We start from the raw sequence: 45393 nt of genomic DNA on the forward strand, positions 1-45393 counted from the left end.
TCGGCGCGCAGCCGGCCGGCCAGCTCCGTCAGCGCCTCCGGCTTGGACTCCAGGTCGGACAGGTAGAGCTCGGCGTTCACGCGGTGTTCTCCTCGGGGTACCAGGTGCGCAGGACGCCCATCGGGGCGTAGCGCCAGCGGGGAAGGTGCCGGGCGGCGTAGATCAGCTCGCGGCACTCCTGCTCCACCTCGAACGGGCGGATCAGGCTCTCGTCGAGCAAGTCTGCCCTGCCCTCCTCGGCCAGCCGGCGCCGGTAGGCGGTGAGCAGGGTGGCGCGGGCCCGCTCCGCCCAGGCGGCGGCGCGGGCGGGCGGCGTGGACCTTCTCTTGATCGCCACCTGCGCCACGTGGTCGAGGCTCGTGGTCAGCTGGGCCACGTCCCTGGCGGCCGGCTGGTACGTCGCGGCGTCGGCGACGGTCGGGTTGCCGTCGAAGTCGATCACCGCGTACCCGTCGCGCCAGCGCAGGATCTGGCCCACGTGCAGGTCGCCGTGGATCCTGATCGGCGGGGAGCCGGCGGGGACCGGCTCCAGCGCGGCCAGCTCCCGTCTCATGGCGCCGGCCCTGGCGGCCAGCCACGCGCCGTCAGCGCCATCGGTCAGGTCGAGCGCCTCGGTCAGCGCGCTCTCAGCCCTGACAGCCAGATCCTCCCCCTTAACCGGTCCGGGGAGGGTGGACGCGGGGAGAGTGGACAGGGCGAGATGCAGGCCGGCCGCGAGCCGGCCGAGCTCGGTGGCGAAGCCGGTCCGGCCGTGCTCCGCCTCGTCCACGCACCACTCCCAGCCGTCCCTGGCCTCGGGCAGATAGCCGGTCACCAACGCCAGCAGGTGCTCGCGTCCGTCTACTACACCTGTCAGAGCCGCGTAAGGGGGAGCTGTGTCGTTGAATCCCGCCTCAACGAGGTGCGCGAGGATCTCCGGCGTCGGGTGGGGCAGCGGCGCGGGAGGGGTCAGCCACTTCACCACGACCCGCTCGTCCACCACCACCGAGTAGTTCGTCTGGTCCACGTGGTCACCGAAATCACGCTCACCTGGGGCCCCAGTGTGGAGATCTTCAGGACCGTACGAGAGGCTGGGGAGCGGGAGGAAGCGCCGCACGGCGAACGGCGGCGGCACCTCTCCCTCCAGCCGCAGAAGGAGCGCGGCGGTGAGCCCGCGATCTCGGGTGGTGAGTGGCCTCTCACCGAGAGAGATCAAGCGATGGCGTATTGAATCCCAATTCAACTGGTAGACCAAACTTCCAGGTAGCAATGTCATCAAAAGTCTTGCCCATGTTGATTTCTGCTGCAACACTCCTGGTCTGGTCGGCTGTGTCCGGTAAGGTCGCGCGACCCCTCTTCCCATACAAATTGCAGAAGGAGTAGCGGCCGTGTCCCGTACCCGGTTCACCCGTCGTCTCCCGGCCGCCGTCGCGGTGGCCGGTCTCGCGCTTGCCGTCGCGGCGTGCGGCGGTGAGTCGTCGTCAAGCTCAGATGGCACGACGGTAGCGGCGGCCGACCAGCTCAAGCCCGACGCGGACCTGTCGAAGCAGTCCCTGCAGATCACCGTATGGGACGGTTACACGCCCAAGGAGCTGCCCCAGCGGGTGAAGGAGAAGCTCAAGGTCCAGGACATGAAGGTCGCGCTGCACGCCACCAACGAAGAGGCGATGAACAAGCTCACCGCCCAGGGCGACAGCGGCATCGACGTGGCCTTCGTGTCCGGCCAGTACGCCCAGGCGCTCAACGCCCAGGGCCTGCTGGAGCCGATCCACCCCGAGCTGATCCCCAACCTGGCCAACCTCTACCCCGAGGCCACCCAGCTCTCCTACGACAAGGGCAACAAGTACTCCGTCCCCTACACCTGGGGCACCACCGGCATCTGCTACCGCACCGACCTGGTGAAGAGCAAGCCGACCAGTTGGAACGATCTCCTCAAGCCCCCGGCCTGGGCCGAGAAGAAGGTCACGATGATGACCACCGAGCGCTGGCTGGCGCTGCCCGCGCTCAAGTCGCTCGGCTACTCGGTCAACACCGACAAGGACGAGGAGATCGCCAAGGCCCGCGAGCTGCTCATGGCCCAGAAGCCCCACCTGCTCACCTACGACGACACCACGTTCGGTGACAAGCTGGTCAGCGGCGAGGCCGTGATGGTCGAGGCGTGGGACGGCTGGTGCCCGACCACCGACCCCAAGGGCAACATCGCGTTCGCGGTGCCGAAGGAGGGCAGCGACCTCTGGGTGGACACCATGGTGATCATGAAGTCCTCCAAGAACAAGGAGGCCGCGCACGCCCTGATCAACTACATCCTCGACCCCGCGATCCACAGCTGGGCGGCCGAGAACATCAACTACAAGGTCCCCAACAAGGCGGCCATGGACAAGGTGAAGATCGCCAAGGGCTCGCTGCTCGACATCCCGCCGTCCCAGCTGCTGGACGGTGAGTCGATCATCGACCTGGGCGCCGCCTCGACCAAGTACACGCGCCTGTCGGCCGACGTTCAGGCGAAGTAGTTGTCGTTGTAGTGAAGTCAGAGGTCAAGGCCCGGCCGGTGTCCCGTTCGAGAGGACGCCGGCTGGGCGCGTTCGTGTTCCTGACGCCGGGGCTGACGTACCTGGTCGTGCTGCTGCTGGTGCCGCTGGCGCTGGTGCTGAGCTACACGGTCTTCCAGCGCGGGCGCTTCGGCGGGGTGGTCTACGAGTTCACGGCCGAGAACTTCGAACGGCTGGTCGACCCGCTCTACCTGGACGTGGTCATCGGCTCGCTGAAGATCGCGGCGGTGACGACCGTGATCGCGCTGCTGTTCGGCTATCCGACGGCGTACCTGATCGCCCAGCTTCCGCGGAAGTGGAAGACGATCGCGCTGGTCGCGATCGTGCTGCCGTTCTGGACGAACTTCATCATCCGCGTCTACGCCTGGATCATCCTGCTGAGCGGGCCCGGGCTGGTCAACAGCGGGCTGAAGGTGTTCGGGATCGAGCCGCTCGAACTGCTCTACAACGAGGGCGCGATCGTGGCGGGGCTGGTGTACTCGTACCTGCCGCTGATGGTGCTGCCGCTGTTCGCCGCGATCGAAAAGCTCGACCCGCAGCTCAGAGAGGCCTCGGCCAACCTGGGGGCCTCCGGCCTGACCACCTTCAGAAAGGTCACGCTGCCGCTCACGGTGCCGGGCGTGCTGACCGGGAGCCTGTTCGTGTTCGTGCCCAGCTTCGGCAACTTCGTCATCCCCGAGCTGCTCGGAGGCAGCAAGTCGCTGATGGTGGGCAACCTGATCAGGCAGCAGTTCCTGTCGGCGCGCGACTGGCCGTTCGGCTCGGCGCTGGCGCTGGCGCTCATCGCGGTGCTGCTCGTGCTGCTGGTCGCGCAGGCATGGGTGGCGCGCCGTGCGTAGGTCCAGGCTCCTGTACGTCCCCTTCTGGGCCACGTACGTCTTCCTCTACGCGCCGATCGTCGTGCTCGTCGTCATGTCGTTCAACGCCGGCGAGTCCGCGTACACCTACGAGGGCTTCAGCCTCAAGTGGTACGGCGAGCTGGCCGGCGACGACCGGATCATGAACGGCGTGGTCAACACGCTGATCGTGGCCGTCGGATCGACCGTGATCGCCACGGTGCTCGGCACGCTGCTGGCCGTCGGCCTGGCCAGGTACACCAGGTCCAAGCTGCTCGACGCGGTCTCGCTGATGCCCGCCGTGCTGCCCGACCTGGTGCTGGCCATCGGGCTGCTGGTCTTCTACGGGATGATCCAGCTCACGCTCGGCCTGTACTCGGTGATCCTGGCCCACGGCGTGTTCGCGATGGCGTTCGTGGCGGCGGTGGTGCGGACCAGGCTGTCCGGCGCGGACACCTCGCTGGAGGAGGCCTCGCGCGACCTGGGCGCAGGGCCGGTGGTGACGTTCATCAAGATCACGCTGCCGCAGCTCGCGCCGGGGATCGTGGCCGGGGCGCTGCTGGCGTTCACGCTGTCGCTGGACGAGTTCGTGATCGCCTTCTTCACGATCGGCAACGCCGAGCCGACGCTGCCGATCGTCATCTACTCAATGATCCGTTTCGGGGTCACCCCGAAGATCAACGCCCTGGCCGCGATCCTGCTGCTCGTGAGCTTCACGGCGGTGATCGCCGGGCAGCGACTGACCAAGATCGGGGAGTCTCGTGCTCAAGATTGACGGTGTCTCCCGCAGGTTCGGGGACGTCACCGCGCTGGACGGTGTGTCACTGGAGATCGGCCAGGGGGAGTTCTTCGCCCTGCTCGGCCCCTCCGGCTGCGGCAAGACCACGCTGCTGCGCATCATCGCCGGCTTCGAGACGCCGGACGCGGGCGCGGTGACACTCGACGGCGACGACCTGCTGTCCCTGCAGCCGAACCGGCGGCCGATCAGCCTCATGTTCCAGTCGTACGCGCTGTTCCCGCACATGACCGTGGCCAAGAACGTGGCCTACGGCTTGGAGCGCGAGCGGCTGCCCCGGCAGGAGGTCAGGCAGCGCGTCGGCGAGGTGCTGGAGACGGTCGGCCTGTCCGCGCACGCCTCCCGCAAGCCCGCCCAGCTCTCCGGCGGTCAGCGGCAGCGCGTCGCGCTGGCGCGTTCCATCGTCAAGCGGCCCCGGCTGCTGCTGCTCGACGAGCCGCTGTCGGCCCTGGACAAGAAGGTCCGCGCGGACATGCAGCTGGAGCTCAAGCGCCTGCAGCACGAGGTGGGCATCACGTTCGTGGTCGTCACGCACGACCAGGAGGAGGCCATGTCGCTGGCCGACCGCATCGCCGTCTTCGACAACGGCAGGGTCTGCCAGGTGGACGAGCCGATCGCCCTGTACGAGCGCCCCCGCTCACCCTTCGTGGCCGACTTCGTCGGGGCCAACAACCTCTTCGCCGGCGTGGCAGGGTCCGGCGGGATCGAGAGCGAGACGTTCGGCACCCTGGCCGGCACGCCGCTGACGGAGATGGAGCCGGGCGCGGCGGCGCTGCTGGCCGTCCGGCCGGAGAGCATCGAGCTGGCCGATGAGAACGCGGCCAGGGGCCTTCCTGGCAGCGTCCTCGACGTGAGCTTCTACGGCGGCGTCTCACACGTCTCCGTGGACGTCCCAGGCCGGGCCAAGCCGGTCCTCGCCGCCGTGCAGGGCGCCGCCACGGTGAGCGCGGGCGCCAAGGTCAAGGTGCGCTGGGACGCCGAGGACGCGGTCATCATGGCGGCCGGTCAGTGAGCCAGGTCGTTGCCCGTGGCCGCGCGGGCGTAGGACAGGATCAGCTCGTTCGCCTCGTCGGGGCCGATCACCGGATGCCTGGCCGTGATGCGGTAGCCGTAGGCGTCCTCCAGGGCCACGAGGTTGCGCGCGATCGTCAGCGAGTCGGCGCTCAGCCGGAACACGCCGAGCGCCGCCCCCGTGTCCAGGATCGCCTGGTACATCGACACCTGACGGTCGTAGAGGGAGGTGAGCAGCACGCCGTAGACCCGGTTGCGGCCCGCGGCGCCGCCGAGCTCGTTGAGCAGGCGCACGTCGGGGTCGAGCGAGCCGGTCGGCAGCCCCGTCCTGATCGTGACCACCAGCTTCTCGACGGGGTCGGTGAGCGTGGCGAGCTGACGCATGCGCTGCTCGTAGAAGCGCTCCATGCCCGCGTGCTGCGCCTCGACCAGGAGCTCGCTGAGGTCGGGGTAGTGGTAGAGCACGGCGCCCGAGGTCAGGCCCGCCTCCTCGGCGACGTGCGAGAGCTGTACACCGTCTATGCCGTGGCGGATGATGGCCCTGCGCGCGGCCTCGATCAAGTCGATGCGCCGATCGCTGCGGCTCTTACGCTGCGCCACCCTCACCACCCTCACTCTTCGCATGATGTTCAGTTAGCCGTGACCATAGTGCACGTAACTCGACCCTCACGCCAGATCCATTTTTGAATTCACCTTCAAAATGACGAGTTCTCCCGGAGTCTCGATGTCTCTCACGTTCCTGTTCATGCCGGAAAGCGCGTACGGACCGACCAACAACTGCATCGGCATCGGCGACATCCTTCGCCGGCGCGGTCACCGGGTCGTCTTCGCCGCCGAGGCGTCCTGGAAGGGCAAGCTCGAAGCGCTCGGCTTCGAGGAGGACCTGGTCGACCTGGCCCCGCCGGCCGAGGAGGAGCAGGACGCCGGCCAGTTCTGGAAGGACTTCATCCGCGAGACCGCGCCCGAGTACCGCAAGAGCACGCGCGAGCAGCTCGAGACGGTCACCAAGCCGATCTGGGCCGAGCTCGTCGAGGGCGCGAAATACTGCGAGCCGCAGCTCAAGGCGATCATCGAGCGGGTGAACCCCGACGTGATCGTCGAGGACAACGTGATCACGTTCCCGGCGCTGCTCACGGCGGGCCGCAAGTTCGTCCGCATCGTCTCCTGCAACCCGCTGGAGGTGCGCGGCGAGAACGTCGCGCCGGTCTTCTCCGGCCTGCCCGCCGCCGACCGCTCCGAGTGGGACGGCTTCCGCGCCGAGTACGACCGCACCCACCGCGAGCTCTGGACCGCCTTCAACGAGTGGTGCGTCGAGCAGGGCACCGCGCCCCTGCCCGACCTCGACTTCATCCACGAGGGCGACCTGAACCTCTACGTCTACCCGGAGATCGCCGACTACGTCGGTGACCGCCCGCTCGGCCCGTCGTGGCACCGTCTCGACTCCTCCGTCCGCGAGACCGAGGAGGACTTCACGCTGCCGTTCCAGCGCGGCGAGGGCTCCCTGGTCTACTTCTCGCTCGGCTCGCTGGGATCCTCCGACGTGGAGCTGATGCAGCGCGTGATCGACGTGCTGGCCACCACCTCGCACCAGTACATCGTCTCCAAGGGTCCGCTGCACGAGGAGATCAAGCTCGCCGACAACATGTGGGGTGCGGAGTTCGTTCCGCAGACTAAGATCATCCCACTGTGCGACCTGGTCATCACCCACGGCGGCAACAACACGACCACCGAGGCGCTGCACTTCGGCAAGCCGATGATCCTGCTGCCGCTCTTCTGGGACCAGTACGACAACGCCCAGCGGATCGACGAGCTCGGCTATGGTGTCAGGCTCTCGACCTACACCTTCACCGACGAGGAGCTGACGGGGGCGGTCGAGCGCCTGCTCGGCGACAGTGACCTGCGGGCGAGGATCGCCGCCGCGGGCGAGGAGATCCGGCGTCGCGACGGCCTGCGCAAGGCCGCCGACCTGATCGAGCAGCTCGGCAAGTAGCCCGACCCGGAGAGATGAAGTCTTCCTGATGCGCGAATTGATCAACCCCGCCACCGGCCTTCCTTGTGCCGAGATTCCGGATACGCCGGTCGAGGAGGTGGCGGCGGCCGTCCGCGGGGCCCGCGCCGCGTTCGAGGAGTGGTCGCAGGCCACCCCGGGCGAGCGGGCGCGGGTCCTGCTGCGGCTGGCCGACCTGGTGGAGGCCGACGCCGAAGAGCTGACCAGGCTGGAGGTGGAGGAGACGGGCAAGCCGGCCGCGGTGTTCCGCGACGGCGAGCTGCCCTTCGCCGCCGACAACCTGCGCTTCTTCGCCGGGGCCGCCCGCTCGCTTGAGGGCACGGGGGCCGGGGTGTTCAGCTCCGGCTACACCTCGGTCATGCTGCGCCGCCCGGTCGGGGTGGTGGGGTCGATCGCGCCGTGGAACTTCCCGTTCGTGATGGCGGTCTGGAAGCTCGGGCCCGCGGTCGCGGCGGGCAACGCCGTGGTCATCAAGCCGGCGCCCCAGACGCCCCGTACGACGCTGCGGCTGGCCGGGCTGTTCGCCGAGGCGGGCGCCCCGGCCGGGCTCGTACGGGCCGTCACGGGCGACGCGGAGGTGGGCCAGGCGCTGGTCACCGACCCGGGCGTGGACATGGTGAGCGTCACCGGCTCCACCGAGACCGGCAGGGCCGTCATGAGCGGCGCCGCGGCCACGCTCAAGCGGGTCCACCTCGAACTCGGGGGCAAGGCGCCGGCGCTGGTGTTCGAGGACGCCGACCTGGCGGAGATGGCCCACGGCGTGGCCATGGGGGCGACGTACAACACGGGGCAGGACTGCACCGCGGCCACCCGCGTCTACGTCGACAGGAGCGTCTACGGCGACGCCGTGGAGGCGATCAGGGAGCGGCTGGCGGGCATCACCGTGGGCGACCCCTGGGACCCCAAGACGGACATCGGCCCGCTGATCTCCGCGGCGCACCGGGACAGGGTGCACGGCTTCGTCTCGCGGGCCGGCGGGCGCGTGGTGCACGGCGGCTCCCCGATCGGGGGCCCCGGCTTTTTCTATCCGCCCACTTTGGTGGCCGACGTCGCGCAGACCAGCGAGATCGTCCAGGGTGAGCTCTTTGGACCGGTCCTGGTGGTTCTGCCGTTCGACGGTGAGGACGAAGCGGTGAGACTGGCCAACGACACTAGATACGGTTTGGCCTCTTCGGTCTGGTCGCGTGACGTGGCCAGGGCGATGCGGGTCTCGCACCGGCTCGACGTGGGCGTGACCTGGGTCAACGACCATCTGCCCATCGCCAGCGAGGCTCCGCACGGCGGGGTGAAGGGCAGCGGGTTCGGCAAGGACATGAGCCAGGAGGCGGTGCAGGAGTATTCGGTGACGCGGCACCTGATGGTGAAGCACGCGGCGCCCGCCGAACGGGATTCGTTCCGGCCAGCCTGAAAACGTGTAGGCGCTATGGTGCCCAAAGTGCCTCTTTGGGCATGTGTGGTGGGATATGTTCGGTTGGCCGATCTGGTACGGGTTGTGTTCCAATTACCCAGCCGGACAGAATCCCATGCGCCCCACGCGTGTCTGATTTTCTTCGAGCACGTACCGGCGAGAGGTTGCGAGACTCAGTGAGGACGAAAGACCCCAGGCACACCAGGTCAGGGGAGTACACAGGCGGACGGTTCCGGCTGGCGAACTGGCGTGTGCGGTCAAGGCTGGTCGCGCTCATCCTCATCCCCACGGTCGTGGGCGTGCTGCTCGCCGGCGTCCAGCTGGCGAACTCCATCGGCACCAGTGCCGAATACCGCCGGCTCAGCCAGGTGGCGGAGCTGGTCCAGCGCATCGGCGCGCTCAACCACGAGCTCGCCAAGGAGCGCACGCTCACCGCGTGGTACGTCGCCGACCGCCGCAAGGGGCAGCGCTTCGTCAAGCTGAAGACGCAGCGGCAGGCCACCGACGAGGCCAAGACGGAAGTGCTGTCCGCCTCCACCGCCATCGACGCCGCGCACTCGGTCCGCGTGCGCGAGGGCGTCCAGAACATGCGCCGCTGGCTCGACGGTCTCAACAGCCTTCGCGCCTCCATGGTCGGCAACGTGCCCGCGCGCGCCTCCATCGGCACGTACAGCACGATGATCGACGTGTTCTCCTCCATCCAGGGAGACCTGGGCGACGGCGTCAGCGACGACGCCCTCCAGGGTGACGTCGCCGCGCTCAACTCGCTGCAGAAGGTCAAGGAGGAGGTCTCGCGGCAGCAGATCATCCTCATCGTCACCCTCGTGCAGCGCAGGATCGACCGCGCCGACTGGTCGGACTTCCTCGGCTCGTGGAACAACCAGCAGGCCGAGCTGGCCGCGTTCGAGCAGGAGGCCGGCCCCGAGGAGCTCAAGGCCTACCAGCAGGGGGTCAGGGGCCAGGACGTCGACCTCGCCGACGCCATGCGCCAGCGCGCGCTGGCCCAGGTGAGCGACAGCAACCGGATCAGGGAACTCGACGTCACCACCCCCACCCTCGTCCGCGACCTCGACAACTGGTACAAGAGCACCGACTTCACCACCGACGCGATGCGCAAGGTCGAGAACGGCCTGGCCACCAAGATCGTGGCCAGCACCCGCGAGCTGAGCGACACCGAGCAGCGCAACGCCATCATCTCCGGCGCGCTGATCCTCGTCCTGCTGCTCCTCGTCCTGGTGATCACCACCCGCGTGGCCGGTTCGCTGGTCCGGCCGCTGCGCCGGCTGCGCGCCGAGGCGCTCCAGGTCGCCACGACCCGGCTGCCCGACACCGTCCGCGTGCTGCGCGAGTCCGGCGAGGGCGCCAACATTCCCGAGGTGCCGTCGGTCGGCGTCAACACCCGCGACGAGATCGGGGAAGTGGCCCGGGCGTTCGACGAGGTCCACCGCGAGGCGATCCGGCTGGCCGGCGACGAGGCCAAGCTGCGCGCCAACGTCAACGCGATGTTCGTCAACCTCTCCCGCCGCAGCCAGACGCTGGTCGAACGGCAGCTGCAGCTCATCGAAGGCCTGGAGCAGGGCGAGGAGGACGAGAACCGGCTCGCGAACCTGTTCCGCCTCGACCACCTGGCCACCCGCATGCGCCGCAACAGCGAGAACCTCCTGGTCCTCGCCGGCCAGGAGGCCGCGCGCAAGTGGAGCGAGCCGGTGCCGCTGGTCGACATCGCCCGCGCCTCGCTGTCGGAGGTCGAGAACTACGAACGGGTGCAGATCCAGATCCCGTCCGGCACCCTCATCGTCGGCCCCGCCGTCACCGACGCCGTCCACCTGCTCGCCGAGCTGATCGAGAACGCCATCTCCTTCTCCCCGCGCGAGAGCAAGGTCACCGTCACCAGCACGCCCGTCGAGGGCGGCGTGATGGTCTCCATCAACGACCTCGGCATCGGCATGAGCCAGGAGGAGCTGGCCGAGGCCAACTGGCGCCTGGCCAACCCGCCCGTGGTCGACGTCTCCGTCTCGCGGCGCATGGGCCTGTTCGTGGTCGGCCGCCTGGCCCTGCGCCACGGCGTCCGCGTCCAGCTGAGCATGCGCGAGACCGGCGGCCTGAGCGCGCTCGTGATGATGCCCGACATGCTCATCAGCAACGGGGCGGGCATGCCGCAGCAGGGCGGCCAGTACGAGGCGTTCACCACGTTCGACCCGAGCCAGTTCGGGCCGCAGTCGCCGAACGGCATGCAGGGCCACCCCTCCTTCGACGACGCTCCCGGCCAGGTCGTCGACACCCAGTGGCCGGGCTCGCTGCCGGTGCCAGGCGGTGATAACTGGCCCTCGTTCGGCGAGCAGCAGCCCGCCGCCTTCGGCGAGCAGCCGCCCTCCTACGAGCAGCCGTCGTACGAGCAGCCGCAGCCGGCCGCCGACGAGCCCCGCTGGCCGCCGTTCGGTTCAGAGGAGCCCCCGGCCGTGCCGCAGCAGCCGCAGCCGTTCGGCGAGCAGCGCTGGCCCTCGTTCGCGGAGGAGGCCCCGCCGGCCGCCGACCCGCAGCCGTTCGCCGAGAACCGGTGGCCGTCGTTCGCCGAGCAGCCGCCGCCCATGCAGGACGACGAGCCGCGCTGGCCGTCCTTCGCGACCGAGCCGCCGCAGCAGCAGCCCCAGGAGGAGCCGCGCTGGACGTCGTTCGCCGACCCGGCGCCGCGCAGGTCGCTGTTCGAGGCGGAGGAACGGCCGAAGCCGGTGTTCGGCGACAACTACCACTCGCCGTTCGTCGACGAGCCCAAGCCCGCCGACCAGTTCGAGCAGAACGGCAACGGGCAGTACAGCCGCTTCGGCCCCGGCGACTACTCCTCGCAGGACATGACGGGCCCGCTGCCCGCGGTCCGCAACTCTCCCATGGAGGAGCAGGGCGAGGAGTTCCTGCCGATCTTCTCGTCGGTCGGCTCGGACTGGTTCCGCCGCCCGGACCCCGAGGTGCTGCGCCAGCCCGAGCCGGACATGCTGCGCTACCCGGAGCCGGAGAGCGAGCCGGAGATCACGGCTGTGCACCCGGCCATCCCGGCCGACCCGCCGCCGCCCGCGGCGCCGCCGGCGCCCCAGCAGCAGAACCAGCCGCAGCACACGCTGAGCAGGTCCGGGCTGCCGCAGCGCACGCCCGGCGCCTCCGGCGCCGGCTCGACCTGGTCGTCGCCCGCGGACTCCGGCTTCCAGGCCGCGCAGGCGGCGGCCCAGCCCCAGCAGGCCGGTACGACGCAGTCGGGCCTGCCCCGTCGTGTTCCCAAGGCCAACCTGGTGCCGGGCACGGCCAGTCTCGCCGAGCCCCAGGCCACGTCACCGGCACCCCAGATCTCCCCGGAGCGGTTGCGCAGCCGGCTCTCCAGCTTCCAGCAGGGTGTCCGGCAAGGCCGGGCGTTCACCCGCGGAGACGAGAATGAGGAGGACAAATGAGAGAAATGAGCCAGGGAGCGCGCGGTATAAGCTGGCTGATCACGGACTTCGTGAACAACGTGCCAGGCGTCGCTCACACGGTCGTGGTGTCGTCCGACGGGTTGCCGCTGGCCTTCTCCGAGGGTTTTCCCAAGGACCGGGCCGACCAGCTCGCCGCGGTCGCCTCCGGTGTGATCAGTCTCACCCAGGGCGCCGCGCGGGTTTTCGAGGGCGGTATGGTGACCCAGACCGTTATCGAGATGCAGCGCGGGCTCTTGATGATCATGTCGATCAGCGATGGCTCCTGCTTGGCGGTCCTGGCTGCTCCCGACTGTGACATGGGGCTGGTCGCGTACCAGATGACCTTGCTGGTCGAGCGGGCCGGCCAGGTGCTGACCCCGGCCGTACGCGCTGAGCTGCAAGCGGCCCGCCCCCGCTAGTTTGGGCGGTGACAGGAGATATGGTGTCAGGTCAGCAGGGTTGGGCTGGTGATAGCACTCCGCCGCATCCGGCGGCTCCCCGTCCGCAGAAGCCGAGTTCTCTGGTGCGGCCCTATGCCGTGACCGGAGGGCGCACCGCGCCGCGGATGAAGTTCGCCATGGAGGCACTCGTGTCCTCCATGACGTCTGAATACCAAGACATTTCCCTACTAAGTCCGGAGTATCAGGCGATCATTCAGCTGACCCGGAACGTCCGGTCGGTTGCCGAGATCTCCGCCCTTTTACGCCAGCCTCTTGGTGTGGTCCGGGTGCTGATCGCCGACATGGCGTCGGAAGGCCTGATCCGCGTGCACCAGCCTGCGCTGGACGCGGGAAAGCCGGACCTCAACTTGCTCGAAAGGGTGCTCAGTGGACTTCGCAGGCTCTAGCCCCGGCCTAACCTCGACGAAGATCGTCGTGGCCGGGGGCTTCGGCGTGGGGAAGACGACGTTCGTGGGGGCGGTCTCGGAGATTCTGCCGCTCACCACGGAAGCGGTCATGACAGATGCTTCCGCTCACGTGGACGACGTCTCCCTCACTCCGAACAAGACCACCACGACCGTCGCCATGGACTTCGGCCGGGTCTCGCTCGACCGTGACCTGATCCTGTACCTGTTCGGCACGCCCGGACAGCACCGGTTCTGGTTCATGTGGGACGACCTCGTACGCGGGGCCATCGGCGCGGTCGTCCTCGTGGACACCCGCCGCCTGGCCGACAGCTTCCCGGCCATCGACTACTTCGAAGAGGCGAAACTGCCCTTCGTCATCGGCATCAACGGCTGGGACGGTCAGTTCGCGCACCAGGAGGACGAGCTCAGGGAGGCGCTGTCGATCGGCGGCCACATCCCGATCGTGCGGCTCGACGCCCGGCAGCGCGAATCGGTGAAATCCACCCTGATCACGCTGGTGGAGCACGCCCTGACCCGCCACATGCACACGCCGGTGTAAACGGCTCGGCGCGGGCGGGCTCATCAGGGCCCGCCCGCCCGAACTCACCCGAACCCACTCACCTGCCCGCCCGCGCTCGTCCGGCGGGGTCAGAGGCGTGACAGCAGCTCGGTCTTCTTGGCCTGGAACTCCTCCTCCGACAGCACCCCGCTGTCGCGCAGCTCGCCCAGTCTGGCGATCAGCTCGGTCACCTCGCTCCAGTGGGGCGCCGCCGTGAGCGCCTCTGGCGGCCTGGGCGCCTCGTCCGCCTCAGGAGTCCCGGACTCATTTGAGGAGGAGAGAGCGGCCAGCACAGCGGCGGCGAAGGGCAACGACTGGTGTGTGGCGCCGTAGCCGAGCGAGAAGACGACGGAGGCCGGATCCTTGTTGGGATCGAGCGGCGTCCGCCGGCCGCGCGCCTTGAGCCGCAGCGACCCGCTGGCCCCCTCGGGGGCGTGCCACTCGACGCCCTCCAGCTCGGTCAGGTGGTAGCGCTGGTCGCCTGTGGCGTACTTGGCCGACGAGGCTCCCGACCAGAACCAGGTGAAGGTGACGATCTCGCCGTCGAAGGCCGCGGCGCCGTCCCACGCCTTGAAGGCCCGGGGCGTCGGAGGCGGGGCGACGAGGAAACGATCGGCAGGACCCCGGTCGGTGACGGCCGAGCGCAGCTCCTGCGCGTAGTAGTCGGCGAGCGTCTCCTTGTCCTCGGGCAGCACCAGCAGGTACGGGTCCTCGCGCTCCTTGAGCTGCCCGGCCGCGGCCGCCAGCACGGGATCGGCGCTCCACCTGGGGATCGCCCGCAGCGCCACGGTGCCGCGCTTGCCCCGCGTCAGCGTGACGTCGGAGATGGCCGCGTACGGCACGACGCGCTCGCCGAGTTCGGCCAGGAGTTTCGGAGCCTTGCCCGGCCCCGGAGTGATGGTCAGCGATTCAGGGCCGAAGGTCCAACTGCATCCCCGGCCGGCTAAGACGTCCTCCACCCTTTTCAGCTTAATGCTCTTGGGCGGACAGGCACGGCGAGAGGGCCCCTCGACGGAGGCCCGGCGCCGGACGCGGAAGGAAGGAGCCGTCTAGACCGTGGCGTGGCCGCGGACGAGCCGCCCCACCTCGGCCCGCAGGTGCACGAAGTCGGGGTGTTCGCGCGTCGTGATCTGGTCGCGCGGCCCGGGCAGGTCGACCTTCAGGTCGCCGACCACGTGCGCGGGCGCCTTGGACAGCACCACCACGCGGTCGCCCACGTAGACGCTTTCGTCGATGTCGTGCGTGATGAGCACGATCGTCATCTGATGGTGGCCGCGGACCTTGAGCACCAGGTCCTCCAGGTCCTCCCTGGTCTGCGCGTCCACCGAGCCGAACGGCTCGTCCATCAGCATCAGCGTCGGCCGGTAGGCCAGCGCCCTGGCGATCGCCACCCGCTGCTGCATGCCGCCCGACAGCTGGAACGGGTATTTGCGACCCGCTGCCTCCAGGCCCACCGACTCCAGAGCCTCCTGGGCGGCCTCGCGGCGCTGGCGCTTGTCCATGTTCTTGCGGCGCAGCGGCAGGGCCACGTTGTCGGCGACCGACATCCACGGGAACAGCGAGCGGCTGTAGTCCTGGAAGACGACGGCCAGGTTGTCGGGCGTCTGGCGCACCAGGTTGCCCTCGACCTTGACCTGGCCGCCCGTCGGCGTGATCAGACCGGCGATGGAGCGCAGCAGCGTCGACTTCCCGCATCCCGAGGGACCGACGATGCAGAGCAGTTCGCCCTCGGCGACGCTCAGGTTGAGCCCGTCGATGGCGTGGTGCTCGTTGGGGGTGCCGCCGCCGTACACATGGGAAAGGTTGTCTATCTCGAGCAATGGATGTCCTAGGGGCGAGACCGCGGACAGCGCGGTGACTCTTGAGGAGTCGCAACGACTCTAGCGGAGGGGGAAAAGCTGGACATGTCAGTCAGGTAAACCTATTCAGGGCGTGATCTTACTCTCGCACGTTTGGCATCGCCATGGGAGTGACAGCCTCATAGGCGCCCCCTATCCGACCAGCCGCTGGGCGGCGTGGTGCCAGGCGAGCACCCGGCGTTCGACGATCAGGAACAGCTCGTTGAGCAGATAGCCGATCACCCCGAGCAGCACGATTCCGGCCCACATGGCGGGCAGGTCGAAACTCTGGTAGGCGAAGGTGAGCTGGAAGCCGATCCCGTTCGTGGTGCCGGGCAGCAGCTCGGAGAAGACCATCACGATGAGCGAGAGCGACAGGGCCAGCCGCAGCCCGGCGAACATCTTGGGCAGCGCCGAGGGCAGGATCACCTGGAACAACCGCTCGGCCCGCGACAGCCGGAACGCCTGGCAGGTCTGCAGGTGTAGCGGCTCCACCGAGCGGGCCCCGTCGGCGGTGTTGAGCAGCACCGGCCAGACGATGCTGAACAGGATGAACGCCAGCTGCATGCGCAGCCCGAACCCGAACAGCACCAGGAAGACGGTCACCAGCGCGGGCGGCGGGATCGCGCGCAGGAACTGCAGCACGCCGTCGAGATAGTCGTAGACCCGCTCCGACAGTCCCACCGCCAGCCCGAGCACGACCCCGATCAGCGCGCCCCCGGCGAACCCGAGCGCCATCCGGCCCAGGCTGGGCAGGACATCCGCGACGGCCCCCTCGGTCAGGAACAACGTAGTGGGCGGCCCGGAGAACCACAGCTCGTACATCCGCGCCACGATCGTGCTGGGCGGGGGGAAGAACGGGTCGCCGGCCGCCCGCGTGCCCGCCTCCCAGACCGCGACGAGCCCGAGGAGGACCGGCAGCCGGAAGACGGCCGTCCGCATGCCCCTGCCCCTCATCCTCATTCCGGCGCTCCCAACTGCGCGTGGTGCCAGCGGAAGGCCCGCCGCTCGGCGGCCACCAGCAGCGCGTTGACCAGGACGCCGAACATTCCCACCCAGAACACCCCGGCCAGGATGTCGGCCATCCGCGCGGGCACGGCGATCCCGGCGAAGAAGATGAACACGCCGATGCCCTCGCCCCGCCCGGCCACGATCTCGGTGCTGACGGTCAGGATGAGCGCCACCCCGGCCGCCAGGCGGACGCCGGTGGCGATGAAGGGGGCCGCGGAGGGCAGCGACACGCGCAGCAGCACGGCCGGTGGGCCGAAGCCGTAGGCGCGCAGCGACTCCTTGGCCAGCGGGTCGACGCCGCGCAGGCCGTACATCGTGTTGTAGAGGATGGGCCAGAGCGAGGCGTAGACGACCAGTGCCACGCGGTGCTGCAGCCCCGTGCCGATGAGCAGGGCCACCAGCGGGATCAGCGCCACGGACGGGATCGGCCGCAGGAACTCCACGACCGAGCGGGTGGCGGCGTCGATGATCGGCACGCTGCCGAGCAGCAGGCCGAGCGGCACCGCGATCACGGCCGCGAGGCCGAGCCCGATGGCCCAGGCCAGCGCGCTGGTCAGGGCGTGCGCGTGGAACCGCGTGTCGAGGAGCAGCGTGGCCGCCCGGCCCAGGATCTCCGTGGCAGGCGGCAGGAACGCGGGATCGGCGATCCCGGTCCTGCTGAGCAGCTCGATGAGCGCGGCGAAGCCGAGAGCCCCGGTCGCCCGGCGCCGCCACCGGGTGGTGGCGGACGCCGGGCCGACGCGGGACAGGGTTTGAGCGCTCACCCCGACGTGGTGGGCGACATGAGGGACTTGACTTCGATCGGCTTGGTCAGCCACTTGGCTTCCAGCATCCAGTCGGCCACCCGCTGGAGGCGGACCGGGTTGTCGTTGCTGGAGAAGTAGGGGAAGGTCACGGTGGCGGCGGTGCCGGCGTCGATCTGGGTGAAGGTGGGCAGCACCTTGGCCACCACCTCACGGTTGTTCTCCATCAGCTTGGCCGCGTTGTGGATGGCCCGCTGGAAGGCGGCCGACACCTTCGGGTTGTCGTCGTACCAGTCCTGGGTGCTGACGTAGCCCGAGATGGGGAACTCGGCGGCCGGCCCCGAGGCGGGGTCGAGGATCTTGCGCGCGCCCATGCTGGACGTGGCCGCGGTGACCATCGGCTCGCCCAGGTAGGCGGCGTCGATCTGGCCGTCCTTCCACGACGGCATGATGTTCTGGAACGTCACCTGGACGTACTTGATGGTGGCCGGGTCGACGTTGTTGGCCTTGAGCACCTGGGTGAGTGCCAGCTCCTGGAAGTTGTGCAGGACGTTGACGTTGATCGTCTTGCCTTCCAGGTCCTTCGGCGTCTTGATGGGCGAGTTGGGCAGCGCCATGATGCTGAGCGAGTCGGGGGCTGCGCGAGAGCCCTCGGCCAGGATGCGCAGCTTCAGCGCGTTCTTGTCGTGGGCGGCGAACATCGACACGTAGTTCCCGAACATCGCGTCGATCTCGCCCTTGACCAGCATGGGGATCGCCTCAGGCGCGGCCTGGACGATCTGCGGGGTGACCTCCAGTCCCTCCTTCTCGAAGAGCCCCTGGTCGATGGCCACGTAGAGGGCGGCACTGTCGATGGCGGGCAGGGTTGCGATCTTGAGCTGGGTCTTCTCCAGGCCGCCGTTGGCGGGTGCCGACGGCGGGGCGCTGGCGGTGGATGCGCCGCCGGTGCTGCACGCCACGGCGCCGAGTGTCAAAGCGAACCCGATGATGGCGGCCCTGGCGGAACGGCCAAGCCTCATGTCAGGGACTCCCTTCAGATGGAGCCAGGGGGGGACCGGGTGGCTTCTGCTCCCGGGGGCTGTGTGCCTGACGCACAACAGGGATCGACGGTAGCACCAAATGTGTGGTCATTATCGTGAAGATAACACTTGTGGTTGCAATGTCTGTTTACCGCTATATCGTGAAAATTTGACGACCCGCAAGAATCCTGATGTTTGTCCGGTTTGGGATTGGAGGTAACCAGCGGGACATCGGGTGCCCGTGAGGCCCGTCATTCGATCTTTTCCGCGAGTCAGGCGGCGGCTCGTGGAACGATCTCCCATTGCCTGTTTCACCAGCTAGAACGTGCTGGTATGATTCCGCCGCTTTTTCCGGACATTTAGGGACGAACACCTCATCGGGGCATTAAGGGTGGTTGGCCCCGTTCGAGCCCTGTGCTCAAATGGCGCTTATCTCGATGTGCATATTGCCCCACGCGCAAGACCTGCAATAACCGGGAATTCCCTCACGGGCGAGAGGTAGCGAAGGCAGTGAGAACGCAGAGCGCTGAAGCTTCCGCTGACCGCGAGTCGCACGGCCATCAGAAGCGCAGGCTGTCCAAACCCACTTCCTCTTCAAAGAGGTTCGGATTGGGCAACTGGCACGTGCGGTCGCGCCTGATCGCGCTGATCGTCGTACCTACCGCCGTCGCCGTGGGCCTGGGCGGGCTGAACGTCGTCACCTCCCTCAGCGACGCCAACACGTACGAGACCCTCAGAGAGGTCGCCGAGCTGAGCCAGCAGCTCGGCGCGGTCACGCACGACCTCTCCTTCGAACGCGACGAGACCGCTCTCTACATCGCCCAGGGCCGGCCGGACAACCGCGAGGCCCAGCTCCGCACGACCTACAGCGGGGTGAACGGCCTCATCAATGAGGCCAAGCAGCGGGCGATCGCGCTCAGCGACACTCATGGCGAGGCCGTGCGGCCGGTGCTGCGCCGCCTGGAGGAGATCCCGACCCTGCGGGAGACCGCCGTCAACGGCAAGATCCAGCCGCTGCCGATGATCAGGAAATACTCCGAGATCATCGCGGCCCTGCTGCAGTTCCACGACCAGGTCGGCCAGGTGGCGGTGGACGACCAGGTCGCCGACAGCGCCAGCTCGATGGCCGCCATCGCCAGGGCCAAGGAACAGGCGTCCAAGCAGCGCGGCATCCTGGCCAGCGCGCTGGACAAGAAGGGCTTCGACAGCGGCGAGCTCGACGCGCTCACCGACGCCAAGTCGCGTGAGGAGAGCGAGGAGACGCTGTTCGCCACGCTGTCGAACCTCGACCAGCTTGAGCTCTACCGCAACACCGTCGTCGGCCGCGACGTCGACCAGACCGACCTGTTCAGGCTGCGCGCCATGGCTCAGTCGGCCGAGGGCAAGGAGCTGAGCATCGGCCTGCGGCCCGACCGGGACGTGGCCACCTGGTTCGAGGTCAGCACCGGCAAGATCGACGCGCTGCGCGCCGTGGAGAAGGAGCTGTCCTCCTCCGTCATCCTGCGCGCGCGTGGCCTGGTGGAGGGGGCCAACCGGTCGGCGATGATCTCCGGCGGGCTCATCCTGCTGCTGCTGATCGTGGTGATCGCGATCATCTCGCTCATCGCCCGCTCGCTCATCAGGCCGCTGCGCAGGCTGCGCAGGGAGGCACTCGACATCGCCGGGCAGCGACTGCCGGAGACCGTCCAGGGCCTGCGCGACAGCGGTGACGGCACGGTCGGCCCCGTGCTGCCGATCGGCGTGGACACGCACGACGAGATCGGCGAGGTGGCGCGGGCGTTCGACGAGGTGCACCGTGAGGCGGTGCGGCTGGCGGGCGAGGAGGCCCGGCTGCGCAGCAACGTCAACGCGATGTTCGTGAACCTGTCGCGCCGCAGTCAGACGCTGGTGGAGCGGCAGATCACCCTGATCGACGGTCTGGAGCAGGGCGAGCAGGACGAGAATCGGCTGGGCAACCTGTTCAAGCTGGATCACCTGGCCACCCGTATGCGGCGTAACAGCGAGAACCTGCTGGTCCTCGCCGGCCAGGACCCGCCGCGCCGCTGGAGCCAGCCGGTGAAGCTGGTCGACGTGGCCCGCGCGTCGCTGTCGGAGGTGGAGAACTACGAGCGCGTGGTGCTCCAGGTCCCCGACGGCGTGTCGGTCGCCGGGCAGGCGGTCAACGACGTCATCCACCTGCTGGCCGAGCTGGTGGAGAACGCGCTGTCGTTCTCGCCGCGCGAGACCAGGGTCACCGTCTCCGGCAGCCGGATCGACGGTGGCGGCGTGATGCTGTCGATCACCGACTCCGGTATCGGCATGACCCAGGAGGAGCTGGTCCAGGCCAACGAGCGGCTGACGGACGCGCCGAGCGTGGACGTGTCGGTGTCGCGCCGGATGGGCCTGTTCGTGGTCGCCAGGCTGGCGCACCGCCACGGCATCCGGGTGCAGCTGCGCCCGCACGCCTCGGGCGGCCTGACCGCGATGGTGCTGATCCCCGAGAACATGCTCGGCTCCCAGGCGCCCAACTTCGCCGGCATGCCGTCCTTCTCCGGCAACCAGCCGCCCCAGTTCTCCGGCAACCAGCCGACGGCCTTCGCCGGCGCGGGGAGCGGCGGGCCGGCCGGCCCCGGAGCACCTGGCGGCGAGCCCTACTCGGGGCCGCATCCCGCGCCACCGGCCACCGACTGGCCGCAACCGACGTTCCAGATGGGGCCGGGACACCCGTCCTTCCCGTCCAACCCGGACGGCGGCGGCAGCGGCGGCAACTGGGGGGCGCCGCCCTGGCAGCCCGACCCCTCGGCCTGGCCCCAGGAACCGCGCGGCAGCGCCCCCGACGGCGGCGACATCTGGACGCCGCCCCGCGGCTCCACCTGGAACGGCGACCGGGGCCTGCCCAAACGACCCGTTCCTGAAGCGCCCCCTGGTGGCTGGAACCAGGACACCAATCCGTCGCAGCGGCCGGGGTTCGACTTCCCCCCGTCCGACTCCGGCGTCACAGGCCCCATGCCGGCGGCACCGCCCGCGTCCGCCGGCGACGACTACCTGCCGATCTTCGCCGCCGTCGAGTCCGCCTGGTTCGGGCGCGACACGAACGGCGCGAGCTGGGGTTCCTCGAAGGCGGACGCGGGCTGGAGCGCGGCGGAGGCGGTAGTGGAGCCGGTACGAGACGGATCGACGGCGGCGGGCCTGCCCAAACGGGTGCCCAAGGCCAACCTGGTCCCGGGATCGGCGGACACGGGGGCCTCACCCAAGGGCGTGACACCGATGCCGTCGGTGTCACCGGATCGGATCCGCAACCGGCTATCCAGCTTCCAGCAAGGCTTCAGGGCGGCACGCGATGACATCACCGACGGCAAAGCGTTCCCCTCTGGCCCGAAGAACAACGAAAGGGAGGAGGGCCTATGAACGACCTCAGCCACGCGGCGCGCGGTGTCGACTGGCTGATCACGGACTTCGTCAGCACGGTGCCGGGGGTCGCGCACGCGGTGGTGGTGTCGTCCGATGGTCTGCCGTTGGCGGCGTCGGCGGGTTTTCCGGCTGATCGTGCCGATCAGCTGGCCGCCATCGCGTCGGGATTGGTGTCTTTGACGCAGGGTGCGGCGCGGGTGTTCGAGGGTGGTGCGGTCAATCAGACGATCGTGGAGATGCAGCGCGGGCTGATGCTGATCATGTCGATCAGTGACGGCTCGTGTCTGGCGGTGCTGGCGGCTCCGGACTGCGACATGGGTCTGGTCGCGTACCAGATGACGCTGATGGTCGATCGTGCCGGTCAGGTGCTGACTCCGGCTGTGCGTGCCGAACTGCGTGCCAGTCAGACCAGGTGATGTAGGTGTCAGACCCCCGATGGAACAGCAGCGGTTGGGCCCCTCCGCCTCAACCCCAGTCCCAGCCGCAGCTGAATCACGACCCCGCATCGCCCGTCCGTCCCTACGCGGTGACAGGTGGACGGACGGCGCCGCGGGTCAAACTGGCGATGGAGGCCCTGGTGTCCTCGGCGACGGCCGAGCACCGGGAGTTCTCGCACATCACGCCGGAGTACCAGGCGATCAGTCAGCTGTGCCGGCAGGTCCGGTCCGTGGCCGAGGTGTCGGCCCTGCTGCGGATCCCGCTCGGGGTGGTGCGGGTGCTGATCGCTGACATGGCCGCCGAGGGTCTGGTGCGCGTGCATCAGCCGCAACTGGACGCCGGCCGGCCGGACGTAAATCTGCTCGAAAGGGTGCTAAGTGGACTTCGCAGGCTCTAGCCCCGGGCTCACCTCGACCAAGATCGTGGTGGCGGGAGGTTTCGGGGTGGGCAAGACGACGTTCGTCGGCGCGGTGTCGGAGATCATGCCGTTGACCACGGAGGCCGTCATGACCGATGCCTCCGCCGGGATCGACGATCTGGGCATGACGCCGCTGAAGTCGACCACGACCGTCGCCATGGACTTCGGCCGGGTCTCCCTGGATCGTGACCTGATCCTCTACCTGTTCGGCACGCCCGGGCAGCACCGGTTCTGGTTCATGTGGGACGACCTGGTGCGGGGCGCCATCGGCGCGGTCGTGCTGGTCGACACGCGCCGGCTCGCCGACAGTTTTCCCGCGATCGACTATTTCGAAGAGGCGCAGCTCCCGTTCGTGGTGGGCGTGAACGGATGGGACGGCCAATACCCCCACAGTGACAGCGAGGTGCGCGACGCCCTGACGCTGGCGCCGCACATTCCCTTGGTCCGGCTCGACGCCCGCTCCAAGGACTCGGTCAAGAGCGCTCTGATCAACCTGGTCGAGCACGCTCTCACGGTCAGGATGGCCGTGCCGGGCTGGGGCGGCTGACCCCACCGAGCCCGGCTCCACCGGGCCTGGCTCGCGCGGCCGTCCTGCCGTGCCGTACTAGGGCCGGGCCTTTCGAGCGCGCCCGCCCCCGAGGCCCATCCGGCTGCCCGTCAGCCGCACCCACGTCTTCCGCAGCCTTCCTTGCGACTTCCCTGGCGTTGCCGCGCCCCGCCTCTTCCGAATCGGCGGGGCGAATGGGGTGCTTGTGGCGATTGTCCGCCTTTCGTGGCAGGCTCAGCTTCGAGCTCATCTGATCATCGGTCCACCCCCCGACGCCCGGCGTCCGCAAGCTGACTGTGGAGGAAATCTGATGAACGCCAAGGAGTACATGGCTGGCCTGTTCGACCGCGCGGCCGGCACGTACGAGCGCGTCGGCGTGTCCTTCTTCGCGCCCGTCGCCGCCGAGCTCGTCCGGCGCGCCGCCCCAGGACCAGGGGACCACGTCCTCGACGCCGGCTGCGGAACCGGCGCCTCGCTCGTGCCGGCCGCGCACGCGGTCGGTCCCACCGGCCGGGTCGTCGGGCTGGACCTCGCGCCCGGGATGGTGGCGGCCGCCACCGCCGAGGTCGAGCGCCAGGGCCTGCGCCAGGCGACCGTGCTGCTCGGTGACGCGGAGCAGGCCGAGGAGCTGCTGCCGGGGGAGCGGTTCGACGTCGTGCTGGCCGGGATGATGCTGTACTTCCTGCCCGACCCGCTCGCCGCCGTGCGGTCCATGGCCGGGCTGCTGAAGCCGGGCGGGCGGCTGGCGGCCAGCCTGCTGGTCCGGTCGAGCCCGGCCGAGGCCGAGCTGCTCGGGCTGGTGGCGCGGGCGCTTGAGCCGTACACGACGGGAGCGGGCAGCGCCCCGTTCACCCACAAGCTGGGCGGGCCCGAGGAGATGATCGAGCTGTTCGAGGCGGGCGGCCTGCGCGACGCCTCCTGCGCGGACGTGGTGTTCGAGGTGCCCATCCAGGCCGGGCAGGTGTGGGACTGGCTCTGGTCGGCCGCTCGCAGGGCCGCGCTGGAGAGCATCCCGGAGTCGTCGCGCGCCGAGGCGAGAGCCGCCTTGGAGGCGTCGCTGCCCCAGGACGGCTTTCTCCTGGAACGCACCGTGCGCTACGCCACGGGACGCCTGTGAGCGAGGCGCCTGTCCTGGGGGTTCCTCCAGGGCAGGCGCCCGGTAAGAGAGACGTCTGTGAGAAGAGACGTCGGTGAGAAGAGACGGAGAACATGAGCACGACCGCGAACACCGACCCCTTGCTCGACGCGGTGCGCGGCGGTGTGAGGATCTACGACCTGGGCAGGCCGCTCTTCGCCGGCATGCCCCAGTCGCCCAACCACCCCGCCTACACCCACACGCTCCCGCGCCGGCACGGCGACAAGGTGCGTCCCGACGGGGGGTCGGCCGCCAACGACCTGATCTTCATGGGCACTCACGTCGGCACCCACATCGACGCGCTGGCGCACGTGTCCCAGGACGGCAGGTTGCACGGCGGGGCCGACGCGGCGGAAGCGTGCGTCGGGGGCCGCTACCCCGAGCACGGCGTGCACACGATCGCGCCGATCGTCCGCCGCGGCGTGCTGCTGGACGTGCCGGCCGCGCTCGGGCTGGAGTCCTGCGCGCCGGGATACGAGATCACCCCGGCCGATCTCGACGAGACCGTACGCCGCCAGGGCGTCGAACCCGCACCCGGAGACGTCGTCCTGGTCCGCAGCGGATGGGGACGCCACTTCACCGACCCCGACCGTGAGGTCTACATCGGCGCGAAGTCGGGCGTGCCCGGCGTGGGCGAGGCGGGAGCCCGCTGGCTGACCGCCAGGTCCCCGCACGCGGTGGGCGCCGACACCATCGCGTTCGAGCGCCTGGCCCCGGGGGAGGGGCACAGCGTGCTGCCCGCGCACCGGGTGCTGCTGGTGGAGTCCGGCGTCTACATCGTCGAGGCCATGGACCTGGACGGGCTGGCCCGCGACGGCGTGCACGAGTTCACGTTCGTCCTGTCGCCGCTGGCCTTCCTGGGCGCGACCGGCTCGCCGGTGCGCCCGCTGGCGCTGGTGGCGGGCGCACCGGCGAGCCAGGAGGCGTTCCGTGGCTGAGCCGACCCTGGGCCGGCTGCTGGCGGAGTTCGCGGCCGGCACCACCTACGACACGCTGCCGGAGGCGGTCGCCGACAGCGTGCGCAAGCGGGTGCTCGACGTGATCGGGCTCTGCGTGGCCGCGCACCGGCTGCCGACCAGCGCCGCCATCGTCTCCTATGTCCGCGACCAGGGCGGCGCCCCGCAGGCGCACGTCGTGGGCGGCGGTGCGAAGGTGCCCGCCGCGCTGGCCGCGCTCGCCAACGGCGTGCTCGCGCACTCGCTCGACTACGACGACACCCATCTGCCCTCCGTGCTGCACCCCAGCGCCCCCGTCATCCCGGCCGCGCTGGCCGCCGCCGAGCTGGCCGCCGCCTCGGGCCGGGACACGATCCGCGCCATCGCGGTGGGTCTGGAGGTCTGCGTCCGCCTCGGCATGGCCGGATACGACCCCGAAGTCGGCAATTCGACCTTCTTCGAGCACGGCCAGCACGCCACCTCCATCTGCGGCACCATGGGCGGCGCCGTCGCGGCGGCACTGCTGCTCGGCCTGCCGGCCGAAGGCGTGCTCGACTCGCTCGGCCTGGCCGCCTCCACCGCCTCGGGCATCATCGAGGGCAACAGGACCGGCGGCACGGTCAAGCGGCTGCACTGCGGATGGGCCGCGCACGCGGCGGTGACCTCGGCCGACCTGGTCCGGCGCGGCTTCACCGGCCCTCCGACCGTGATCGAGGGACGTTTCGGCTTCTTCGAGGCGTTCCTGCACGGCCACTACGAGGCCGGCGAGATCACCAGAGGTCTCGGCTCGGAGTGGGCCGTCCCCGGCATCTTCTTCAAGCCCTACCCGGCCAACCACTTCACCCATGCCGCCATCGACGCGGCGATGGGCCTGCGCGCGCAGGGGCTCGACCCGCACCGGGTGGAGAGCCTGACGCTGGGCGTCCCCGCACCCGTGATCAGGACCATCGGGCAACCGATCGAGGCCAAGCGCACCCCGGAGACGGGTTACCAGGCGCAGTTCAGCGGCCCGTACGCGGTGGCGGCCGGGCTGCTCGGCGGCGGCGGGCTCGGCCTGGGCCTGGCCGACTTCACCGACGAGCTGGCCAGGGACCCGCTGCGGCGCGAGCTCATGGCCAAGGTGGACGTGGTGCCGGACGAGCGCGCGACGGAGATCTTCCCGCACCAGTTCCCCGCCGTGCTGCGTGCCCGTGACGCCGACGGCCGCGAGTGGCGGCAGGAGGTGCTGGCCAACCGCGGCGGCCCTGATCGGCCGCTGTCGGCGGAGGAGCTGGCGCTGAAGTTCCGCGACAACGCCGCCGGCCGGCTCTCCGCCGCCACCGCCGACGCTGTGGCCGGGCTCGCGGGCCGCCTGGAGCAGGCCGATGACGTGGGTGAGCTGCTCCGGCTGGTGGCCGCGTTCGACCCGGATTCGGACTCGGACTCGGGCCCGGACCTGGAGCCGTGAGCCCTCAGCCCCGGCCCGACTGGCGGTGCCAGACCAGGACGCGCCGCTCGGCCAGCACGAACAGCGAGTTCACCAGGTAGCCGAGCACGCCGAGCAGCGCGATCGCCGCCCACACCCCCGCCCCGTCGAAGCTGCGCTGGGCCTGCAGCAGCTGGTACCCGATGCCGTTGGAGCCGCCGATGAGCTCGGTGATCACCATGAGGATCAGCGCCAGCGACAGGCTCAGCCGCAGCCCGGCGAAGATCTTCGGCGCGGCGGCGGGCAGGACGACCAGGCGCAGGCGCTGCGCCCTGGTCAGACCGAAGACCGTCGCGGTCTCCGTGTAGCCGCGGTCGACCGACCTGGCGCCGTCCACGGAGTTGAGCAGGACCGGCCAGATCACCCCGAACACGATCGTGGCCAGCTGCGTGGTCAGCTCCACCTTGAACAGCAGCACGAACACCGGCAGCAGCAGCGGCGGCGGGATGGAACGCCCGAACTCCATCAGCGGGTCCACGTAGTCGGTCGCGGTACGGGACCGCCCGAGCGCCGTCCCCAGCAGCACCCCGATCACCGCGGCCAGCACCCAGCCGCCGAACATGCGGCCGAGGCTCGGCAGCAGGTTGCCGACGGCGTCCTCGGTGAGGAACAGCCGTCCGGCCGGGCCGGAGAACCACAGCGCGTGCATGCGGGCGATGATCGTCGTCGGCGGCGGGAAGTCCGTGTCCGCCAGGGCGCGGGCGGCGAGCTCCCACAACACGAGGACGAGCGGGATCACCCAGAGCCTGATGAGGGCCTTCACGACTCCGCCTCTCCCGTCCGCGCCCGATGCCAGTGGAACAGGCGGCGCTCCCCGGCCAGCAGCACCAGGTTCGCCGCCACCCCCAGCACCCCGGCCCAGAACGTGGCCGCCATCATGAGGTCCATCCGGTTGCCGCTCCCGGCCACGTTCACGTAGACGCCGATGCCGGCCACGCCGCCCGCCACCAGCTCGGCGCTGACCGCCAGCACGAGCGCGATCCCGGCCGCGATCCTGACGCCCGTGGCGACGAACGGGGCGGCGCTCGGCAGGCTCACCCGGACGAGTACGGCCAGCGGCCCGAACCCGAAGGCCCGCAGGGTGTCCTTGGCCATCGGGTCCACGTCGCGCATGCCGTACAGGGTGTTGATCAGGATCGGCCAGATGGAGGCGTACACGATGACCGAGACCTTCATCAGCTCGTCCACCGGGATCAGCAGGATCGCCAGCGGGATGATCGCCACGGACGGGATCGGCCGCAGGAACTCCAGCACCGGCCTGATGGCGCGCTCGGCCGGAGGCAGCGCGCCGAGCAGCACGCCCGCGGGCACGGCCACCACGGTGGCGGCGAGCAGGCCGAGCACCCAGTTCGTCAGCGTCGCGAGCGCCCCTTCCAGGAAGACGCCGTCCGCGAGCAGCTCCCATGCCCCGAGCAGGATCGCGGACGGCGCGGGGAAGACCAGCCCCTCGCCCAGCCCGAACCGGATGAACAGTTCCGCGGCCACGAGGAACCCCGCGACGCCGGCGGCGCCGCGGAGCGGGCGCGCGGCGATCATCCGGTGGTCGGCACGATCATCGACTTCACGTCCACGGGACTCTTGAGGTACCCGTATTCGAGCATGAGGTCGGCGACCTTCTGCAGCCGGGCCGCGTCGAGCGAGGTCGGGAAGGTGCCCAGGGCGATGGCCGCCGCCGTCTTGGCGTCGATCTTCGTGTACGTCGGCAGGACCGCCTCGACCTCCTTCCTGTCGGACGACGCGAGCTGCTGCGCCTTGGCGATCGCCCGCTGGAAGGCCGCCAGCGTCCTGGGGTTCTTCGCGGCCCAGTCCTCACTGGCCATCCAGCCCGCGATCGGAAACTCCGCAGTGGGGCCCGTCATCGTGTCGGCGATCGTGCGGAAGCCGAGCGCGTTCTTGTTGGCCGTGATGAACGGCTCGGTGATCCAGGCCGCGTCCCCCTGACCGGAGTTGAGCGCGTTGCCCATCTCGGGGAACGGCTTCTCGATGAACTTGATGTCGTCCGTGCTCAGGCCGGCGGCCTTGATCTGAGACGTCACCGCCAGGGTGGCGATGTTCTGGAGGTTGTTGACCAGCACGACCTTGCCCTTGAGGTCGGCCACCGACTGGATGGGGGAGTCCTTGGGCACCATGATGGTGAAGGTGTTGGGCGCCGCCTGGTACATGTCGGCGACCAGCTTGATCTTCTTGCCCTGGCCCGCGGCCAGGATCGTCGAGACGTAGTTGGTCTGCGAGATATCCAGGGCGCCGCTCTCGATCTGGGGCAGCGCCACCGCGCCGCCGGTGATCGTCACCGGCTCCACGGTCAGGCCCTCCGCCTTGAAGAAGCCCTTGGCCTGGGCGATGTAGAGGGCGGCCGGGTCGGGGATGGGCAGGGCGCCGACCTTGATGGTGGTCTTCTCTAAACCGGTGCCGCCGGCGGCCGTGGGAGTGGGGGAGTCGCCGCCGCCGCTACACCCGGAAAGGGCCAGGGCCAGTCCGAGGACGACGGCCGGGATTCGTGATCTCATGCGTTCTCCTACCGGGGGGGTTATCGCGTCATGGAGAGCGACTGACGTCACTGGCCCGGAGCGTACCCGAATGATGATCAATTGGGCACCGTGCGAACGGCCCGGCGGAGAATCGTTCCTGTGGAGCAACGTGCGGGGCAGGGCCGCTCCCGTACGGAACCGGCTCTGCGGAGAATCGCTCCTGTGAAAGACGACAAAACGCCGCCGCCGTACGGATGAGACGGTTGCTCGTCCGTACGGCGGCGGCGTCGTGTGCTGCCGGTGATCAGGCGGGCCGGGACACGTACCTGCCCGCCGGAGCGCCCACGATCTTGCCGGAGTCCAGCACCCGGTGGCCGCGCACGAACGTGTCCGTCACCCTGGCGGTCAGCTCGAACCCCTCGAACGGCGTGTACTCCTGCGTCGACTCCGAGTCCTGCGCCCGCACCGTCCACGTCTGCGCGGGGTCGACCAGGCAGATGTCGGCGTCGAAACCGGGTGCGATCGTGCCCTTGGTACGCAGGCCGAACCGCTTGGCCGGGTTCCACGAGGTCAGCGCGGCGATGCGGCCGTACGGCAGCCCCCGGCGGCGGCCCTCGGTGACCAGGCCGGGCAGCAGGTACTCGGCCCCGCCGAACCCGGACTTCGCCAGGAAGACGTTGTCGCGCGGCTCACCGAACTTGACCTCGTCGCGGCAGCAGGCGTGGTCGCTGACGACCCAGTCCACGGTGCCGTCGAGCACGTACTCCCACAGGGCCTCGACGTCCTCGCGCGGCCTGATCGGCGGGTTCACCTTGGAGCCGATGCCGTTGGCGGTGTCCACATCGGCGAGCAGGTGGCCGATCGTGACCTCGCGGCGGAAGTCGATGTGCGGGAACGTCGCCGCCATGCGTACGGCGGCGTCCATGGCCTTGCGCGACGAAAGGTGCAGCAGGTTGACGTTGCCCAGCCCCGTCTCGTGGGCGAGGTAGGAGGCGATGAAGACCGCCAGCCCCTCGGAGTGCGGAGGACGTGAGGCGCTGTAGGCGGCCAGCCCGCTCAGCTCCCCGGCCTCCTCCACGAGCTTGGTGTAAGCCGTCATGATCTCGGCTGTCTCACAATGCAGTGACAGCGAGATCTCGCTCGCCAGCTCGGGCAGCCGCTCGCGGGCCGCCTGCACGCCGCGCATCACGAACTCGAAGTGCGCGTAGTCGTAACGCTCGCCCTCGGGCAGCATGAGGAACGAGCTCTGGTCGTCCGAGCGCCCGTGCAGCCCGTGACCGCCGTAGAACATGAAGATCTTGAACGACGGCACGCCGAACCGCTCGACCAGGTCGGGCAACTCGCCGATGTGCCCGCTCGACATGGGCGCCAGGTGGAACCCGTAGTCGACGTAGGCCCTGCCCTCGGCCTGCCGCAGCACCTCGGGGTAGAACTCGGCGTAGGGCCCGCCCTTGTTGAGGTAGTACTGACCGGTCCGCATGTAGGTGAGCGCGGTGGTGACGCCGCCCTGGGCGCTGGCCCGGCTCTCCGACTCGGCGTCCTCCGGCAGCGGGTTGTAGATGCCCCAGTGCTGGTGGGCGTCCACGACTCCGGGGAAGGCCAGCCGGCCGCCCCCGTCGATCACCTCGCCCGCCGTGGACAGCCCCGGCTCGACCCGGACGATCCGGCCGTCCTCGATGGCGACGTCCGCGTCGATGGGCTCGTCGCGGTCGTGGGTGACGACCTTCACGTTCTTCAGCAGCAGCTCGCTCACGGGCGTGAACTCTCCTATGCGATGCGGTGGGCGTCGCGGTGCCAGGCGAGCACGCGCCGCTCCACCATGAGAAACAGGGTGTTGAGTACGTAGCCGAGCACGCCGAGCAGCAGGACTCCGGCCCAGATGGCCGGCATGTCGGCGTTGTTGCTGGCCAGGTTGAGGAGGTAGCCGATCCCCTCGGTGCTGCCCTTCAGCTCCGAGATGATCATCAGGATCAGCGCCAGCGACACGCTCAGCCGCAGCCCGGCGAAGATCTTCGGCGCGGCCGACGGCAGGATGATCCGGCTGAACCGCAGGTGAGCCGGCACCCCGAAGACCGTCGCCGTCTCGATCTTCAGATGGTCGACGCTGCGCGCGCCGTCGATGGAGTTGAGCAGAATCGGCCAGACGATGCCGAAGACGATGGTCGCCACCTGCACCTGGGTGCCCATCGTGAACAGCACGAGGAAGACCGGCAGCATCGCGGGCGGCGGCACCGCCCGGCCGAACTCGATCAGCGGCGAGACGTAGTCGGCCAGCCAGGAGCTGCGGCCGATCGCCACTCCCAGTGCCACGCCCACGATCACGGCCAGGCACCAGGACCCGGTCACGCGGACCAGGCTGGGGACGAAGTTGTCGATGGCCTCGTCGGTGAGGATGTACGGCCCGGAGAACCACATCTCGTACATGCGGGACAGGATCTTGACCGGGCCCGGCAGGTACGGGCTCTCGGCCGAGAGCGCGGTCAGCTCCCACGCGATCAGCACGACGGGAACCAGCCAGAGCCGTTTGACCAGGGTACGGATCATGCCGTCCGCCACTTGAACAGGCGCCGCTCGGCGCGCAGGAGCAGGGTGTTGACGACGAGACCGATCACTCCGGCCCAGATGAGCGCCGCGATCACGTCGATCATGGCATCGGCGCCGATGCCCGTGCTCGCCTCGATGAGGAAGCTGCCGATGCCGCTCGACCCGCCCACGATGTACTCGAAGCTGACGGCCAGGATGAGCGTGATGCTCGCGGCCAGCCGCACACCGGTGGCGATGAACGGGGCCGCGCTCGGCAGGGACACCCGCCAGATGACCGCGCCCTTGCCGAAGCCGAACGAGCGCAGCGTCTCCTTGCCCAGCGGGTCCACGTCACGCACGCCGTACAGCGTGTTGATGAGGATCGGCCAGGAGGCGGCGAAGACGATGAGCGCCACCTTGGCGTTGATCTCCGGCTGGAAGAAGAACAGCCCCAGCGGGATCAGCGCCACCGAGGGGATGGGCCGCAGGAACTCCACGAACACCCGGGTCATCTCCTCGACGGCCGGGACCGTTCCCAGCAGCAGCCCGATCGGCACGGCGATCACCACGGCCAGCGGCAGCCCGATGATCGCGGCGACCAGCGTGCCCCGCAGATCGTCGAGGAAGACCGGGTCGACGGCCAGCCCGACGGCTCTGATCAGGGTGTCGATCGCCGGTGGCAGCCACTTCACCATGCCGGACATCCCGAGCAACTGCCAGGCGAGCAGAAAACCCGCCACGCCGACGGCGTGGCGGGTGACCTTGATGAGTTTCGCGCGGGCGAGCGGAGTCCGCTCGCGCCGCACTGCGGTGATCGTGCTCATCATCCCTGAGGGGCGGTGTAAATCATTGACTTGACGTCAATCTGCTTCTTGAGCATGCCCGCGTCGAGCATGAGGTCGGCGACCCGCTGGATGCGGTCGGCGCTCAGCGTGGTCGGGTAGTTGCCCAGGTTGATGGTCGCGGCCGTCTCCGCCGGGATCTTGGTGAAGGTCGGCAGCACCTTGGTCACCGCACTACGGTCAGTGGCGGCGATGTTCTGGGCCTTGGCCATGGCGCGCTGGAAGGCGGCGAGCGTCTTCGGGTTCTCCGACACCCACTTCTCCGTGGCGGCCCAGCCGGTGATCGGCAGACCGTCGGTCGGGCCGGACATGGTGTCCAGCAGCATGGTGGCGCCGAGCGTCTTCTTGGCCTCGCTGACGTACGGGTCGGTCATCCACACCGCGTCGACGTCGCCCTTGTCGAGCGAGCTGAGCCAGTTGGTGGTGGGAACCTCGACGTACTGGATGTCGGTCTTGGGGTCCAGACCGGCGATCTTGAAGTGCGGGTTCATCGTGAGGACGCCCAGACCGGCCAGGGCGTTGACGCCGACCTTCTTGCCCTTGAGGCCGGCGACGTCCTTGATGGTCGAGCCCTTCTTGACCATGATGCCGAACGCACCGGCCGCACCCTGGTAGGAGTCGGCGATGTACTTGAACTTCTCGGTGCCCGCCTCCTGGATCGTCAGGATGGTGGCGTAGCTGCCGAGGACGACGTCCATGGTTCCGTTGGAGAGCTTGGGCAGCACCGCCTGCGGAGCCTGGATCGGCTCCTGCTTGACGTTGAGGCCCTCTTCCTTGAAGAAACCGCGCTCCATGGCAATGAAGAGAGGGGCGGAGTCCGCACCGGGGTACTGGCCGATCAGCAGGTCGGTCTTCATTTCCGAGGAGGCGCTGGTGGTGCCGCCTCCTTCGCCCGAGCTGGAACACCCCGTGATGACGAGGGAAGCGACGAGCCCAATCAGAGCAGTGCGCCCTAATGCACCGAACCGCATTGCGGGTCTCCTTTGAACCGAGGGGGGTGAGTGCGAACGGGAGTGTTCAACGACGGTGGCACCCTAGCGCAGCCAGGGCTTCTTACCGCATCCAGTCCACCGGAAATTAACGAGATATATACACATATAGAGTGATATTGCCCGTTTTGTCCGATTATCTGGAGTGCCCGCCTTGGCCTGGGGGGCTGGGCGACAGGTGTTGACTTATGAGAAGATTGTCGGATTGCGTGGCAACTGAGATCTTTGCGGTATTGGCCGATCTCCTGTTGATGTGCTCCAATTAGCTCTCGCCCCAAGGGTGCGTCGGCGTCACACTGCAAACACCGGCATGACGTGATCTTCGTGCACCAAACCATCCGAGGAGAGGTTGCGGAGGCAAGTGAAGAGTGTTGTCCCCTCTGTGGGCGGGGATCAGGGCTTAACTGATGGAGCCCCCCAAATGGCATCCCATAAACCACAGACGCAGGCTCCGGGCAAGGCCGCAGGCGGCAGCCGGAAGGCGGGGGCCCGCTTCTCTCTGCGTAACTGGCGCGTGCGCTCCAAGCTGGTGGTTCTGGTCGTCATCCCGACCATCGCCGCACTGACGCTGGGCGGCCTGAGGGCTGCCACCTCGATCGCCACGGCCAACGAGTACGCACAGGTCAACGAGGTCGCGGTGCTGGCCAGCCAGCTGACGGGCCTCGCCCACGAAGTGGAGAGCGAGCGCGACCTGAGCGCGATGTACGTCGCGCAGGGACGCAGAGGCGGCACCCCCTCGAACGTGAAGACCCAGTACGAACGGGTCGACAAGCTCGTCACCGACGTCCGAGGCGACGTCGATACCTTGAGCACCGAGGACAGCCCCCATGCGGCCGAGGCCCTGATCATCAAGAACCGGCTCGACGAGCTGGCCACGTCGCGAGAGACCGCCATGGACTCCCAGCTCGACGTGAACTCGGTCATCACCCTCTACGACCGGACCATCTCGGACCTGTTGTCGCTGAACGACAAGATCGACCGAGGCGCGGTCGACGAGGAGCTGTCCGCCAGCGTGGCCGGCTTCGGCGCGCTGTCCCGAGCCAAGCAGTACGTCTCCACCCAGCGCGCCCTGCTCGTGGCCGCGCTGGCGACCAGGTCCTTCGGCAAGACGGCGCTCGACGACTTCATCGCCGCGCGTGCCCAGAAGAACAGTGAGCTCAGCACCTTCAGGTCGCAGGTCTCGCTGAAACTTCGCCAGCTGTACGACGACACCGTCAGCGGCAAGGCCGTCGACCGCGCGGAGATCCTCTCGCAGCGCGCCCTGGTGCTCCAGAACGCCGGCCTGTTGCTGACCGACCGTCAGATCGGGCTCACCCGAGACGGCAAGGCCTGGTACGACGCCATCACCGAGACCGTCGACGGGATGCGCGAGGTCGAGCAGCAGGCCGCCGACAGCATCGTGCTGCGCAGCCGCACCCTGGAGGGCGCGGAGCAGCAGAGTGCCATCATCGCGGCGGGCGCGATCGTCCTCCTGCTCATCCTGGTCCTGCTGGTCACCGTGATCATGGCCCGCTCGCTCAGCGGCCCCCTGCGCAGGCTGCGCAGGGAAGCCCTGTTCATCGCCGGCCGCCGGCTGCCCGACACCGTCCGCCAGATGCGCGAGACGGAGACGGCCGTCGACAGCTCGGACGTCGAACCCATCGGAGTCGCCTCCAACGACGAGATCGGTGAAGTCGCGCGGGCGTTCGACGAGGTGCACCGTGAGGCGGTGCGGCTGGCGGGCGAGGAGGCCCGGCTGCGCAGCAACGTCAACGCGATGTTCGTCAACCTCTCCCGCCGCAGTCAGACGCTGGTCGAACGCCAGATCACCCTGATCGACGGTCTGGAGCAGGGCGAGCAGGACGAGAACCGGCTGGGCAACCTGTTCAAGCTGGATCACCTGGCCACCCGTATGCGGCGTAACAGCGAGAACCTGCTGGTCCTCGCCGGCCAGGAGCCCCCTCGCCGCTGGAGCAAGCCCGTCAAGCTGGTCGACGTGGCCCGCGCCTCGCTGTCCGAGGTCGAGAACTACGAACGCGTCGTGCTCCAGGTCCCCGACGGCGTGGCCGTCGCCGGACAGGCCGTCAACGACGTCATCCACCTGCTCGCCGAGCTGGTCGAGAACGCGCTGTCGTTCTCGCCCCGCGAGACCAGGGTCACCGTCTCCGGCAGCCGGATCGACGGCGGCGGCGTGATGCTGTCGATCACCGACTCCGGCATCGGCATGACCGCCGACGAACTGACCCAGGCCAACGAACGCCTCATCGACGCGCCCAGCGTGGACGTCTCGGTGTCGCGCCGCATGGGCCTGTTCGTGGTCGCCCGCCTGGCCCACCGCCACGGCATCCGGGTGCAGCTGCGCCCGCACGGCTCCGGCGGCCTGACCGCGATGGTGCTGATCCCCGAAACCCTCCTGGGCTCGCAGTCCCCCGCCTACCCGGCGGGCGGGAACCAGGGCATGCCTTCGATGCCGTCCATGCCTTCGATGCCGTCGATGGACTCGCGCGACGACAGCTTCGGCTTCGGCTTCGGCGGCCAGCAGCCCACCCCGCCGCCTCCTCCCGTACCCCAGTGGGGCGGCGGGGGCGACTACCGGCCGGGACCCGGACACCCGTCCTTTCCCTCCCAGCCGAGCGTGGACATGGGCTGGCCGTCCGAGCCGCGCGGCAACGGCGGCGGCGGATACGAGAGCAGGGACGTGTGGGTGCCCTCGCGTACCCCCTCCAGCCCGATGGGCAGCTGGGGGAACGGCGCCTCGCTGCCCCAGCGCCCGGCCGCCGACGAGCGCCAGGACATGGGCTGGGCCGAACCGGCACCGTCCGATCTCGGCCCGCGGCGCTCACGCTTCGACCTGCCCGAGGCCGAGTCTGCGGCCACCGGACCCATACCCGTCGTCAAGCCCGCCTCCTCGGGGGACGAGTACCTGCCGATCTTCGCCTCTGTCGAATCCGCCTGGTTCGAGCAGAGCGCCGAAGGCGAGGCCACCTGGGGTTCGGCCAACGCCGACGCCGGCTGGAGCGCCGCGAAGGCGGTCGTGGAGCCCGTACGTGACGGTGCCACGGCGGCGGGACTGCCCAAGCGGGTGCCCAAGGCCAACCTGGTGCCCGGCTCGGCGGACACCGTGTCGGCGCCCAAGGGTGTGGCGCCCATGCCTTCGGTCTCGCCAGAACGGGTACGTAGTCGTCTGTCGAGCTTCCAGCAAGGCTTCAGGGCAGCACGGGACGACATCAGCGAGGGAAGAACGTATCCCTCCGGTCCGAGAAGCGTTGAGAGCAGGGATGAGCGCGCATGAACGACCTGAGCCAGTCAGCACGTGGCGTCGATTGGTTAATCACGGACTTCGTCAGCACGGTGCCGGGGGTAGCGCACGCGGTGGTGGTGTCGTCCGATGGTCTGCCGTTGGCGGCGTCGGCGGGTTTTCCGGCTGATCGTGCCGATCAGCTGGCCGCCATCGCGTCGGGATTGGTGTCTTTGACGCAGGGTGCGGCGCGGGTGTTCGAGGGTGGTGCGGTCAATCAGACGATCGTGGAGATGCAGCGCGGGCTGATGCTGATCATGTCGATCAGCGACGGCTCCTGCCTGGCCGTCCTGGCCGCTCCCGACTGCGACATGGGTCTGGTCGCGTACCAGATGACGCTGATGGTCGACCGCGCCGGACAGGTGCTTACTCCGGCTGTGCGCGCGGAGTTGCGCGCCAGCCAGACCAGGTGATGTAGGTGTCGAATCCCACGTGGAACAGCGGCGGATGGAACAGCGGCGGCTGGGAGCCGCCGCCTCCACCGCCGTCGAGCTCCGACCCGGCCTCCCCGGTACGGCCTTATGCCGTGACCGGCGGACGGACGGCGCCCCGGGTCAAACTGGCGATGGAGGCCCTGGTGTCCTCGGCGACGGCCGAGCACCGGGAGTTCTCGCACATCACGCCCGAGTACAAAGCGATCAGCCAGCTCTGCCTCCAGGTGAGATCCGTGGCCGAGGTGTCGGCCCTGCTGCGGATCCCGCTCGGGGTGGTGCGGGTGCTGATCGCCGACATGGCGGCCGAGGGTCTGGTTCGGGTGCATCAACCGCAGCTGGAAGCGGGTAGGCCGGACGTCAACCTGCTGGAAAGGGTGCTAAGTGGACTTCGCAGGCTCTAGCCCCGGTTTGACCTCGACCAAGATCGTGGTCGCCGGCGGTTTCGGAGTGGGCAAGACGACGTTCGTCGGCGCGGTGTCGGAGATCATGCCGTTGACCACGGAGGCCGTCATGACCGATGCCTCCGCCGGGATCGACGATCTGGGCATGACGCCGCTGAAGTCGACCACAACCGTCGCCATGGACTTCGGCCGCGTCTCCCTGGATCGTGACCTGATCCTCTACCTGTTCGGCACCCCCGGGCAGCACCGGTTCTGGTTCATGTGGGACGACCTCGTCCGCGGCGCGATCGGCGCGGTCGTGCTCGTCGACACGCGCCGGCTCGCCGACAGCTTCCCGGCCATCGACTATTTCGAAGAGGCGCAGCTCCCGTTCATCGTGGGGGTGAACGGGTGGGACGGCTCCTACCCGCACAGCGACTCCGAGGTGCGCGACGCCCTGACGCTGGCGCCGCACATCCCGATGGTGCGGCTCGACGCCCGCTCCAAGGACTCGGTCAAGAGCGCTCTGATCAACCTGGTCGAGCACGCTCTCACCGTCAGGATGGCCGTGCCAGGCTGGAGCGGCTAGCGGAGCGGATAGGCTGGAGCCTTAGACGTACTTTCGCTTCGAGGACTGGCCAACCACGTGTTCGAGACGCTTTCCGACCGGCTGACATCGGTCTTCTCCTCCCTCCGATCCAAGGGGCGGCTGTCCGACGCCGACATCGACGCCACCACCCGCGAGATCCGCATCGCCCTGCTAGAGGCCGATGTCGCGTTGCCGGTGGTCAAGGCGTTCGTCGCCCAGGTCAAGGAGCGCGCCCGCGGTTCCGAGGTCTCCCAGGCGCTGAATCCGGCGCAGCAGGTCGTCAAGATCGTCAATGACGAGCTGATCGGGATCCTCGGCGGTGAGACCCGCAGGCTCCGCTTCGCCAAGACCCCGCCCACCGTCGTCATGCTGGCGGGCCTCCAGGGCGCGGGCAAGACAACCCTCGCGGGCAAGCTCGCCCGGTGGCTGCGCGAGCAGGGCCACGCGCCCATGCTGGTCGCCGCCGACCTCCAGCGGCCCAACGCCGTCCAGCAACTCCAGGTCGTGGGCGAGCGCGCCCAGGTCGCCGTCTACGCGCCCGAGCCGGGCAGCGGCGTCGGCGACCCGATCGAGGTGGCCCGCCGCTCCATCGACGAGGCCCGCCGCCTGCAGCACGACGTCGTCATCATCGACACCGCCGGCCGCCTGGGCATCGACCAGGAGATGATGAAGCAGGCCGCCGACATCCGCGACGCGGTCTCGCCCGACGAGGTCCTGTTCGTGGTCGACGCCATGATCGGCCAGGACGCCGTCACGACGGCGCAGGCGTTCATGGAGGGCGTCGGCTTCGACGGCGTCGTGCTGACCAAGCTCGACGGCGACGCCCGCGGCGGCGCCGCCCTGTCGGTCCGCCACATCACCGGCCGGCCGATCATGTTCGCCTCCACGGGCGAGAAGCTCGAAGACTTCGACGCCTTCCACCCCGACCGGATGGCCTCGCGCATCCTCGACATGGGTGACATCCTCACCCTGATCGAGCAGGCCCAGAAGACGTTCGACGAGGAGCAGGCCGCCAAGATGGCCGGCAAGCTCACGTCGGGCGAAAACTTCACGCTCGAGGACTTCCTCGAGCAGATGATGATGGTCCAGAAGATGGGGCCGATCAAAAACCTGCTCGGCATGATGCCCGGCATGGGGCAGATGCGCGACCAGATCAACTCCATCGACGACCGTGACCTTGACCGCATCGCGGCCATCATCCGCTCGATGACCCCCGGCGAGCGTCAAGACCCCAAGATGATCAACGGCTCGCGCCGCGCCCGCATCGCCGCCGGCTCCGGCGTCACCGTCAGCGCGGTGAGCAACCTGATCACCCGCTTCTTCGAAGCCCAGAAGATGATGAAGCGGATGGCGGGTGGCATGGGCATCCCCGGCATGCCGGGCGGCCGGGGCAAGGCCGGCAAGGCCCAGAAGAAGGCCAAGAAGGGGCGGCGCGTCAGCGGTGACCCGCGCAAGGCCGCCCTCGGCAAGGCCCCCGCGGAGCGTCCCGCCGAGGAGGAGCCCAAGCCGGGCGGGGTGCTCGGCAACCTCGGTGGGAAGCTGCCGCCGGGGATGGAGCTGCCGCCGGGCTTCGACCCCTCGAAACTCCGCCTCCCCGGCCAGAAGTAACCACCCGCGGCGCCCTGGGCGGCTCTTCTGCCTGGGGCGCTCGGATTGTCGGACTTTTGCGATGCACTGTCACCGACAAGTCGTGGGCAGTGCCGTCGATCTGGCACAATGACATGTTGGAACATCGTGACCAGGCGGGTGCCCTCTCACCTCCCGCAGGTCACGCCTGTCCCTGGAGCGTCATCCCGTCGTGCCCCACTCGGCGAGGTGCCGTTCACCCACGCTCGAATGCAGGAGAGACCACACCCGTGGCAGTCAAGATCAAGCTCAAGCGGCTCGGCATGATCCGCAACGCTCAGTACCGCATCGTCGTCGCCGACAGCCGCACCAAGCGTGACGGCCGTGCGATCGAAGAGATCGGCCTGTACCACCCGAAGAACGACCCTTCGCGCATCGAGATCGACGCTGAGCGTGCCGCTTACTGGCTGAGTGTCGGCGCGCAGCCGACCGAGCCGGTGCTCAAGCTGCTGAAGCTCACCGGTGACTGGCAGAAGTTCAAGGGCGAGCCCGCCCCTGCGCCGCTCAAGGTCGCCGAGCCCGCGCCCGACCGTCACGCCCTCTACGAGGCCGCGGCCAAGGAGGCGCTGTCCGGTGGCGACACCGGCACGGCCGCCACCACGGCGAAGAAGGCCAAGAAGAAGGACGAGGCTGAGGCCCCCGCCGAGACCCCGGCCGAGGGCGAGGCCTGACGTGCTCGAGGAGGCTCTCGAGCACCTCGTGAAGGGCATCGTCGAACATCCTGACGATGTCCGGGTCCGCGCACGCCGCATTCGCAGCGGGCGCGTCCTGGAGGTCCGGGTGCACCCCGAGGACCTGGGCAAGGTCATCGGACGCGGCGGGCGCACCGCCAAGGCGCTGCGCACGGTCGTGAACGCCCTGGCCGACGGGAAGTACGTACGGGTCGATCTGCTCGATCTGCACGAAGCAGTCCGTTAGCGTCAGGTTTTCGCGCCCTCATCGGTCTCGTTCCGATGGGGGCGCTCCGCGTTGATACAGAAAGCAGGTTCAGGTGCAGCTGGTCGTCGGCCGGATAGGCCGCCCGCACGGGGTCCGCGGTGACGTGACCGTGGAGGTGCGCACCGACGAACCGGAGCTGCGCTTCGCCGCCGGTACGGCGATCCGGACCGATCCGCCGGAGCGGGGGCCGCTCGTCGTCGCCGCCCGCCGCTGGCACAAGGGCATGCTGCTGCTGTCCCTGGAAGGGGTCACCGACCGCGACGCCGCCGAGGCGCTGCGCGGCACCATGCTGGTCATCGACTCGGCCGAGGTGACGCCGTCCGACGACCCCGACGAGTTTCACGACCACCAGCTCATCGGGCTTGAGGTGGTGACCGTCGCAGGCGAGCCGGTCGGGCAGGTGGAGGACGTCCTGCACCACGGCCAGGATCTGCTCGTGGTACGCCGCAAGGGCCAGGAGGACGCCCTCATCCCCTTCGTCCTGGCGCTGGTGCCCGAGGTCGACGTGGAGGCGGGCAGGCTGGTCGTGGATCCGCCTGAAGGGCTGCTGTGATGCGGCTCGACATCATCTCGATCTTTCCCGAGTACTTCGCGCCGCTCGACGTCTCGCTGATCGGCAAGGCGCGGGAGCGGGGCACGCTGGACGTACGCGTGCACCAGTTGCGTGACTGGGCTCATGACGTGCACAGGACCGTGGACGACACGCCGTACGGCGGGGGGCCGGGCATGGTCATGAAGCCGGAGGTGTGGGGCGAGGCCATCGACGCGGCCATCGGCGCGAGTGCGGAGGATGAGGGTCGCGCCACGCCGCAGACGGTCGAGTCGGCGACGGCCGCACCGCAAGCAGCGGCCCTGCCGCGGTTGATCGTGCCGACGCCGAGCGGGCGCCCGTTCACCCAGGAACTGGCGCAGGAGCTGGCCCAGGAGCCGTGGTTGCTGTTCGCGTGCGGTCGCTACGAGGGCATCGACTCGCGCGTCATGGAGGAGTACTCCGGGCGGCTGCGCGTGGACGAGGTCAGCATCGGTGACTACGTGCTGGCCGGCGGCGAGGTGGCGGTGCTGGTCATGGTGGAGGCCATCGGCAGGCTGCTGCCCGGCGTGCTCGGCAACGCCCAGTCCGTCGTCGACGACTCCTTCGCGCCCGGTTCCATGGAGAACCTGGTCGAAGGCCCGGTCTACACCAAGCCGCCGGTGTGGCGGGGCCACGCGGTTCCGGCCGTCCTGCTGTCCGGACATCACGGAAATGTCGCCCGCTGGCGACGGGACGAAGCGATCCGGCGTACCGTACGAAACCGGCCCGAACTCGCGGCGGAGCTCGACCCCGAGAAGCTGGACAAGCACGACAGGAAGCTCCTCGACGAGCTGTCGTTTCGCGTCCGCCGGAAAGATGTGGCAAACTGAATCGCTGCCGACCATCCTGCGGTCGGTGTTGCGTGCCCGGGAATGAGCGAGCCCGGGCCCCAGGAGACAGCAAGCGTGTCCGCTTCCGTCGCCGTGCCCGACTCGGGTGTGGCCGGGTGGACCTCCGCGTGCCCGCCAAACTTTGAGGAATAGACTCTCATGCACACGAAGATCCAGGAGCTCGAGAAGGCGACCCTGCGCGGCGACGTGCCGGCTTTCCGCCCCGGTGACACCCTCGAGGTTCACGTACGCGTCGTCGAAGGCAACCGGTCCCGCGTCCAGGTGTTCAAGGGCTTCGTGCTGCGCAGGCAGGGCAGCGGCGCCCGCGAGACCTTCACGGTCCGCAAGGTCAGCTACGGCGTCGGTGTCGAGCGCACCTTCCCGGTGCACAGCCCGGTCATCGAGAAGATCGTGCTCGTGACCCGTGGCGACGTCCGCCGCGCCAAGCTCTACTACATGCGTGACCTGCGCGGTAAGGCCGCCCGTATCCGCGAGAAGCGTGAGACGACGGCCGCCAAGTAACCATGGCGTTTACCGATGGCCCGCGCATCGCGCGGGCCATTCGGCTTTACAGGGCCGTTTCCTTTATGTGGAGCGACTCGTGCGTGGGTGTAACGTCGGTCGAGGCTTGTCGAGCCAAGTCATCATCTAGGCTCGTCAGCGATGACTAGCGAGAGCCAGGAGCACGGCGCTGTGCGCCGCCCTGTCGAGGACGAGGTGGACGTGGTCGCCGAAGAGACTCAGCAGCCTGCCAAGGGCGAGAAGAATGAGAAGAAGGGGTCGTTCTGGAAAGAACTTCCTGTTCTCGTGGTAGTCGCCTTGGTGCTGGCCCTGATCATCAAGACGTTTGTGGTCCAGGCCTTCTATATCCCGTCGGAATCGATGGAGAACACCCTGCTGACAAATGACAGGGTCCTGGTCAACAAGCTCGTCTACCACACTCGTGACATCGAGCGCGGCGACGTGGTGGTGTTTTCGGGAGTCGATTCCTGGGACGGTGAGTTCCAGCTGGAGGAGCCGTCCAACCCCGTCGCGGCGTTCTTCCGCTGGGTCGGCACGGCGTTCGGCATCGTGCCCGGCGAGAAGGACTACATCAAGCGGGTCATCGGCGTCGGCGGTGATCATGTCAAGTGTTGCGACTCCAAGGGGCGCATCACGGTCAACGGCACGCCCATCGAGGAAGAGAGCTATCTCTATCCGGGTGACGTGCCGTCCGACAGGTTCTTCGACATCACCGTGCCGCAGAACCGGCTGTGGGTGATGGGTGACCACCGTTCGGTCTCGCTCGACTCCCGCTCGCACACCGGCGACCCCGGCGGGGGCTCCATTCCCGTGGGTCAGGTCATCGGCAGGGCGTTCGTGATCGTCTGGCCGTTCGACCGGTTCTCCTCGATAGACATCCCTGACACCTTCGCCCAGCCCGCTCTCAACGCCCTCGGCACACAGGTGCCGCTGGTCGCGGGGTTCGGGCTGGCCGTACCCTTGGTGCTGGTCCGTCGGCGCCTGCGGAAGAGGCGCTGATGGCCGTCACCAAGAAGGCGGAGGGCGTGGGCAAAGAGAAGAAGAAGGGCAGTTTCCGCGAGACTGTTCTGCTGCTCGTCATGGGCGTGGGCATCGCGCTGCTGCTGCAGGCATTCGTGGTCGGCTCGTTCTACATTCCGTCGGAGTCGATGGAGAACACGCTGCTGATCAACGATCGCGTCTTCGTCAACAAGCTCGCGGGCGCGCCCGAACGCGGTGACATCATCGTCTTCAAGGGATGGAACGGCGAGGACACGATCAAGCGGGTCATCGGAGTCGGCGGCGACAAGGTGGTGTGCTGCGACAAGCAGAAGCGCATCACGGTCAACGGTACGGCCCTCGACGAGTCCTCCTACCTCTATCCCGGCGATTTCGCTTCCGGCGATAAGTTCGACGTCACCGTGCCCGCGGGAAAGCTCTGGCTGATGGGCGACCACCGCAGCGCCTCGGCCGACTCCCGGTCCCACATAGAGGAGCCCGGAGGCGGTTTCATCTCGGTGGACGCGGTGATCGGCACGGCCGTGGTCCGCTACTGGCCGCTGTCGCGAGGCTATCTTTTCTCCCGTCCCGACATCTTCGACAAGGTCAAGTAGGGGCCACTTCCGGTCGCGGATTGCGGCGAATGGGGCGTACGCTGCCTGTGTCATGACAGTTGCGTTCCGCCCTCGACCGAGCGTCGTCCGGCGAGATTCCGGACTCTACGCCTATGAGCGGGCGCTCGCTCGCCGCGGCCTCAGCCCGATCGCGGGCGTGGACGAGGCCGGCCGCGGCGCGTGCGCCGGGCCGCTCGTGGTCGCGGCCGTCATCCTGCGCAAGCAGGTCGACGGCCTGGCAGACTCCAAACTTCTCACCCCCCAGGTGCGCGAACGTCTCTACGAGCAGATCATCCGCGTCTCTCATGTAGGCATAGTGATCATCCCGTCGGGGGAGATCGACGCCAAAGGTCTTCACAAGTGCAACGTTTCAGGAATGCGGCGAGCTGTCGCACAGTTGCCCTGTGACCCGGAGTACATCCTCACGGACGGCTTCCCGGTCCCGGGGCTACCGGCGCCGTCTCTGGCCGTGTGGAAGGGGGACCAGGTGGCCGCATGCGTGGCGGCGGCGTCGATCGTGGCCAAGGTGACCAGGGATCGCCTCATGGTCACGCTCGACGAGCGCTACCCGCTGTACGGCTTCGCCGAACACAAGGGGTATGTCACTCCAGGACACCGGCTGGCGCTGGAAACGCATGGTCCGTGTCCTGACCACCGCTTCTCCTTCGTCACGGTGGCGAGGGGGATGGGTGAAAATGAAATGGGGGCCGGGGTTGCCTGACCAGGCGAACCGGGGGACCGGTACGACAGGAGGACCGCGATGAGCGCAGAGGATCTCGAAAAGTACGAGACCGAGATGGAGCTGCAGCTTTACCGCGAATACCGTGATGTCGTCGGTTTGTTCACGTACGTGGTGGAGACTGAACGGCGCTTCTATCTGACCAACTCGGTGGATCTCGACGTCCGTACCGCGGAGAACGGCGACGTCTTCTTCGACGTGAAGATGCAGGACGCCTGGGTGTGGGACATGTACCGGCCGGCGCGGTTCGTCAAGAACGTGCGGGTCGTGACGTTCAAGGACGTGAACGTGGAGGAACTCGCGAAGGCCGACCTGGAGATGCCCAAGGAGGGGTTCTCGGGGTAGGGGGCGAATGGAGGGCTGAGGGCCTGAGTTGGGGGCCGGGGGCCTGAGCCGGGGAGGGCCGAGGGCCTGAGCCGCCACCGACTCACGGCCGGCCCTGGCACACGCACGGCCACACCTTCCCCGAGGCCGTTCACTCCTACGGCCTCGCCGCGCGTGTGGCTACCACCGTTGATGACGCCGTTCGTTCTCACGGCGCCACCACGCGCGGCTACACCTGTTGACGAGGCCTTCCATCCTCACGGCCCCGCCCGTACGCGCATCTCAGAGTGCGTTCCGCGAGCATATGCCTGTGATGTCGCTATGTGATCGTATGGATTTGTAGCGTTACCGCCGGTCGGTGGGGTCTGCTGTGCTGGGA

The 45393-nt window shown here is 68.8% G+C and carries 46 protein-coding genes (1 of these 46 running past the window's edge); 31 read left to right on the plus strand and 15 right to left on the minus strand.

The window, feature by feature from the left end; translation table 11 throughout:
* Together AB0C28_RS35140 and AB0C28_RS35145 are read right to left on the minus strand one after the other, a co-directional pair.
* Nucleotides 1–80 carry the start of an SIS domain-containing protein gene (locus AB0C28_RS35140; RefSeq protein ID WP_357857817.1) on the minus strand. The gene continues 880 nt to the left of window position 1, outside the view, so 80 of the gene's 960 nt are visible here — the first part of the coding sequence; it begins with the start codon at nucleotides 78–80; its stop codon lies off the left edge, out of view.
* Nucleotides 77–1006 carry a phosphotransferase gene (locus tag AB0C28_RS35145; RefSeq protein ID WP_358080077.1) on the minus strand — a complete coding sequence of 310 codons (930 nt, stop codon included), beginning with the start codon at nucleotides 1004–1006 and terminating at the stop codon, nucleotides 77–79. Before AB0C28_RS35145 ends, AB0C28_RS35140 begins: the two co-directional genes overlap by 4 nt.
* Nucleotides 1007–1367: 361 nt before the next feature.
* Between AB0C28_RS35145 and AB0C28_RS35150 the strand changes: the two genes are divergently transcribed.
* The 4 genes from AB0C28_RS35150 to AB0C28_RS35165 are packed head-to-tail and all read left to right on the plus strand — an operon-like array spanning nucleotide 1368 to nucleotide 5172.
* Nucleotides 1368–2489, plus strand: coding sequence for a spermidine/putrescine ABC transporter substrate-binding protein (locus tag AB0C28_RS35150; RefSeq protein ID WP_357857822.1), 1122 nt, complete (start codon nucleotides 1368–1370; stop codon nucleotides 2487–2489).
* Nucleotides 2490–2527: 38 nt separating this feature from the next.
* On the plus strand, nucleotides 2528–3367 hold the full coding sequence (locus AB0C28_RS35155) for an ABC transporter permease (RefSeq protein WP_357857825.1): 840 nt from the start codon (nucleotides 2528–2530) through the stop codon (nucleotides 3365–3367).
* The gene (locus AB0C28_RS35160) at nucleotides 3360–4139 is read left to right on the plus strand and encodes an ABC transporter permease (RefSeq protein WP_357857829.1); all 780 of its coding nucleotides are present in this window, start codon (nucleotides 3360–3362) and stop codon (nucleotides 4137–4139) included. The genes AB0C28_RS35155 and AB0C28_RS35160 overlap by 8 nt, the downstream gene beginning before the upstream one ends.
* Entirely contained in the window at nucleotides 4126–5172 is a 1047-nt protein-coding gene (locus AB0C28_RS35165) for an ABC transporter ATP-binding protein (protein WP_358080078.1), read from the plus strand. Before AB0C28_RS35160 ends, AB0C28_RS35165 begins: the two co-directional genes overlap by 14 nt.
* Here the strand turns inward: AB0C28_RS35165 and AB0C28_RS35170 are convergent.
* The gene (locus AB0C28_RS35170) at nucleotides 5166–5771 is read right to left on the minus strand and encodes a TetR family transcriptional regulator (RefSeq protein ID WP_357857835.1); all 606 of its coding nucleotides are present in this window, start codon (nucleotides 5769–5771) and stop codon (nucleotides 5166–5168) included. The two genes, AB0C28_RS35165 and AB0C28_RS35170, sit on opposite strands and share 7 nt — an antisense overlap.
* A 124-nt stretch (nucleotides 5772–5895) precedes the next feature.
* Between AB0C28_RS35170 and AB0C28_RS35175 the strand changes: the two genes are divergently transcribed.
* From AB0C28_RS35175 to AB0C28_RS35200, 6 genes are all read left to right on the plus strand, one after another.
* Nucleotides 5896–7161 carry a glycosyltransferase gene (locus AB0C28_RS35175; RefSeq protein ID WP_357857838.1) on the plus strand — a complete coding sequence of 422 codons (1266 nt, stop codon included), beginning with the start codon at nucleotides 5896–5898 and terminating at the stop codon, nucleotides 7159–7161.
* A 28-nt stretch (nucleotides 7162–7189) separates the two neighbouring features.
* Nucleotides 7190–8587, plus strand: a complete 1398-nt coding sequence (locus tag AB0C28_RS35180; protein WP_357857841.1) for an aminobutyraldehyde dehydrogenase — start codon at nucleotides 7190–7192, stop codon at nucleotides 8585–8587.
* 251 nt (nucleotides 8588–8838) lie between these two features.
* The gene (locus AB0C28_RS35185; RefSeq protein WP_358080079.1) at nucleotides 8839–12024 is read left to right on the plus strand and encodes a nitrate- and nitrite sensing domain-containing protein; all 3186 of its coding nucleotides are present in this window, start codon (nucleotides 8839–8841) and stop codon (nucleotides 12022–12024) included.
* A gap of 5 nt (nucleotides 12025–12029) precedes the next feature.
* Entirely contained in the window at nucleotides 12030–12443 is a 414-nt protein-coding gene (locus tag AB0C28_RS35190; protein WP_201760494.1) for a roadblock/LC7 domain-containing protein, read from the plus strand.
* Between the two features lie 20 nt (nucleotides 12444–12463).
* Nucleotides 12464–12871 carry a DUF742 domain-containing protein gene (locus tag AB0C28_RS35195; RefSeq protein ID WP_346104707.1) on the plus strand — a complete coding sequence of 136 codons (408 nt, stop codon included), beginning with the start codon at nucleotides 12464–12466 and terminating at the stop codon, nucleotides 12869–12871.
* Nucleotides 12852–13430, plus strand: a complete 579-nt coding sequence (locus AB0C28_RS35200; RefSeq protein ID WP_106248363.1) for an ATP/GTP-binding protein — start codon at nucleotides 12852–12854, stop codon at nucleotides 13428–13430. The genes AB0C28_RS35195 and AB0C28_RS35200 overlap by 20 nt, the downstream gene beginning before the upstream one ends.
* Nucleotides 13431–13519: 89 nt before the next feature.
* Here AB0C28_RS35200 and AB0C28_RS35205 read toward each other — a convergent pair whose 3' ends face one another.
* The 5 genes from AB0C28_RS35205 to AB0C28_RS35225 form a co-directional block, all read right to left on the minus strand.
* Entirely contained in the window at nucleotides 13520–14389 is an 870-nt protein-coding gene (locus AB0C28_RS35205) for a DUF4429 domain-containing protein (protein WP_358080080.1), read from the minus strand.
* A gap of 90 nt (nucleotides 14390–14479) precedes the next feature.
* Complete coding sequence (locus AB0C28_RS35210) at nucleotides 14480–15250, minus strand: ABC transporter ATP-binding protein (RefSeq protein WP_357857851.1); 771 nt, start codon at nucleotides 15248–15250, stop codon at nucleotides 14480–14482.
* A gap of 171 nt (nucleotides 15251–15421) precedes the next feature.
* The gene (locus AB0C28_RS35215) at nucleotides 15422–16210 is read right to left on the minus strand and encodes an ABC transporter permease (RefSeq protein ID WP_357857854.1); all 789 of its coding nucleotides are present in this window, start codon (nucleotides 16208–16210) and stop codon (nucleotides 15422–15424) included.
* A gap of 17 nt (nucleotides 16211–16227) precedes the next feature.
* Nucleotides 16228–17043, minus strand: coding sequence for an ABC transporter permease (locus AB0C28_RS35220; RefSeq protein WP_357857857.1), 816 nt, complete (start codon nucleotides 17041–17043; stop codon nucleotides 16228–16230).
* A complete protein-coding gene (locus AB0C28_RS35225) occupies nucleotides 17040–18041 on the minus strand; it encodes an ABC transporter substrate-binding protein (RefSeq protein ID WP_346104700.1) in 1002 nt (333 codons plus the stop codon). Before AB0C28_RS35225 ends, AB0C28_RS35220 begins: the two co-directional genes overlap by 4 nt.
* A 609-nt stretch (nucleotides 18042–18650) precedes the next feature.
* Between AB0C28_RS35225 and AB0C28_RS35230 the strand changes: the two genes are divergently transcribed.
* The 7 genes from AB0C28_RS35230 to AB0C28_RS35260 all read left to right on the plus strand — a co-directional run bounded on the left by AB0C28_RS35230 (nucleotide 18651) and on the right by AB0C28_RS35260 (nucleotide 26351).
* Nucleotides 18651–21428 (plus strand): nitrate- and nitrite sensing domain-containing protein, encoded by a 2778-nt coding sequence (locus AB0C28_RS35230; RefSeq protein WP_357857860.1) that lies wholly within the window; start codon nucleotides 18651–18653, stop codon nucleotides 21426–21428.
* Complete coding sequence (locus tag AB0C28_RS35235; RefSeq protein ID WP_080042345.1) at nucleotides 21425–21847, plus strand: roadblock/LC7 domain-containing protein; 423 nt, start codon at nucleotides 21425–21427, stop codon at nucleotides 21845–21847. The genes AB0C28_RS35230 and AB0C28_RS35235 overlap by 4 nt, the downstream gene beginning before the upstream one ends.
* Nucleotides 21848–21918: 71 nt before the next feature.
* Nucleotides 21919–22266 carry a DUF742 domain-containing protein gene (locus AB0C28_RS35240; RefSeq protein ID WP_346104825.1) on the plus strand — a complete coding sequence of 116 codons (348 nt, stop codon included), beginning with the start codon at nucleotides 21919–21921 and terminating at the stop codon, nucleotides 22264–22266.
* Nucleotides 22247–22834 carry an ATP/GTP-binding protein gene (locus tag AB0C28_RS35245; RefSeq protein ID WP_346104696.1) on the plus strand — a complete coding sequence of 196 codons (588 nt, stop codon included), beginning with the start codon at nucleotides 22247–22249 and terminating at the stop codon, nucleotides 22832–22834. The genes AB0C28_RS35240 and AB0C28_RS35245 overlap by 20 nt, the downstream gene beginning before the upstream one ends.
* A 310-nt stretch (nucleotides 22835–23144) precedes the next feature.
* Nucleotides 23145–23951: a class I SAM-dependent methyltransferase gene (locus tag AB0C28_RS35250; protein WP_358080081.1), complete on the plus strand. Its 807-nt coding sequence runs from the start codon at nucleotides 23145–23147 to the stop codon at nucleotides 23949–23951.
* 92 nt (nucleotides 23952–24043) lie between these two features.
* The gene (locus AB0C28_RS35255; RefSeq protein WP_358080082.1) at nucleotides 24044–24907 is read left to right on the plus strand and encodes a cyclase family protein; all 864 of its coding nucleotides are present in this window, start codon (nucleotides 24044–24046) and stop codon (nucleotides 24905–24907) included.
* The gene (locus tag AB0C28_RS35260; protein WP_358080083.1) at nucleotides 24900–26351 is read left to right on the plus strand and encodes an MmgE/PrpD family protein; all 1452 of its coding nucleotides are present in this window, start codon (nucleotides 24900–24902) and stop codon (nucleotides 26349–26351) included. The genes AB0C28_RS35255 and AB0C28_RS35260 overlap by 8 nt, the downstream gene beginning before the upstream one ends.
* A 4-nt stretch (nucleotides 26352–26355) precedes the next feature.
* On the opposite strand, the gene AB0C28_RS35265 is transcribed toward AB0C28_RS35260, so the two are convergent.
* The 7 genes from AB0C28_RS35265 to AB0C28_RS35295 all read right to left on the minus strand — a co-directional run bounded on the left by AB0C28_RS35265 (nucleotide 26356) and on the right by AB0C28_RS35295 (nucleotide 33059).
* Nucleotides 26356–27132 carry an ABC transporter permease gene (locus AB0C28_RS35265; protein ID WP_357857871.1) on the minus strand — a complete coding sequence of 259 codons (777 nt, stop codon included), beginning with the start codon at nucleotides 27130–27132 and terminating at the stop codon, nucleotides 26356–26358.
* Nucleotides 27129–27905, minus strand: a complete 777-nt coding sequence (locus tag AB0C28_RS35270) for an ABC transporter permease (protein ID WP_357857874.1) — start codon at nucleotides 27903–27905, stop codon at nucleotides 27129–27131. The genes AB0C28_RS35265 and AB0C28_RS35270 overlap by 4 nt, the downstream gene beginning before the upstream one ends.
* Entirely contained in the window at nucleotides 27902–28876 is a 975-nt protein-coding gene (locus tag AB0C28_RS35275) for an ABC transporter substrate-binding protein (RefSeq protein ID WP_357857877.1), read from the minus strand. The genes AB0C28_RS35270 and AB0C28_RS35275 overlap by 4 nt, the downstream gene beginning before the upstream one ends.
* A gap of 265 nt (nucleotides 28877–29141) precedes the next feature.
* The gene (locus tag AB0C28_RS35280) at nucleotides 29142–30590 is read right to left on the minus strand and encodes a dihydroorotase family protein (RefSeq protein ID WP_358080084.1); all 1449 of its coding nucleotides are present in this window, start codon (nucleotides 30588–30590) and stop codon (nucleotides 29142–29144) included.
* A gap of 14 nt (nucleotides 30591–30604) precedes the next feature.
* Entirely contained in the window at nucleotides 30605–31381 is a 777-nt protein-coding gene (locus tag AB0C28_RS35285; RefSeq protein ID WP_357857881.1) for an ABC transporter permease, read from the minus strand.
* A complete protein-coding gene (locus AB0C28_RS35290; protein ID WP_358080085.1) occupies nucleotides 31378–32166 on the minus strand; it encodes an ABC transporter permease in 789 nt (262 codons plus the stop codon). The genes AB0C28_RS35285 and AB0C28_RS35290 overlap by 4 nt, the downstream gene beginning before the upstream one ends.
* Nucleotides 32167–32183: 17 nt before the next feature.
* Nucleotides 32184–33059, minus strand: a complete 876-nt coding sequence (locus AB0C28_RS35295) for an ABC transporter substrate-binding protein (protein WP_346104685.1) — start codon at nucleotides 33057–33059, stop codon at nucleotides 32184–32186.
* A gap of 553 nt (nucleotides 33060–33612) precedes the next feature.
* On the opposite strand from AB0C28_RS35295, the gene AB0C28_RS35300 reads away from it, so the two are divergent.
* The 14 genes from AB0C28_RS35300 (at nucleotide 33613) to AB0C28_RS35365 (ending at nucleotide 45035) form a co-directional block, all read left to right on the plus strand.
* Nucleotides 33613–36462 carry a nitrate- and nitrite sensing domain-containing protein gene (locus AB0C28_RS35300; protein WP_358080086.1) on the plus strand — a complete coding sequence of 950 codons (2850 nt, stop codon included), beginning with the start codon at nucleotides 33613–33615 and terminating at the stop codon, nucleotides 36460–36462.
* On the plus strand, nucleotides 36459–36881 hold the full coding sequence (locus AB0C28_RS35305; RefSeq protein WP_346104683.1) for a roadblock/LC7 domain-containing protein: 423 nt from the start codon (nucleotides 36459–36461) through the stop codon (nucleotides 36879–36881). The genes AB0C28_RS35300 and AB0C28_RS35305 overlap by 4 nt, the downstream gene beginning before the upstream one ends.
* A 113-nt stretch (nucleotides 36882–36994) precedes the next feature.
* Nucleotides 36995–37303: a DUF742 domain-containing protein gene (locus AB0C28_RS35310; protein ID WP_106252093.1), complete on the plus strand. Its 309-nt coding sequence runs from the start codon at nucleotides 36995–36997 to the stop codon at nucleotides 37301–37303.
* Between the two features lie 7 nt (nucleotides 37304–37310).
* Entirely contained in the window at nucleotides 37311–37871 is a 561-nt protein-coding gene (locus AB0C28_RS35315; protein ID WP_106252091.1) for an ATP/GTP-binding protein, read from the plus strand.
* Nucleotides 37872–37928: 57 nt separating this feature from the next.
* Nucleotides 37929–39479, plus strand: a complete 1551-nt coding sequence (gene ffh, locus AB0C28_RS35320; RefSeq protein WP_357857892.1) for a signal recognition particle protein — start codon at nucleotides 37929–37931, stop codon at nucleotides 39477–39479.
* A 248-nt stretch (nucleotides 39480–39727) separates the two neighbouring features.
* The gene (rpsP, locus tag AB0C28_RS35325) at nucleotides 39728–40168 is read left to right on the plus strand and encodes a 30S ribosomal protein S16 (RefSeq protein ID WP_357857895.1); all 441 of its coding nucleotides are present in this window, start codon (nucleotides 39728–39730) and stop codon (nucleotides 40166–40168) included.
* A 1-nt stretch (nucleotide 40169) separates the two neighbouring features.
* Nucleotides 40170–40415, plus strand: a complete 246-nt coding sequence (locus AB0C28_RS35330) for an RNA-binding protein (RefSeq protein WP_043634919.1) — start codon at nucleotides 40170–40172, stop codon at nucleotides 40413–40415.
* A gap of 73 nt (nucleotides 40416–40488) precedes the next feature.
* Nucleotides 40489–40989, plus strand: coding sequence for a ribosome maturation factor RimM (gene rimM, locus AB0C28_RS35335; RefSeq protein WP_357857898.1), 501 nt, complete (start codon nucleotides 40489–40491; stop codon nucleotides 40987–40989).
* Nucleotides 40989–41837, plus strand: a complete 849-nt coding sequence (trmD, locus tag AB0C28_RS35340) for a tRNA (guanosine(37)-N1)-methyltransferase TrmD (RefSeq protein WP_357857901.1) — start codon at nucleotides 40989–40991, stop codon at nucleotides 41835–41837. The genes rimM and trmD overlap by 1 nt, the downstream gene beginning before the upstream one ends.
* Before the next feature lie 159 nt (nucleotides 41838–41996).
* Nucleotides 41997–42359, plus strand: a complete 363-nt coding sequence (rplS, locus tag AB0C28_RS35345; RefSeq protein ID WP_106251970.1) for a 50S ribosomal protein L19 — start codon at nucleotides 41997–41999, stop codon at nucleotides 42357–42359.
* A gap of 195 nt (nucleotides 42360–42554) precedes the next feature.
* Nucleotides 42555–43358, plus strand: a complete 804-nt coding sequence (lepB, locus tag AB0C28_RS35350; RefSeq protein ID WP_357857905.1) for a signal peptidase I — start codon at nucleotides 42555–42557, stop codon at nucleotides 43356–43358.
* The gene (gene lepB, locus AB0C28_RS35355) at nucleotides 43358–43951 is read left to right on the plus strand and encodes a signal peptidase I (protein ID WP_358080087.1); all 594 of its coding nucleotides are present in this window, start codon (nucleotides 43358–43360) and stop codon (nucleotides 43949–43951) included. Before lepB (AB0C28_RS35350) ends, lepB (AB0C28_RS35355) begins: the two co-directional genes overlap by 1 nt.
* Before the next feature lie 52 nt (nucleotides 43952–44003).
* Nucleotides 44004–44672, plus strand: a complete 669-nt coding sequence (locus tag AB0C28_RS35360) for a ribonuclease HII (protein ID WP_106251975.1) — start codon at nucleotides 44004–44006, stop codon at nucleotides 44670–44672.
* 39 nt (nucleotides 44673–44711) lie between these two features.
* Nucleotides 44712–45035, plus strand: a complete 324-nt coding sequence (locus tag AB0C28_RS35365; protein ID WP_026215037.1) for a DUF2469 domain-containing protein — start codon at nucleotides 44712–44714, stop codon at nucleotides 45033–45035.
* The last annotated feature ends 358 nt before the right edge of the window (nucleotides 45036–45393 follow it).

This window comes from Nonomuraea sp. NPDC048892 (assembly GCF_040649735.1).
GTDB classification, from domain to species: Bacteria; Actinomycetota; Actinomycetes; order Streptosporangiales; family Streptosporangiaceae; genus Nonomuraea; species Nonomuraea maheshkhaliensis.

Excerpts from the sequence above, each read along its gene's own strand:
- lepB (WP_358080087.1), top strand. The coding sequence starts at position 43,358 with ATGGCCGTCACCAAGAAGGCGGAGGGCGTGGGCAAAGAGAAGAAGAAG.
- AB0C28_RS35225 (WP_346104700.1), bottom strand. The coding sequence starts at position 18,041 with ATGAGGCTTGGCCGTTCCGCCAGGGCCGCCATCATCGGGTTCGCTTTG.
- AB0C28_RS35235 (WP_080042345.1), top strand. The coding sequence starts at position 21,425 with ATGAACGACCTCAGCCACGCGGCGCGCGGTGTCGACTGGCTGATCACG.
- AB0C28_RS35295 (WP_346104685.1), bottom strand. The coding sequence starts at position 33,059 with ATGAAGACCGACCTGCTGATCGGCCAGTACCCCGGTGCGGACTCCGCC.
- AB0C28_RS35195 (WP_346104707.1), top strand. The coding sequence starts at position 12,464 with ATGGTGTCAGGTCAGCAGGGTTGGGCTGGTGATAGCACTCCGCCGCAT.
- AB0C28_RS35175 (WP_357857838.1), top strand. The coding sequence starts at position 5,896 with ATGTCTCTCACGTTCCTGTTCATGCCGGAAAGCGCGTACGGACCGACC.
- AB0C28_RS35270 (WP_357857874.1), bottom strand. The coding sequence starts at position 27,905 with ATGATCGCCGCGCGCCCGCTCCGCGGCGCCGCCGGCGTCGCGGGGTTC.
- AB0C28_RS35285 (WP_357857881.1), bottom strand. The coding sequence starts at position 31,381 with ATGATCCGTACCCTGGTCAAACGGCTCTGGCTGGTTCCCGTCGTGCTG.
- AB0C28_RS35250 (WP_358080081.1), top strand. The coding sequence starts at position 23,145 with ATGAACGCCAAGGAGTACATGGCTGGCCTGTTCGACCGCGCGGCCGGC.
- trmD (WP_357857901.1), top strand. The coding sequence starts at position 40,989 with ATGCGGCTCGACATCATCTCGATCTTTCCCGAGTACTTCGCGCCGCTC.
- AB0C28_RS35365 (WP_026215037.1), top strand. The coding sequence starts at position 44,712 with ATGAGCGCAGAGGATCTCGAAAAGTACGAGACCGAGATGGAGCTGCAG.
- AB0C28_RS35180 (WP_357857841.1), top strand. The coding sequence starts at position 7,190 with ATGCGCGAATTGATCAACCCCGCCACCGGCCTTCCTTGTGCCGAGATT.
- AB0C28_RS35305 (WP_346104683.1), top strand. The coding sequence starts at position 36,459 with ATGAACGACCTGAGCCAGTCAGCACGTGGCGTCGATTGGTTAATCACG.
- rplS (WP_106251970.1), top strand. The coding sequence starts at position 41,997 with ATGCACACGAAGATCCAGGAGCTCGAGAAGGCGACCCTGCGCGGCGAC.
- AB0C28_RS35215 (WP_357857854.1), bottom strand. The coding sequence starts at position 16,210 with ATGCGGACGGCCGTCTTCCGGCTGCCGGTCCTCCTCGGGCTCGTCGCG.
- AB0C28_RS35275 (WP_357857877.1), bottom strand. The coding sequence starts at position 28,876 with ATGAGATCACGAATCCCGGCCGTCGTCCTCGGACTGGCCCTGGCCCTT.
- AB0C28_RS35360 (WP_106251975.1), top strand. The coding sequence starts at position 44,004 with ATGACAGTTGCGTTCCGCCCTCGACCGAGCGTCGTCCGGCGAGATTCC.
- AB0C28_RS35190 (WP_201760494.1), top strand. The coding sequence starts at position 12,030 with ATGAGCCAGGGAGCGCGCGGTATAAGCTGGCTGATCACGGACTTCGTG.
- AB0C28_RS35255 (WP_358080082.1), top strand. The coding sequence starts at position 24,044 with ATGAGCACGACCGCGAACACCGACCCCTTGCTCGACGCGGTGCGCGGC.
- AB0C28_RS35300 (WP_358080086.1), top strand. The coding sequence starts at position 33,613 with ATGGCATCCCATAAACCACAGACGCAGGCTCCGGGCAAGGCCGCAGGC.